The organism is Kutzneria sp. 744 (assembly GCF_000568255.1).
Lineage (GTDB): Bacteria > Actinomycetota > Actinomycetes > Mycobacteriales > Pseudonocardiaceae > Kutzneria.
Genome location: NZ_KK037166.1, coordinates 10,422,927 through 10,479,561, shown reverse-complemented (window position 1 = coordinate 10,479,561; position 56,635 = coordinate 10,422,927). Strand labels below are relative to the sequence as shown.

Here is a 56,635-nt window from a genome sequence, read left to right as displayed (position 1 = left end):
GATAGCCGCCGAGGGAGGGTTCGCCGCCACCTCGGGACAGGTGGTGGATCCGGCCGGGTTCGGGCTGTTCGTGGAGCAGCGCTTCATGCCGATCTTCTCGCTGCTGTTCGGTGTCGGCTTCTCCCTCCTGCTACGCGCCGCCGCCGGCCGCACCCCCAGCCCTCGACTGCTTCTGCTGCGCCGGTTGCTGGCGTTGTTGGTCATCGGTGTGGCGCACTTCGTGTTCCTGTGGCACGGCGACATCCTGTCCACCTACGCCGTTATGGGCCTGCTCGTGCTGCTGCCATCCACCTGGCTGCCCCGCGCCGCCGTCGCCCCGCTCGGCACCGCCTTCCTCGCCACATCACTGCTCACCGGCGACGGCCGCTTCACCTACGTCGCCGGCCTGTTCCTGCTCGGCTCCGCCCTGGTCCGGTACGACGTCATCGACCACACCGTCCGGGGTGTGCGCCTGGCGGCCCCGGTGCTGGCCGTCGCCGCCGTGCCCGCCCTGTGGTGGCAGTCCGGCCTCTCGTCCACCGACCGCCACTTCCCGCTGGCCCTCGCCCTGACCGGCCTCCTGCTTGCCGGGCTCTACATCTGCTTGATGCTTCTCCTGCTCCGCACCCGCTTTGGGCCCGTGCTCGTGACCGTGTTCGCGCCGCTCGGCCGAATGGCCCTGACCAACTACCTCACCGCCACCGCCTTGGTGCTCGTCATCGGCCGCCTCATCGGCGGCCACCCCGAGGCCTGGACCGCCGGCACCGTCGTGGGCATCGCCGGCGGCATCCTCGCCATCCAGTGGCTCTGGTCCACCCTGTGGCTGCGCCGCTGCCACTACGGACCCGTGGAGTGGCTCTGGCGCTGGGCAACGTGGATGCGCCGCCCACCCCTGCGTCGCCGTCGCACCGGGCCCGCATTCGCGTCAGACGTGGCAAGTGACAACAGGGCCGAGAGGCAGTGACCGCAGTCGAACACCTTCAGACGTCGACGTGTGCCCCTGTGCGTGCCGAAAAAACCATCCATGCAGTTCAAGCGGCATGTTGATATTCGTGGATGACTCCGCCGAGACGGTCCTGTCGGCGTATGGCGAGGTGTCGCGATCGCGGATGAGGAACCTGACCTGCGCGAGGTGGGGTGCGCGGTGGCGCCAAGAATGCGGATGCGCCGGCCAGCGTGCCGGGTCGGTGCAGGGGTGCTCGCCGAAATCGACCATCGGGAAGGCGGCACCGCCGGTGAACAGGAACACCTGTTGGAAATCGGCACGGTGCACTGCGGCCACCGACTCGGGCGACAATCTGGCGCGCAGGGTGCGGAAATCGACCACGTCGAGTCCGAGGTGAGGCCTTTCAGGGTTGCTGAAGCCGAATTGGACGACCGGATCCCGCGGCGTGACGTGTCCACTTTTGACCACCACAATTCCTGAATCTACCTCGTACCGCCGCCCTTGCCCGGGCAGATTGGTCACGACGGGTGAACGGGTCCGCGGACCAGACGAGGGAGACCAACGGTGGACAACAAAGAACTGGTGCTCAAGGCCGCGGGCGAGCTGTTCGGCGAGCGGGACACGATGGCGGTCGACCGGTGGGTCGCGCCCGGCTACCGGCAGCACAGCTCGCTGGCCGCGGACGGCCCAGAGGCGCTGCGCGGCTTGGTGGCCGGACTGCCCGACGGCTTCCGCTACGAGCTCGCCCGGGTGATCGCCGACGGCGACCTCGTCGCTCTGCACGGCATCTACCACGGCTTCGGCCCCGAGCCGCTGGTCGCGTTCGACCTGTTCCGGGTGGAGAACGGCAAGCTCGCCGAGCACTGGGACGCTCTGACGCCGGTGGTCGGCAAGACCGCCAGCGGTCGGTCGCAGACCGACGGCGCCGCCGCGCCCGCCGCGTTGGCGGACACCGAGGGGAGCCGCGCGGTTGTCGCCGAGTTCGCGCAGCGCGTGCTCATCGACGCCGACTACTCCGTGCTCACCGACTACATCTCGACCGAGACCTACCTCCAGCACAACCCCGAGGCGGCCGACGGCCTGGACGGTTTCGGCGCCGCCGCCGCGCGCTGGGCGGCTGATGGCAAGAACCTGGCCTACAAGACCGTGCACCGGGACGTGGCCGAAGGCGATCTCGTGCTGCTCCAGTCGGAGGGCGAGTTCGGCCAGGCGGTCGCCTACTGGGACCTGTTCCGGGTCGACGGCGGCAAGATCGTCGAGCACTGGGACGTCATCGCGCCGGTCCCGGCGGAGCTGCCGCACCGCAACGGCCTGTTCTGAGCCGGCGGGCGAAACGACTGGCACGAAAGCGAACCATCATGGTCATCGAGCGAGGGCCCGTCATCGGCGGGCAGGGCGTTTCCGCCGCGGGCCGGCGCACCACCGAGAACGCCAATCCCCACCCCGGCAAGCCGGCCGGCGACCTCCGCGTCAGCCTGCCCCTGGGCGCGTACCGTGAAGCGATCCTCCTCGACCGGCCGTTTCAGCCCACGGCCCCGCCTGCCTCGCCGGAGCTGCTCGACGGCATCGCGGAAGCCGCGGTGCGGGCGCTCGGCTACGGCGCGAGCACGTGGCGGAACACAGGGCTCACGCCCCGCCAGGTGTTGCGTGCGGCGCTCACGGTCCGGAGGCCGGAGCCGTTGGAGCCGCACGTCACATCGCTTCTGGACACGTTGCTGGGCGGGGAACGCGCACTGCGCATGGCAACGGACGCGCTGGCCGTGCCCACGGTGGCGGAGATCTGGCCGGCGACCCGATATCCGGCCGCCGATCTGACGGCGCTGTGGCGTGGCGACATCACGATGCTGCGCGCCGACGCGGTCGCCAACGCCGCCAACCGCGCACTGCTCGGTTGTTTCCGGCCGATGCACAACTGTGTGGACAACGCCGTCCACGCCGCCGCCGGGCCGTGGCTGCGCGAGGACTGCCACACGATTGCGACTGCGCAAGGGGCGCCGGAGACGACCGGCGCCGCAAAGATCACCCGCGGGTACCACCTGCCCGCCCGCTACGTGGTGCACACGGTGGGGCCGATCGTCGACGGCCTGCTAGAGCCGTGGCACGAACAGGCACTGGCCCGGTCGTATCGAGCCTGCCTCGAGTTGGCCGCGGAGGTCGAGGACATCCGCACGGTCGCGTTCTGCGGCATCAGCACCGGCGTGTTCGGCTTCCCGAAGGCTCGTGCCGCCCGGATCGCCCTCGACGCCGTCGCCGGCTGGCTCGGCACGCGTCCCAACCGGTTCGACCGCGTCGTTTTCACCACTTTCGCCTCGGACGACGACGCCGCATACCAGGAGCACCTAGCCACATGGACGATCTGATCCGCACGCTGTCCCGCTGGTTCGACGAGGCCGACCACGTGCTGGTGGCGGCGGGTGCCGGTCTCTCGGCCGCCGCAGGTTACGACTACGCCGACACCGACCGGTTCGCCGAGCTGTTTCCGGTCCTGCGCCGGCTCGGACTGCGTGCCCGCTATCAGTTGATCGGCCTGCCGCTGCCGCCGCACCGGCTGTGGGGCTACTGGGCGGTGCACGTCGACGACATCCGCTTCGGCCCGGGGACCGCCGTGGTGTACGAACAGCTGCGCGAGCTGGTCGGTGAGCGGGACCACTTCGTCTGGACGTCCAATGTGGACGGACTGTTTGAGCGCAACGGCTTCGCACCGGAGCGGGTCTGGACCCCGCAGGGCGACTACGCCCGCTACCAGTGCGAACTCCCGTGCAGCGGCGAGACCTGGCCGAGCCGGCCGATCATCGAGGCCGCGTTGGCCGCCTACGACCCGGCCAGCGGCGCGGTCGCCGACGAGGCCATTCCGGTCTGCCCGAACTGCGGAGGAGCCGTCTTCCTCAATGTCCACAAGGGACCCGAGTTCATCGGCGAACCGTACGACGCCACCGGACGAGAGCTCGCCGGCTGGTGGCGAGGTCTGCCCGCCGGCGCGCGGCCGCTGGTGGTCGAGATCGGGGCCGGGCTCAGCACCCCGTCGGTGGTTCGCTGGCCGGTTGAGGCGGCGACCCGGCTCGTGCCGGGAGCTCGGCTGGTCCGGATCAACGCCGCACACCCCGCGGTGCCGCCGGACCTCGAGGGCCATGCCCTGGCCGTACCGAGGGAGGCCGCCGGGTTGCTGGCGGATCTCGCCAGCACCTACCGAAAGGCCAGGACATGAAGATCACCGCCGCGGTGGTGGACGAACTGCACGGCTCGTTCGGCCTGCGTGATGTGCTGCTCGACGAGCCCCGGCCGGGCGAGGTGCTGGTCCGGGTCGCCGCGACCGGGATCTGCCACACCGACTCGATCACCCGCCACGGCGATCTGCCGTTTCCGCTGCCCGGCGTGCTTGGGCACGAGGGCGCCGGTGTGGTGGAAGCGCTCGGGCCCGGCGTCGACCACGTCCAGGTGGGCGACCACGTGGTGCTGGGCTGGCCGTGGTGCGGGGCCTGCCGCAACTGCCTCGACGGTCAGCCGCGCTACTGCCTGCGGCTGACGGACCTGCTGGTCGGCGGTCGCCGTCCAGACGGGTCGACCGCGCTGCACGACCTCGACGGGACGCCGTTGTCGAGCCACTTCTTCGGCCAGTCCTCGTTTGCCACCAAGGCGATCGTGCCGGCCCGCGGGCTGGTCCCGGTTGCCCCGGACCTCCCGCTCGACCTGCTCGGGCCGCTCGCCTGCGGGCTGTCGACCGGCGCGGGCGCGGTGCTCAACGTGCTGCGTCCGCATGTCGGCTCCGCACTTGTCGTCTACGGCGCGGGCTCGGTCGGGCTCGCCGCGATCATGGCGGCCCGCAACACCGGCGCCACGCGGATCATCGCCGTCGACCGGCACGCCTCGCGGCTTTCTCTGGCCAGCAGGTTCGGCGCCACCGACACGATCGAGGCCACCGGCGCCGACCCTGTCGCCGCGGTTCACGAGATCTGCGGCGGGCCGGCCGACTTCAGCCTGGAGTGCACCGGCGTTGTCGCCGTCTGCCGCCAGGCCGCGGACTCGGTGGGCATGCGCGGGGTCTGTGCGCTCGTCGGCGGCGCGCCGGCCGGCGCCACGGTCGAGCTGGACCACCTGAGCACCTTGTGGGGCAAGCGGATCATTGGCATCCTCGGTGGCGAGGGGCGGAGCATCCCGCTGATCACCACCTTGATCGAGCTGCACCGACAGGGCCGCTTCCCGTTCGACGAGCTGGTCACCCATTTTCCGTTCGAGCGCATTGAAGAGGCATTCGCCGCCGCGCACTCCGGCGCGGTGCTCAAACCGGTGCTGCGCATGTCATGAACCGGCGCCGACCGGGCGGCAGCCGTCGGTCGCCCGGCTCCGCCTGCCGCTCGCGGTGAGTGTGACCGCGCCGTCGGTGCAGAATTCGACTACGGGGCAACAACTTCTGGACCGCATCGCGGTCGAGCACTCGACCGTGTCGATGGCCTGGTCGACGGCGGCTACAACAACGACGCCCTCGGTCTTGTGCGCGACGAACCTGGCACCGGTGTCGCTCACAGCTGCGATGGGATCGTCTTCAGGCGTGGGTACACCCGGCGGGCATTGTGCTCGTAGACCTTGGCACGGTCCACTTCGGACAGCCCGGCCGCGTCCACGTACCGACGGGTGTCGTCGAAGTGGTGGCCGGTCCGACTGTCCACGCCGCGGACCGCGCCGAGCGTCTCCGAGCCGAACAGCACGGCGTCCGCATCGATCACCTCGAACAGCAGATCGATGCCGGGCTGGTGGTAGACGCAGGTGTCGAAGGACACGTTCGCCAGCACGTGCTCGGCCGGCTCCGGCCGGGCAAGCATGTCCGCGAGCCCGCGGTAGCGTCCCCAGTGGTACGGGACCGCGCCGCCGCCGTGGGGGATCACCAGCCGCAGCTCGGGCAGGTCGGCGAACAGGTCGCCCTGCAGCAGCTGCATGAACGCGGTCGTGTCGGCGTTGAGGTAGTGCGCGCCGGTGGCGTGGAAGACGGGGTTCGCGGACGCGGACACGTGCACCATCGCCGGCACGTCCAGCTCGATCATCGCCTCGTAGAACGGATACCAGCCGCGGTCGGTCAGCGGCGGCGCGGTCCAGTACCCGCCGCTGGGGTCGGGATTCACGTTGCAGCCGACAAAGCCCAGTTCCTCGACGCAGCGGCGGAGCTCGCCGATGGACCGTTCGATCGGCGCACCCGGCGACTGCGGCATCTGGCCGACGCCCACGAACCGGCCCGGGTGGAGCGTGACCACGCGGTGCACAAGGTCGTTGCACGCGCGAGCCCAGGCGGCGCTGGTCGATTCGTCGCCGAGGTGGTGGGCCATGGCGGAGGCGCGCGGCGAGAAGATCGTCAGGTCGATGCCGCGCTCGTCCATGACCCGCAACTGGCCCTGCACCGACTCGCGGATCTCGTCGTCCGTGATGGTCGGGTACTTCGGTGCGTCGCCGGCGAGTTGGTGCTCCCGCCAGGCCGTATGCGCGGCCGGCGCGGTCGTGTAATGGCCATGGCAGTCGATGATCACGGGGACAGCTCCTCCAGTGCGCGGTTGCGGGTACGCGGCGTGAACTGGGCCAACACCGCGGCGACCACCAGGAAGCTCGACACCAGCAGCAGCGCCGGCAGCGGCGCGAGCAACGGCACCAAGGGGGCGATCACCAGCACGCCCATCGCCCCGCCGAGCACGCCGATGCCGTCCACCAGGCCGAAGCCGGCGGACCGGACCCGGGTCGGGAAGCTCTCCGCGGACAGCGCGAACGTCGGCGGCACCCACACGTTGAAGCCGAAGAACACCAGGAACGAGCCGGCCAGCGCCCAGCCGATGTCGGCGCCGAGCAACGCGATGATCACCGCGCCCAGCACGGTCATCGCCGCGCCCACGGGCAGCCAGTAGCGGCGCTCCAGCACCTCGGAGTACCGGGCCGAGAACAGGCCCTGCACGAAGAACCCGACGCCGCCGGCGGCGGAGATCATGCCGGCCACCGGCGGCGTGAAGTGCAGACTGGTCAGCACGACCGTGGAGCCGGTCGAGTAGGAGAAGACCGTCGCGTAGCCGGTGAACCACATTGCGACCAGCAGCAGCGCCCGGTTTCGGTATCGGCGATCCACGAACAGCTCGCGGTAGGCGTGCTGCGCGTGCTCGGCGGGCGGCGGCACCGTCGACAAATCGGGCTCGGACAGCGGGCCCTTCGCCCTGGTCTCCAGCCTCGCGACGACCGCCGTCGCGTCGTCAATCCGGCGATGTTCGACCAGCCAGCGCGGGGATTCGGGCAGTCGTAACGCGGCGACTACGGCGAGAACGCCCAGAATGACCGCCACCCAATGGATCCAGCGCCAGCCGCTGGCCAGTCCGAACGCGACCGGCATGCCCTCGGGGAACGGCGCGGCCTCCGTGGTGAGCACCAGCCCGAGTCCGATGCCCACCATCGCGCCCAGCGTGCACAGCACAAAAGTCGTTGCGGTGTACCGGGCTCGGGCACCGTGCGGGGCGAGTTCGCCGATGTAGGTGTTGCCGACGGCGAGTACGGCCCCCATCGCGATGCCGGTGATGGCGCGGCCGATGGTGAACGTGCCGTAGTCGCCGGCGACCGCGGCGATCAGCGAGCCCAGCGCGGCAAAGCCCACCGAGCCCGCGAGCACCGGCCGGCGGCCGAGGCGGTCGGACAGCGGGGCGATCAGCAGGCAGCCGACGACGTAGCCGGCGAGATAGGCGCAGACCGGCAGCGGCAGCCAGGACTGCGCGACGGCCGGGGTGCAGGCCGGCACGATCTGGCCGCACGTCTGGAGAAACGACACGTTGATGTCGAAGTTGCAGTAGAAGATCACGAACATCGCGAAACCGACGATGCCGGTGGCGGCGTGGCTCACGGCCTGCCGCGGCAGCCGGTCCAGCCTGGCCAGCACGGCGGCCCGGTCCCGCGTCGGCACTTGCGCGCTGCTGGACATGAACCCTCCCTCGGGTCGATGGCCACGAACCGTAGCTCTGACGACGTGATCGTCACAAGAGTTGTCGACAGGATTGTTGACAATCTTGTGTGAGATGCTTAGCGTCCGTCGTCGAGGAAGGGAGCACCCATGTCCAGCGCGCCTCAGGAGGGCGAGGCAGGCAGGCAGGCCACGGTGGCGGCGCTGCGCGCGGCCCTGCTGGCCGGGGACGTCGTGCCGGGCCAGCGCCTGGTCGAGGCGGAGCTGGCCGACACGTTCGGGGTGACCCGGGCCAGCGTGCGCGCGGCGTTGATCGACCTCACCGCCGAGGGGCTGGTCGAGCGCATCCCGAATCGGGGGGCCAGGGTCCGAGTCGTCACCGTCGACGAGGCCGTGGCGATCACCGAGTGCCGCATGGTGCTGGAGGGGCTGTGCGCGGCCAAGGCCGCGGTGAAGGCCACCGACGATCAGATCGACGCGCTGACGCGGGTCGGCGAGCAGATGCGGGCGGCGGTGGCGGACGGGGAGCCGATGAAGTACTCGGCGCTGAACCGGGAACTGCACCGGCTGGTCCGCGAGATCGCCGACCAGCCGGTGGCGAGTGAGCTGCTGGAGCGGCTGCACGGCCAGATCGTGCGGCACCAGTTCCGGCTGGCCATGCGGGACGGCCGCACACACGTGTCGCTGCCGGAGCATCTGGCGATCATCGACGCGATCGCCCGCCACGATCCGAACGCCGCCGAGCAGGCGGCTCGCGACCATCTGCGGAGCGTGATCACCGCGCTCAGGGAGACGGAGTAGGCATGGACACGGTTGTGGTGACGGACGTCCCGCGCGCGCCGCTGGCCTCGATCGACCGGCTGGCCGAATACGGGGTGGCAACGGTGCACGAGGCGTTGGGGCGCATCGGTTACGTCGGCACCGGGCATCGGCCGACGCACCTGGGCAGCCGGATCGGCGGCTCGGCCGTCACGGTGTTGTGCTGGCCCGGCGACAACCTGATGATCCACGCCGCGGTCGAGCAGTGCCAGGCCGGCGACGTCCTGGTCGTCACCACCACCTCTCCCTGCACGGACGGCATGTTCGGCGAGCTGCTCGGGACTTCATTGCAGGAACGAGGAGTTCGCGGGCTGGTCATCGACGCCGGGGTGCGGGACGTCGCCGAGTTGCACCACCTCGGATTTCCGGTGTGGTCCAAGGCGATCAGCGCGCAGGGCACCGTCAAGTCGACCGCCGGTGCGGTGAACGTGCCGATTGTCGTGGGCGGGCAGGCGATCCGGCCCGGCGACGTGATCCTCGCCGATGACGACGGCGTGCTCTGCGTTGCCCAGGGCGCGGTGTCGCGGGCGATCGAGCTTGCCCAGGCTCGGGTGGAGAAGGAAGAGGCGGCGCGGGAGGCGTTCCGCGCCGGGCAACTCGGCCTCGACCGGTACGGATTACGGGACAAGCTGGCGGAACTGGGCGTGCGATACGCGACCGCCGCGGAGTACGGGGCCCGATGACGACCGGCGTGCCGTGCGTGCTGATGCGGGGCGGCACCTCCAAGGGCGCCTACTTCCTCGCCGCGGACCTGCCGTCGGATCCGGCCGCCCGGGACGACCTGCTGATCCGGATCATGGGCAGCGGGGATCCGCGTCAGATCGACGGCATCGGCGGCGCGAACCCGTTGACCAGCAAGGTCGCCGTCGTGTCGCCGAGCTCCGACCCGGACGTCGACGTCGACTATCTGTTCCTGCAACTGGGTGTGGAGGAGGCGACCGTCTCCGACCGGCAGAACTGCGGGAATCTCCTGGCGGGCGTAGGCCTGTTCGCCGTGGAGCGCGGGCTGGCGCCGGCTGGCCGCCCGGTGCGGATCCGGATGGTCAACTCCGACAGCGTTGCCACGGCCCGGTTTCCCACCGAGGACGTCGCCATCTCCGGCGTTCCCGGCACCGCGCCCGGCGTGGTGTTGGACTTCGAGGACACCGAGGGTGCGAACGGCGTGCTGCCGACGGGCAATCTCGTCGACGTGATCGGCGGCGTGCCGGTGACCTGCGTCGACAACGGCATGCCGGTTGTCGTCGCCCGGGCCGCGAATCTCGGTATCACGGGATACGAGCCGGTCGCCGAGTTGGCCGAAGATGTTTCTCTGCGCGATCGTGTGCAAGAACTCCGCTTGTCCGCGGCCAAGCTGATGGGGCTCGACGACACTACTTCGGTACCCAAGACCACGTTGGTGTCCCCGGCGGTCGACGGCGGTTCGATCTGCACCCGCACGTTCATTCCCTTGAAGCTGCACACATCCATCGGCGTGCTTGGCGCGGTCAGCGTCGCTACCGCGCTGATGATGGACGGCGCCGTCGGCAACGAGCTGTGCAGTGGATCGTCCAGAGTGGACGTCGAGCATCCGACCGGCCATCTCCAGGTGGAGGTCGAGCTGGACTCCGACGGCCGCGTCCGGCGCAGCGGGGTCGTGCGCACGGCCCGGAAGCTGTTCGACGGCAAGGTTTTCCCCCGCTGACAAGGAGATCGCATGGCTCCCCGGCACGATGTCGCGCACCTCGGACACGTCGAGCTGCTCACCCCGGAACCCGAGCGCAGCCTGTGGTTCTTCACCGAGCTGATGGGGCTCACCGAAAACGGTAGCGACGGTGATTCGGTGTTCCTGCGCACGTGGGACGACTACGAGCAGTACAGCCTCGTGCTCACCGCCAGCGACACGTCCGGAATACGCCGCACCGCCCTGCGCGCGTCCAGCCGGGAGGCGCTGGACCGGTTGGTGTCCTTGAATTCCGGTGGCCGGTGGTTGGCGGCGGGGGCCGGCATCGGTCCCAGCTACCTGTGCACCGATCCCGACGGGCACGAGATCCAGCTCTACTGGGAGACCACGTGGTTCGAGGCACCACCGGAGTCGCGGCCGTCGTTGAAGAACCAGCCGCAGGCGTATCCGGGGCGTGGCGTCTCCGTTCGCCGGCTCGACCACGTCAACTTCCTGGCCGCCGACGTGCCGGCCAATGGGCGCTTCGTGTCGGACCGCCTGGGCGGCGAGGTCACCGAGCAGATCGTGCAGGACGACGGATCCGTCGCCGCGCAATGGCTCCACTTTGGCAACAAATCGTACGACATCGTCTACACCAACGACTGGACCGGCAGCAACGGCCGACTGCACCACATCGCGTTCGCCACCGACACCCGCGAAGACATCCTCCGCGGCGCCGACATCTTCCTCGACAACGGCGTGTTCATCGAGACCGGCCCGCACAAACACGCCATCCAGCAGACGTTCTTCCTGTACGTCTACGAGCCCGGCGGCAACCGCATCGAGCTGTGCAACCCGTTGACCCGGCTCGTGTTGGCCCCCGACTGGCGGCCGATCAGCTGGACCCAGGACGAACGTGCCAAGGGCCAGGCATGGGGATTGAAGACCATCGAGTCCTTCCACACCCACGGCACTCCCCCGGTACCGTCCTAGTAGTACTTCGTTGAGTCGGGTGAATTTGCTTGTGTTGCGGCAAGTCCGTGCCGTTGATCACCGCGTGAAGCTGGATCATGTCGACCGCCCACGTGACGAGCTGGAGTCGTTCGCATCGAGATGCCTGTCTTGTTGCAGCGCAAGGACCAGCGACAATGGGGCGCAAGTTGCCTGCGGTGGCTGATGGTGGCCGGCAACGCAAGTCGATCCAGCCTATGGCCGCGCGTCTGCCCGACAGCAACGAGCAGGCCCCGCAACAGTTCGTATCCGCCTCGCCGTGGGCTCCGGTGCCGGCACGCGCCCAGCTGTGCGCACGCACTCTGGCCAGTCCCCCGCCCTCAACGTCCACAGTGGACGCCGAGGGCGGAGACAGCGGAACTCAGCGGCTAGCGTCGCCGGGCGCGCAGCTTGGGAATCGCGATGAGCGCGGCCCCGCCGAGCAGCAATGCGGCCGCGACAACGATCAGCCAGCCCCCGCTGAAGCCGGTGAAGGCGAGCGGCGCCGTGCCGGCAGACGTGGTCGTCGTCGCGGCGACCGCGGCCGTCGTGGTGGTGATGCTCGCCTTGGTGGAGGAGGTCGATGAGCCTGGCGTGGTTGTTGTCGTCGCACTGGTGGTGCTCGTCTTGCTCGTGGAACTAGTGGCTTTTGTGGTGCTGCTGGGACTGGTCGTCTTGCTCGTCGACGACGTCGTCTCGGCGCCACAAGCGAACCAGTGGCTGATCGTCGCGGGTTTGCCGCTGTTGCCGGCTATCGGCGAGTGCAGGTTCGTCCAGGGCAGCGCGCCGAGTGCCGCGGGCAGATACACGTTGAACCCGTCGCTGCCCTTCACCACGATGCCGGTGACCGTGACGCCACCGGGAACACCAGTCACGGTGATGTAGGTGTTCGTGGCGTCCACAGTGGCCGTGACCTGGACGATGCCACCGGCCAGGTGCGCCTGGTCGCAGGTGACGGCGTTGCCCGAGTAGACGATCGCCCGATCATCTCCCGACGGTGGCGGGGTGTCCGTCGCCGCGGCCGCCACACCCGACGCCATGAGCGCGGCTCCTGCGGTGAGCAACACCGCGGCGATGGTTCTCAGAAAACCGGACTTGACCATAGTGGGCTCCAGGAGGCGGTGAAAGGCGATGCCGCGAGATCATGCGCTGCGCGCTCCCGAATGGACAGTGTCGTTAGCTCTTTGTTAGTTACCGCGGGCGACTGGCCAAATGCGGCGCGCGCGTCGATGTCGCCGAGGCGGCCGGCCACGGAGGGGTTCCCTAACGGCACGGGCTGGACCATGATGTCGCGGTCGTCGACATGTCGCAGAATGGTGGTGAGGGCACTGGTGTCGGTCCGCCCAGGAGACAACGGGCCGGGCACGCCGGACGACCCGTCGGCGGCGTTGCGGGCTGCGCAGGAGGACGGCGACGAGGACGCGTTTCGGGTGCTGTATCGCGCTGTCCAGCCCAATCTGCTGCGCTACCTGCGTGTTCTGGTCGGCGACGACGCCGAGGACGTCGCGTCGGAGGCGTGGCTGCACATCGCGCGGGACCTGGCGACGTTCCGCGGCGACCTGGACGGATTTCGCGGCTGGGCGGCGACCATCGCCCGCAACCGTGCCCTGGATCACCTCCGCCAACAGCGAAGACGCCCGGTCAGCTCGGAGCAGGACGAGCAGTTGGCCGAGGTGCCCGCCCGCGAGGACACCGCCGAGTCCGCGGTGAACGCGATCGGGACCGACGAGGCGCTGGCGTTGATCGCGACACTGCCCCGCGACCAGGCCGAAGCGGTCCTGCTCCGGGTGGTCATGGGGCTGGACGCCGCAGGAGCAGCCCGGGTGCTCGGCAAGCGCGCCGGCGCCGTGCGCACCGCGGCCCACCGCGGGCTGCGCAAGCTCGCCGACCTCGTCGACACCGACCCGGAAATCCGCAGGTCAACGGGTGGTGTGACACAAACGAGGCCGCCGACGCTGAAGGAGGTGAGATGAGCACACACCGCCGCCACCTCGACCGGCGCACCGCCGAACAGATGCTGAACGGTGCCCTGGTCACGAGTGGCGATCAGCTGAACGACCTGCTCGCCCACGCGGCCGCCCCGGCCCGTGACGGCGAGCTGGCCGGTGAGCACGCAGCGGTCATGGCGTTCCGTGCCGCCCGTCTCGAAACCGCCCTTGTGCCCCGACAACCTTCGATGCTCAAAGCCTTGTTGGCCAAGCTGATCACCGCCAAGATCGCGGCCGTCGCCGCCGCCTTGGCCGTGGTCGCCGGCGGCGTCGTGGCCGCTGCCGCAACCGGCTACCTACCCTCACCGCTGGGTGGGGATTCCACCGTCGCGCCCGTCCGTTCCAGCGCTCCCACCAGCTCGACGCGACCGTCCTCGGCCGACGCCGGTGAGCGTGACAATCACGACGCCCCAGGGTCTTCGGGCTCCCCGTCGCCATCCCCGTCCCTGACCGGTCTGTGCGACGCCTACACCGCCGGCGCGGGCTCAGAGCACGGCAAAGCCTTGGACAGCCCGGCATTCGGTGCGCTGATCACGGCTGCCGGGGGCAAGGACAAGGTCGACGGGTACTGCGCCACGCTGCTCACCCACCGGCCGGGGCAAGGCGGCGTCACCGTCACGACCGCTCCGCCGCCCGGCGCCGACGAGGGTCATGGGCACAGCGGAAATGGTTCGCCGACAAGCCATCCCAGCCCGAACACCAACCACCCTACGGGGCCACCGACCACGCATCCCAGCCACTGATCACCGGACTGCGGCGCCTGGGCCTCCCACCCGGCGCCGCTCCTGGACGGGAGGCGGGCAGAGCATGGCGTCAACCTTCCATCGGGCACGCTGTAGGGATCTCCAGGTCTCCTGACCCCGTGCGCCAATCTAAACAGTAATCCGTCTAGAGGTTAAAAAACAAGAGGTCGTATAGTGCTAGGGCCGCGTGGAGGGGACCGTAGTCCGTGCTATGCCATTTCCATTGCATTGTTAGACATACTACCGGCCCCGGCCCTGCTCTGCAACCACCCAGGCAAGCCTTTAACAGGTAGCCGCGTCTCGTTCCGCCCTTCCGCGTGCAGTGGTCAACATTTCAACCAGGACAAGTGGAATCGTGCGCTCACGCTGGCGTCGGTGGAGTCCATGCTCATGAAACTCGCGGCGGATGTGCCGTTGAGCTGAAGATCGGCGGTGATGGTGAGCGGACGTTTGTCGTTGCACGGCCCGTGCACGACCGATCCCGCGTCCGGCTGGTCGCTGACCTGCCAGTCGTCGTCCATCGGCCCGGCGAACGTCTGCGAGCTGCGCCTCGTGGGTAGGCCGGTGAAGTGGTAGGTCGCCGCCTCCACACCGCGAGCGCCCGTGTCCAGGTGGGCGAAGCCGCGGTAGTCCGTCTCGTCGACACCGTAGGTGACGCCGTCCGGGTGGTTCACCCGCAGCGTCAATGTGCAGTTCTTGTGCGCCGCCTGTCCGTGCCCCTGCACGACGAAGTTGCTGTAGGTCACGGTGAACGCGGTGTTGTCGGGCGAGATCGCCACTGCCGTGGTGGTCGCGAGGCACCCCGATCCGCTGACGGTGAGCAGGTCGATCGTGACCGATTGCGGCGGCGTGATGGCCGTGGACAAGGAGAACACAGCCGCCACCAGCACACTCCGCATGTCTTTCCTCCCAGACGGTGCACCCGTGAACGCGTCGGCGGACACTATCGCCGGAGTCGAGGACCGGTACACCGCCGACTGGCAGAAGCCGTCACCGCACCCGGTCGGCGCGGATATCCGAGGCGCCGGCCGCAGGCGCCGAGATCCCGGTGCGCGTCAGTTTGTGCCACGGCAACCGCGCACCGGCCACTGCCGTCATCACCGACTGCACCACCACCAGGTACATCAGCTGCCGGTACACGAACTGCTGCAACGGCAGCGCCAGCAGCGGGCCGAGCCGCTCGCCGTCCAGCCGGAACGCGACGATCCCCGGCACCACCTGCATCGCCAGGAAGACCAGCCAGTACGCGAGCGCCGTCGCCAGGTCTCCGGTGAGCGGGCCGAAGATCGCCACCACGTCCACGAACGGGCCGAGCGGACCTCCACTTTGGGCAGGGACCCGGGTGTGAGTTGCCCGGGGTGTTCACGCATCGTGCATCCCAGTTGGACAGATGTCACCGTTGAACCGATTTCGCCGGACCGCCCGGGACACGGTGAGCCTCCCTTGCTGTGCCGGCTTTCCGATTCGACCGTTCGGTGCGCGGCTGAGCGCCCCGGACGTGGGGCGGGACGGGCGGCGGAGTGCTGGGGGTCAGACCGCCGCCCGTCCCAGAGCGGCGGCCTGAGGCAATGGAAATCGGGCCGCCGCCGGCTGGCGGGCTGTGGTGTTCGCGTGGGCTGGGTCGTACGGCTGGGGGGGTTGTGGTCGTGCGCGGTGCTGGGTCGGCGGGACGGTGCGTTGCCCGGGTCCTCGTGTTGGACCGCGAGCAGGTCGTTCGGCGCACGACCGCCACCGGCCGGCGTGGCGCGGAGCATCCGCTCCGCGGCACGCCGGTCGAAGAGTCGACAACGATGCGCTCCTGTCTCACCTCCTACAGCGTCGAAACCCTCGTTTGTGTCACTCCACCCACTAACCTGCGGTTTTCCGAACCTGAGCTTCACCGAGCAGCCGAGGCCGTTCTGCTCCTACTTGTGGCCGTCGACGACGGCGTCACCCTGGTCAGGCTCTCCGCGTGGCGGTGGACGCCACAAACGTGAGCTGACCTCGGACGACGGTCCGGCGCTACTGACGGGATTCCCGCTCCAGTAGAGCGGGACGGCCATCGCTGCCGGCAGGCACCGGGTAGTAGCTGCGGTGCGTGCCCGGATCCACCGCCACGACGTGCGCACCATCGGCGAGGTGATCCGAGCCGGCCACGGTGAGCTTGCCGTCGCGCAGATCCAGCACGGACACGGCGCCGCTCTCGGCGGCGACGTAGAGCCGGTGCGCGTTAGCGTCGTACGCCAGCACGTCCGGATCCGCGCCAACCAAGTTCGTGCCGGTGACCTGCCAGGTGCTCATGTCGACGGTGAGCAGCGTGGCGTTGCCGTCGCAGGCGACGAACGCCAACCGGGCCGCAACGTCCAGCGCGAGGCCGTGGTCGTGGTCGCAGCCGGGCAGCCCGACACGCTTGGTGACAGAAAGCGAAGCGGGATCGATGACGGCGAGGTCGTTGCGCCCCTGGACGCCCACCAGCATCCGGTCGGAGAGCGGGTCGTAGACGACGTTGCCGACCTCGCCGCCGAGATCGACACTGCCGCGCGCTGAGGCATTGCCCGCGTCGACCACGGTTTCGGTGCCGCCGGTCTCGTTGGTCGTCCAGATCGCGTTGCGCCGCGGGTCGTAGGCGATCCCGTCCGGGTAATTGCCCGTGGACGCCTGGTTGACCACCTCGCCGGTGTCCTCGTTCAGCACGACAACCTGGTTGGTTCCGGTGGCCGTGGCATAGACGCGGTGCAGCGCAGGGACGACGAACACGCCGTGCACCTGTGACACGTTCGGGATCGTGCGCACCACCTTGTTCGCGTGCACGTCGATCTCGATGACCTCGCTGGCGCCCAGGTGCGCGACGAACAACAGGCCCCGCTGGGCGTCGAGGCTGGCGTAGTCGAAACGCGAGTTGTCGCCGGGCAACGCGAGCTCGTGGACGGTGCGTAGCGGCAGCGGCGAGTTCGGCGCGGACGGGCCGCGGGTCAGCACGAACGCGACGACCCCGGCCGCTACCAGCACGGCCACCGCGCCGCTGATCAGCACCACTCGCCGCGACACCATCAGGCCGCCTCTCGCTGTGCAACCGAGGTTACAGTGACGTGGAGCTGAGTGGCGGCGGCCCGACCGTCGCGGCCGCGCTGAGTTGGTGCAGCTGGAGTCCGAGCCGCAGTTCCAGTTCGTTCTCGTGGCGCCAGTCGAGGCCGAGGACGTCGCCGGCCCGGTCCAGTCGCTTCAGCAACGTGTTGACATGCACGTGCAACGCTCGGGCGGTCGCCGCGACGTTGGTGTGGTGGACGTAGTAGGCACTGAGGGTGCCGACCAGATCGGTGCCGCGTCGCCGGTCGTGGTCGAGGAGCGCGCCGATGGAGTCGGAGATGAAACGGCCGAGTTCGTGGACGCGCTCGGTGTCGAAGACCATGGCGTAGAGGGCGTATCGACCCGTGGTGGCGCCAAGGTCGTCGTGTCCGATCGCTCGCACGACGGCGCCGCAGCGACTGGCCAGCGAGAAGGCGCGTGCCCAGTCGTGGTTGAGCGCGCGTTCTCCGACCACGACCACGGGGCCGCCCACCGTGCGACTGAGCCGACGATGGACCTGCTCGACGGTCTGGTCGTCGTCAACACTGTGCTGGATCAGGGTGGCCCGGCCCAGATGTTCGCCGGCCAGTCCGGAGCAGTCACGGGCGATGTCGTGCAGGTGGCGCGACAACTCGGTCGGCGACAATATGAGGGAGTCCGCGACGAGGACCAGATCCAGGCTGTCGGGGTCGAGGTTGCGGGCCCGGGCGCGGGCGCGCTGGGCCGCGCTGATCCCCGGGCTGCCGACCATGAGTTCGGTCAGGAGCTCTCCGCTCAACCGCTCGCTGGCCTCGGCGACCGCCCGCTCCTTGAGGATGAGCAGTCCCATGATGTGCGTGGCCCGTTCGAGGGTACGCAGGTCCATGTCGTCCGGCGCACCGTGATCGGCCACTGGTTCCCGGCTCCACGCCAGTGCGCCGAGATAGGTGTCGCCCGCCTGGATCGAAGCCACGCTGAGTGCGACTCCGGTGGTGTCGACCGAGGTCGTGCAGCGACCGGTTCGGCGCGCGTTCCCCATGGCGTCGGCCAGGTCGGTCTCCGGTGCGGTCCGGCGCGGGCTCGACGCCGAGTCCCGGCGAACCACGGCGGCGCCGGTCCGGTCGAGGAGTGTGACGCTGCCGCCCAGTTGATCGGCGAGGAGCTCGGCGACCTCGCCGGGCGATCCGCCGCCGAGCACAACACCGGTCAGGGCTTCGTGGATCGCTTGCGCACGCTCCATGACGCCCATGTGTCTCTCGATCTTCCGGTACGCGACCTGCAGCTCCCGCAGGGCAGTCCGGCTGGCCTCGTACAGCCGGGCGTTGTCGAGGGCGACCGCGGCATGATCGGCGAACGCGGTCAGCAGCGCGATCTCGTCGGCCTGGAACGACCGCTCGGAGCGGTCCGCGGCGAACAGCGCGCCCACCGCCTCACCCCGAATGACCAGCGGCACACCGAGCAGCGCGACGAGTCCCTCGGCAGCGCCGAGGCGGTCGAAGTCCGGGTCGTGGTCGATCAGGGTGCAGGCGGCGTAGTCGCGCACCCAGTACGGGCTCCGGGAGGCCAGCACCTTGCCACCGAGACCGACATCGGGTGGTATCGCCGCCGCGAGAAAGGAGGCGGAGATCGTTCCCTCCGACGCTCGGGCCGACAGCCTGCCGTCCGCGCCGACCAGCGAGAGGTAGGTGAAGTCCGTGCCGATCAGATCGTGCGCATGGTGGACGATCGACTGCAGCACCTCGTCGAGCGTGCCGAGCGCGGTGAGCGATTTGGCGGTGGCGTACAACGAGGCCAGTTCGCGCTGTCGCCGCACGAGCGAGTACGACTCCGCCTCGCCGGGATCACCGGCCACAGCGCCATCCTCCTCGACAACGGGTGGGCGAAACACCCACCGAACCGGCGCGAGGTGTGGAGGAAGCACACCTGAACCACAGGGTAACGCCCACCTTAATATGACCGCCATCACATGCCTGCGCTATCGATGAAGGCGGCCCGCATGGCAACCCCGATCGCCCAACCCGGCGGACACTCCGGCTTTCTCGGCGCCGGCTCGTCCCCGATTCGACGCCGAGCCTTCCGCAAGCTGCTGGCCGCGGGACTCACCGGCAGCTCGATCGAGTGGTACGACTTCTTCCTCTACGGCACCGCGGCCGCACTGGTGTTCCCCCACGTGTTCTTTCCGAACTCCTCGGCGCTGACCGGAACGCTGCTCGCCTTCAGCACGTTCTGGGCGGGCTTCGTCGCGCGTCCGGTCGGCGGGGTGCTCGCCGGCCATCTCGGTGACAGGTACGGACGCAAACCGGTCGTCGTGGCCTGCCTGGCGGTCATGGGGGCAGCGACCTTCCTGATCGGCTGCCTCCCCGACGCGGCCTCGGTCGGCGCACTGGCTCCGACGCTGCTGGTCGCGCTGCGTTTCGTGCAGGGGCTCGCGGCGGGTGGCCAGTGGGGCGGCATCGTGCTCCTGCTCACGGAATCCGCCGGCCCCAAGCGGCGCGGTTTCGCCGGAACCTTCGGGCAGACCAGCGTCCCGATCGCCGTGATCATCTCGAACCTGATCTTCGTGGCGGCCAGCGGCCTGATGCCCGACGACGCCTTCCTCAGCTGGGGCTGGCGCATTCCCTTCCTGGTCAGCGTCGTGATGTTCGGGGTGGTCAGCTACATCCAGGCCAAGGTGGAGGACACGCCGGAGTTTCGCGAGCTGCAACGACAGGTGTCGCGGCCGGAGCGTGCGGTGGTCCGGGCTCCGCTGGCCCAGGTCGTCCGCGACAAGTGGGGAACCATCCTGCTCGGCTGCGGGCTCCTCTCCGCCACCAACAGCCTTTTCTACGTCAGCATCTCCGGACTCCTGAGCTACGGCACCGGCGCCCTCCGGCTGGAGCGCGGCCCACTGCTCGCGGTGGTGCTGGCCAGTTCCGTGGCGATGGTGGTGGTCCTGCCCTGGTCCGGTCACATCTCGGACAGGGTGGGCCGTCGGCCGCTGATCCTGATCGGCGGCCTCGGCGTCGCCGTCTGGGCCTTCCCGTACTTCCGGCTCGTCGACACGGCGTCGCTGCCGCTGATCTTCGTCGCGGTGGTGGTGGGTTTCGTGTTCCAGTGCCTCACCTACGGCCCGATCGCCAGTTTCCTCGGCGAGCTGTTCGCGCCCGGCGTCCGCTACTCAGGCGCATCGCTGGCCTACCAGCTCTCCGCCGTCCTGGTCAGCGGCGCCACGCCGTTCCTCATGACGGCGCTCATCGCCGCGACCGGGAGCACCCTGCCGGTCGCCGGCTACATCACGGTCATGGGGCTGATCACTTTCGCCAGCGCGTGGTTCCTGCCCGAGACCAACACCGCCGAGGTCCGTGCGGACCCGCATGCCATCCCGGGAACGCATCTCTACCGCTGAGATTGGCGAGAAGAGGCCAGCGTGAGCAGGACATCGGCAACGGGCATCCGGAATCGGCGGCTCCTGGTGCTGGCGGCCGTGGCGCTGATCGCCGGCGCGCCACAGTTCGCCGACGCCGCGACCGTCACCGCGACGACCGCGCCAGAATGTGGCGGCCTGGATCGGATGGCGATCCCGGCGTCGGTGATGAGCCTGCCGACGACCGGCGGTCGGGTCGAGTCGACCGCGGTGACGACCACCGTGGTCGGTGGCGAAACCATCGAGTACTGCCAGGTCGACGCCGACATCTTCGCCGTCGATCCGGCCGCGCCCGACATCAGGATGCGGGTCGCCCTGCCGTACGGCTGGAATCGCAAGGCGATGATGTTCGGCGGTGGCGGCTACAACGGCACCATTCCCGATCTGGCCGGAAACGTGCCGTTCGGCCCCGTCGACCGGCCGGTGCCCCTGGCCCGGCGGTACGCGGTGTTCGCCAGCGACTCCGGCCACCAACAGAGCCCGACGGCCGTTCCGACCTTGGACGGCTCGTTCGGCGTGAACGACGAGGCCGTCGCCAACTTCGCGGCCGGCGACGCACTCAAGAAGACGCGCGACGCAAGCCTGTTCCTCATCCAGCACGCCTACAGGACCATGCCGGCCGAGGTCTACTTCGCCGGCGGCTCGACCGGCGGCCGCGAAGCCCTCGACGTCGCCCAGCGGTGGCCGACCGCGTTCGACGGGGTGATCTCCGCCTTTCCCGCCTGGAACAACCTCAGCGAGATCCTGGACCTGGGCTACCTGGCGCAGGTCCTGTCCCGCCCCGGCGCTTTCCCCGGACCCGAGAAGCAGACGCTCCTCTACACCAGCGTCATCGCCGCGTGCGACGGTCTGGACGGCGTCAAGGACATGATCATCTCGAACCCGCGGGCCTGTCACTTCGATCTCGACACGCTGCGCTGCCCCGGCGGTGTCGACGCCGGTCCGACCTGCCTCTCGGATACCCAGATCGACGCCGTGACTGCCATGTCCTCGCCGTTCAGGTGGCCGTATCGGCTCGCCAGCGGCGAGACCGAGTACCCGGGCTTCCCGTTCCTCTCGGGGGCCGACATGAGGACCCCGTTCCTCGGCTTCGGCACCACCGCACCGGCCGACCCCATGCCGGTGACGAGCGGCTACGGGATGCAGTACTGGGACCAGTGGGTCAAGTACTTCCTGACGCGCGACCCCGGCCACAACCCGCTCGACGTGGATCCCCGGCATCCTGGGCAGTGGCTCGACCGAATCAGTCACCTGTCCACGATCGAGGACCGCAACAACGCGGATCTTCGGCCGTTCGCTCGCGCCGGCGGCAAGCTGATCCTGCTCCACGGCGCCGCGGACGAGTTGGTCTCCGCCCGTTCGACGAGCGACTACTACCACCGAGTGCTCGACACGGTCGGCCCCCGGTCGACCGGCGCGTTCCTGCGTTACTACGTCGTGCCCGGGGCCAACCACGCCAACTTCGGCACGCCGGCGTTCGCCGCCGGCTGGGATTCGCTCTCCGCGCTGGAGCACTGGGTCGAACGGGGACAGCCGCCGACGAATCCGATCGTGGCCGACGCGATCCACAACCGCGATCGTCCGCTGTGCCAATACCCGGAATGGCCCAGGTACCGAGCCGGTGATCCGGACCGCGCCGCGAGCTTCGTCTGCACCCGCTGACGCCCGGACATCGGGTTTCGGCACGGTGGCCGGTGTTCCCGTGTCCGGCACGGTGTCCACTACCCGGGGCGAACCTCGGACGCCAGAACCGCCCGTAGGCCGGGCTGGAGGCGGTCGGCGTGGGCGATCACCATGTCGTCGCACAGCCGCCAGATCGCCTCCACCGGCAGCGTCGCGGCCGTGGCCGGATCGGCCATGGCGGCGTGCCGGATGTGCCGGGGCTCGTCCTCGACGGCGGCGCGCACCACCAGGTCGGTCACGCTCAGATAGGCGCGGTTGAGCGCGGCGAGCTGCGGCGGCAGCGGGTCGGCGCGGGTGGGTTGCACGCCGGTGGCGTCGACGAGGCAGGGCACCTCGACGGCGCCGGTGGCGGGCAGGTTGGGGATCAGTCCGTGATTGGGCACGTTGCCGTACACGGTCCTGGGCACGCCGGTGGCGATGCTGTGGATGACCTGCGGCGCGTACTCCATCGTGCCTTCGACCGCAGGCGGCTCCCCCATGGCGAGCGCGGACCGCGTCCGCTCGTAGTCGGCCTCGTTCGCGGCGACGATGTCCAGGTAGTCCCCGATCGGCACGCGCAGCCGCTCGATCTCGCTGTCATGGCGCAGATACCACGGCACGTACTCGCAGGAGTGCTCGCTGGTCTCCGTCGGGTAGAAGCCCAGGCGCCGGAACATGTCGAACCGCACCCGGCGCCGCAGCTCGGGGTCCCGCTCGGCGAGTTCGGCCAGCCGTGGATAGAGATCGACACCCTCGTGCTCGAAGCGCAGGATCCACGCCTGGTGGTTGACGCCGGCCGAGCGGTAGACGATCTCCTCGTACGGCACGCCGACCAGGTCGGCCAGGCCGCGCATGGTCCAGTACACGGAGTGACACAGGCCGACGACCCTGGTCAGCCCGGTGGCCTCGGCCAGGTACTGCACGTTCATGGCCATCGGGTTGGTGTAGTTGAGCAGCCACGCCCGCGGACACACCTCGGCCATGTCCGCGCCGAGGCCCCGCAGCAGCGGAAAGGTCCGCAGCGCGCGGAAGATCCCGCCGATGCCGAGGGTGTCGCCGATGGTCTGACGCAGCCCGTGGCGGGCCGGCACCTCGAAGTCCGTGCGGGTCGCCTCGCCCATGCCGACCTGCACGATGTTGATCACGAAGTCGGCGCCGTCGAGCGCCGGCCGGCGCTCCAGGTGCGCGGTGATCGCCGGTTTGGCCCCGCGGACCTGCGCGATGTGTCGCGCCGCGGCGAGCGCGGTGGCCAGCCGGTCCTGATCGATGTCGTGCAGCGCGATGTGCACGTCGGCGAACTCGGGGAAGGCCAACAGATCGGCGAGCAGTCCCTGGGTGAACACCACACTGCCGGCGCCGACGAAGGCGATCTTCATGATTGGTCCGTTCGGTAGCTTGGAAGATGGCCGAGCGCCTCGGCGAGGGTGGGCTGGGCGGCAGTGCCGCCGGCGGCCCTTGTGGACAGTGCGCCGCAGGCGACGGCCAGCGCGAGTCGTTGGCGCGGCGGCATGTCGTGCAGCAGACCGGTGATGAAGCCGGCATTGAAGCTGTCTCCAGCGCCAACAGCGTCCACAGTGGACACTGTGACGGTCGGGCACTCGACGATGTCGGTTCCGTCGTGGGACAAGGCCCCGTCGGCGCCGTTCTTCACGGCGACGAGCCGGCCGTCCACGGCGAGGGCCGCCGCGGCCTCGCGGACGGTGGCGCGGCCGGTGAGCTTGATCGCCTCGGCTGCGTTGGGCAGCACGACATCCGTCTCCGCCAGCACGGCGCCGATGTCCCATCGCCCGGACGGATCGTCGTTGGTGTCCAAGGAAGTCGTGGCACCGTGCCGGCGCGCCTCGCGGAACAGCTCCGGCACCGCCAACCTGGGCATGAGGAAGTACGACGACGCGTGCACATGCCGGCTGGCCGCCAGAAGCTCCGCCGGCACGTCGGCGGCCTCGGTGCGGGCGAGCGTGCCGGACGCGGTCAGGATCGCACGGTCGCTCCCCCGGGTCAGCACCGTTGTCACGGGCGTGTTCGCGTCGTCGTCCAACCGCAGAAAGCAGGCCACGCCGGAGGAGGTGAGGAGGTCACGGACCATGGCGCCGGCATGGTCGCGGCCGACCCGTCCGGCGAACGCCACGCGCAACCCGAGTCGGGCCGCGCCCCGCGCCGTGATGGCGCCGGACCCACCGAGCACGATCGCGCCGGTCGGCACGAGAACCTCGCGCTGGCCGAACTCGATCGGATCGGGCACCGGGCCGAGCACGACGTCCGGGTTGGCGTCGCCGACGACCAGCAGGTCGAAATCGTGGGGCATGGCTCACCCCTTGAGGCCGCTGGAGGCGATGGACCGGATGAACGCCCGCTGGGCGCCGAGGAACGCCAGCAGCACCGGCAGCACGGTGATCAGGTTCCCGGCCATCACCGCGGACCACTGGGTGTGGTGCAGGCCCTGGAACGTGGTCAGGCCGAGCTGGAGCGTGTAGCGGTTGTCGTGGTTGATCGCGATCAGCGGCCAGGTCAGATCGTTCCACGTGCTCAGGAACGTCAGCACGGCCACGGTGCTCAGCGCCGGCCGGGACAGCGGCAGCATGATCTGGAACAGCACCCGCAGCCGGGAGCAGCCGTCGATCCAGGCCGCCTCCTCCAGCTCGCGCGGCAGCGACAGGAAGAACTGTCGCAGCAGGAACACCGACAGCGGCGTGACCAGCGACGGCACGATCAACGCGCCGAGCGAGTCGATCAGGCCCAGCCACTTCATCACCAGGAAGGTCGGGATCATGGTGAGCTGGAAGGGGATCGCCATGGTCGCCACCATCGCCGCCAGCAGCGCCCGCGAGCCGGCGAACCGCATCCGGGCGAACGCGTAGCCGCCGAGCGCGCCGAACAGCAGGTTGGCCAGCACGGTCACCGCGGACACGATCAGCGAGTTCATGAACCAGGTCGGGAACAGGGCATTGGCCAGCACGTAACGGAAGCCGCCGAGGTCGATGGCCGACGGCCACAGCGCGGGCGGGAACCGGTTGATCTCCGCGTCGCTCATGACCGAGCTGAGCACCAGCCACAGCAACGGGATCACGAACAGCAACGCCAGCGGCGCCAGCAGCAGGTGCCACGGGCTGAACGGCAGCCGCCACGGGCGTTTCGCCTTGGCGTCGACCGTTGTCACGGCGATCGTGGCGGTCATCGCGGAGCTCCTTGGACGTTGCGGTGCCGGGCCAGGCGCAGGACGACGGCCACGGCCAGCAACACGATCGCGAGCACGTAGGCCGCCGCGGCGCCGTAACCGGCGGTGAAGTTCCTGAACGCCTGCTCCCAGATGAAGTAGACGATCACGGTCGTCGAGCCGAGCGGGCCGCCCCTGGTCGTCACGTAGACCAGGTCGAACACCTGCAACGAGTTGATGGTCTGCCACAGCACCAGGAAGACCGTCACCGGCGCGATCGCCGGCAGCGTGATGTGCCGCAGCAGCTGCCACCGGCCGGCCCCGTCCAGCCGACCGGCCTCGATCAGTGTTGCCGGCACGTCCTGCAACGCGGCCAGGAAGATCACCACACAGAACCCGGTTCCGCTCCACAATGTGATGGCCACCAGCACCAGCAGCGCCTGCGCCGGATCGGTGAGGAAACCCTGCGGCGAGACGCCGAGGTGGTGCAGGACCGAGTTGGCCACGCCGAACTGGGGATCGAGCACGAAGGAGAACAGCACACCCTGTGCGGTCGCGGAGATGACGAACGGCACCACGAACATCGTCCGGTACAGGCCGACGAACCGGATCCGCCGGTTCAGGGCCAGCGCCAGCGCCAGCCCGAGCACGATGCTCAGCGGCACGTAGCAGACCGTGTAGAGCAGCGTGTTGCCGACCGACTGGGCGAAGTGCGGGTCCTTGGCCAGGGCGGCGTAGTTGTCCAGGCCGACGAAGCGGCTCGGTGTCACGAGATCGTTGGCCTGAAACGACAACAGCAGCGACCAGACCACCGGCACGACGCTCAGCCCGATGATCACCACCACCGACGGGGACAGATAGGTCCACGCGGTCGCGGTCTCACCGTGCCTGCGCCGGGCCGCAAGCGTGATCGGGGTCGGCAGGCGCCGGGGCATGACCTCACCTCCTCATCGGGGAATGATCAGCGCCGCGTCGGCCTCGTCGGCACAGGCCGCCATCGCCTGCGCCGGCGCGCTCCGGCCGAGCAACATGGACACGATCGCCGTGCCGACAGCCTGGGAGACCTGCGGATACGCGGGATGGGCCGGCCGGACCCGGGCCGAAGCCAGGGCGTCGACAAACACCGACAAACCCTCGCTTTGCGCGGAATTGTCCTGCCACTCCTTGAGGTTCTCCGCGTCCTTGCTCAGCGGCAGGCTACCGGCGCCGACGTCCCACCGCACGTCCTGGGCCGGCCGCGTCAGCCAGCGCACGAACGTGCGGGCGGCCCGCACCCGGGCCGGGCCGTTGTCGAACAACGTCCAGGCGTCGGGCCCGGAGATGGTCACCGGCCGGCCGTCGAACGTCGGCATGGGCACCACGTGATAGTCCACACCGGACTCTCGAATGTCCGGCAGCTGCCACGGTCCGGTGAGGAGCATGCCCATCCGTCCCGCGTCGAACACCTGGTACATCTGCTCGCTGCCGGTCTTGGGGTCGATGTAGACGCTCCGGTCCGAGGCCAGTTGACGCACCACCCCCAGTGCCCGCGCCCCCACCTGCCGGAAGCCGATGCCGGTGCCGTCCGAGTCGATGATCTCGCCGCCGAGGTTCCACACCAGCGGCCACAACCGCCAGACGGTGTCCTCGTCGCCGGCGCCCGGCCAGCCGGTGCCGAAAACACCGGCGGCCGGGTCGGTCAGCTTCTTGGCCGTGGCCAGGAAGCTCGACCAGGTCCAGCCCGGCTCGGGCAGCTCGAGACCGGCCTGGTCGAACAGGGACTTGTTGCACACCACGGCAAGCGTGTCCACGACCGCCGGCACCGCGCGCACACGTCCGTTGACCGTGACGGCGTCCCGCGCCGGCTGCCAGTAGTCGGTCCACGGCACCGACCAGGAGTGCACCTCGTCGGTCATGTCCACCACCTGTGGGCTGCGCGCCACGCTCGGCAGGTCGGCGCCGAAGATGTAGGCGATGTCGGGATGCGAGCCCGAGGCCAGCGCCGTCATCACCTTCTCCAGCAGGCCATCGGCGAGTGCGCCGCCGCTGGTGTCCACCACGATGTCCGGGTGGCTGCGCTGGAAGTCGCCGATCAGCGCCTCGATCACCTTGCGGCCGTTGTCGTTCTGACCGTGCCACAGCTCGATAGTCACCCGGCCGTCCGGCCCGACGCCGTCGCCCGTGCCCGCGCATCTATGTGTTTTCGGCATGGACCCAGTACAAAGCGGGACAAGTGCGCGCCCATGTCGATTCCCTTGCGGCTCAGCAGGTGCGGCGGACGTAGCTGCCGCTGCCGGGCGCCGTCACGTCGACATCGCGCTCTACGACGCTCAGCGTGCTCCCCCACTTCGAGCACGCCTTGCTCAGGCCGCTGTCGGTGTACTCGATGACCTCGACGTGGTTGGCGAAAGCCGACGCATAGTCGCCGCACTCGTCGTATTCGGCGCATTCCTCGGCGACGGCGAAGTCCAGGCCGTTGGCCTTGGCGTTGCCGGCCAGCTCGGCGGTGTTCTTCTGCGCGATCGCGAGCCCGCGGCTGTGCGCGTGGGCCGAGAGCAGTCGGATGTAGGACTGCGCCTGGTCGGCGGTCAGCAGGTTCTTCGACCGGGTGTAGCTGTCGTAGTTGTCCGGCTCGACGCCGTTGAAGCCCTTACCGGCGCACTGGTCGATCCAGGTGTCGACCTTCGCGGCGACCCGACCGCGCTTGTCCGCGGTGCGCAGGTCGAGCAACGCCTCGTTCCAGTCGGGATCCTTGACCACGTTGCCGTTGGCATCCCGCAGCAGCAGATCGGCGTCCCAGCTCCCCTCGGCGCCGGTCTGCGCCTGGAAAGCGTTGACATAGCAGACGTTGTAGAGGCCGGCCGCCGGGACGGCGTCGTGATCGCGGCTGACCACGCGCACCCCGGACGGCGGCGAGTAGGGGCTGCCGATCTGGTAGTCGAAGCCGGCGTGCACGGGCGGCGCGGTCACCGCGTGTGCGTCCGAAGTGGACGGCAACAGCAGGCCGCCGGCCAACGTCACGATCGCGCCGAGGGACGGCAGAACTCGCAGGGAAGTCAGGGCCATCGTCGAACTCCGACTGCTGGCGGACACGTCCCCGCCTCGGACGCCGAAGCGTCCTGGCGACTCAGTCCGGGCTCGCACAATGCATACCGGCTGGGCGTGCCATCTGCCACCGAGGGCCGCGGCCCGTCGGGGTGCACCCGAGTAAAGGGCCTGGCCGCGTGTCTGTCAAGCGTCGCAACGAGAATCGTCCGGTCATGACGTTTCCTCCGTGCCCTGACGCCCCTCGAAGTGGCGGACGAGCACAGGATCGAGTCCCGGCACCGCCGTCGGCGTCCCACCCGAACGCAGCGACATCGTCGCGGCGACGGCCGCGGCGACCGCCTCCCGGGCCGCGATCGGCGAGGTCTCGGTCGGCCCGCCGGCGGCGGCGAACCGAAGGAACTCCGTGACCAGTGCCCGGTCGGCGCCGCCGTGCAGATCCTGTTGTGGGATCGGGATCGACAGGTCGGCGTCCCGTCGGTAGCCGGACCGCCGCCGGTTCCAGACGTTGATCACCGCCGGGTCGCCGTCGAGCCCGTCGCCGAAGTTCTCCAGCCGGCCCTCGTCGCCGATCACCGTGTAGTTGCGCCAGTAGTCGGGCGTGAAGTGGCACTGCTGGTAGCTCGTGAGGACTCCGTTGTCCAGCCGGGCCAGCATCATGCTCAGATCCTCGACGTCGATGACGGGGTGCAGGTCCCGCAGCCGCGACGGCGGCCAGACCGCAGGGTCGTACCAGTCCCCCATCCGCCGGCCGGCCGGGTCGTCCGTCCGCCGGTGCGGATTGTCCCCGTACACCCGCAGCCCGCCCATCGCGACGACGTCACGTGAGTAGCCGCCGGCCAACCAGTGGATCACGTCGATGTCGTGCGCGCCCTTCTGCAGCAGCAACCCGGTGGTCTTGGCCCGCTCGGCATGCCAGTCCTTGAAGTAGAAGTCGCCGCCGTGCCCGACGAAGTGCCGGCACCACACCGACTGCACCCGGCCGATCGCCCCCTCGTCGATCAGCTCCCGCATCCGGCGCAGCATCGGCAGATGCCGCAGGTTGTGCCCCACGTACAGCCGGCTGCCGGTGTGGGCCGCCGTCGCCAACACCTCGTCGCAGTCCGCCAGGCTGATGGCCAACGGCTTGTCCACGAACACCGCGACTCCGGCGTCAAGGAAGTGCAGCGCCGGCCGGGCATGCAGGTGGTCCGGTGTCAACACGAACACCGCGTCCAGCCCGTCCGTGGCCAGGTCCTCGTACCGCTCCCGCACCTCGACGTCGGGCCCGAACAGCTCGCGCGCGTCCGACCGTCCTCGCGGGTCGATGTCCGCACAGGCCACGACCTCGGCCACGCCGATCTGGTTCGCCAGGGTGGCCATGCGCGCCCGCTGCCCCACGCCGACGACCCCGATCCGCAGCATGACCACGACCCTAGACGCTCGATAATGAGCGTTCAAGGGCCGGATCGAGCAGTTTCGCGCATTCCTGCCGTGGCCGTCGGAGCGGTCGTCAAGAGTCGGCGGCGGCGGTGCCGTACCCGCCGACGCCGGTCGCCATGCCCGGCGCGAAGCCGGCGGCCTGCGCCGTGCCGCTCACCTTGGCGACCGCCCCGCCGATCGGCACCCTCAGCAATCAAGCCCCTCCGTACACCGTCCAAGAATTATAGGAATCGGCCACGGTGAAACTCAACCTCGGACAGAAGAAAGGACCTCCTGTCGACAGGTACGACGAGTTCGATGCTGTCGCGGCACTGTTACTGGTGCCGTCCAGCAGTCTGATGTTGGTGCTGTCGAACCGCGTGTTCGCGAGCGACGCGCAATAATAGCCGTCGCCGGTCTGCGGGTCGACGGTCGAGTAGGCTTCGAACATGTCCCAACCCAGATCGGGGCTTCCGTTGGGATCGGGCGTGCCGGAGCTGGTGTAGAAAAGGTTCCACACGGCCGTCTTGTAGTTGAAAAGCGATGCCGTCCACGTGTTCGCGGCGGGATTGGTGCGCTGGATTCGCACCAGGTAAGCACGACCGTTCCCGGTCGGCGCCGGTTTGGTGTAGACCGGAAGGAACGACGAGTCGGCCACCACTGCCGTCCTGGCCGGCCCGGGAGTTGACCGGCACCAGTCCCAAGCCCACAGCGAGGCGCCCGCCGGCTGACCGTACACGGTTGTCATCTCGATGCAAGAATTTGCGGGCTTCATTGTCGGCGCGTACAGAAATTCGCCATGTTCTGTGCCGATCCCCAGGTTCGGGTACACGGTGTGAAGTGAGATCATTCCGTCCTGACCTGCGCCGGAATTTGGCTCCAGCCCCCACGTCGCATGATTCAGGTCTGTGGGCCGTGGCTGTTCGATCTCGACGGGTCTCGTGTCGGGCACCGTTCCGAAATTCGGCGCGTTCATGTCCACGTCGATTGCGCTCGATAAATGTGAACCGCGCACGCTCGCTGCCGCCGGCGGGCCTGTTGACACTGAGGCCAGAACTAGTATTGCACTTGCGGCGAGCGTGACGGAACGACGTTTGACCATCATTTCCATACCTCAATCCCCATCAAGGCAAGTACCTTCAAGCAGACCACGTGTCACCAAGTCCGCATACCGCCGATCATCCCATCCGTCGTACGAAGCGCCGCAGCGAACGGCGCGAAGTCACAATGGCGACGCATCGTCGAAGGACTGGACCGGGACCGGCTCCCGGGGCACATCACTGAAGTCCAGCGAGCCGGCTCCACGAAACTCAGGGCACATCACGGTCTCCACCAGATCCGGAGCAGCTCACCTACTATCCGATGATGATCGAGCGGTTGGCGTGGGTGACGGCGCGGGAAGCACGGGGACTGGACGAGGACGAGCCGATCGCGCTGAGCGCACTGAAGCGAACCGGTGTGGCGGTCGATGTCGTGGACTGGAACGACCCCGGCGTGGCCTGGTCCAGCTATGACCGGGTGGTGCTGCGCTCGGCCTGGGACTACCCACAGCACCTGCCCGAGTTCCTGAACTGGGTCGAAGGCGTGGACACCGTCAGCGAACTGGTGAACCCACCCGCGACCGTGCGATGGAACCTGGACAAGCAGTACCTCGCCGAACTGGCGGAGGACGGCGTGTCGATCACCCCGACGGTGTTCGCGCATCCCGGCGCGACCGCGCGGTTCCCGGACGGCAGATTCGTGGTGAAGCCGGCCGTGGGCGCGGGCAGCCGCGACGCTGCCTGGTACGGACCCGACGAGCATGGCAACGCGACCGCGCACGTCGCCCGCCTGCACGCCGCTGGCCTGACCGTCCTGATCCAGCCGCTGTTGGCGTCGGTCGCCGAGGACGGTGAGTGGCCGATGGTGTTCTTCGGCGGAACGTTCAGCCACGCCGCCAGCAAACGTGTCACTCTGCCCCGGGCCGGGGCGGTGGAGGCGCTGTTCGCGGCCGAGGCCAACACCGAGCACAGCGCGTCGCCCGACCAGATCTTCGTTGCCACCAAGGCATTGGAGTCCGTCGGGCGTCGGCTGGGCACGCCGGCCTACGCCCGCGTGGACCTCGTCCGTGATGACAACGGCCGCTATTGCGTGCTGGAGGTCGAGCTGATCGAGCCGTCGCTGTTCCTGCCGTTCGCCGACGCCACCGCCGCGGACCGGTTCGCCGAAGTCCTGGTCCGCTCGCCGGGCTGACAGCCGGACTTCCGGCACCAGCGCGCCTTGCCCTTCCGGGGAGCGGCCGACGGGCTTGACCCTGACCGTAGGTCAGGGTTCGAGCCTTGTCCCATGACGGAGAACATCACTTCCGCGGCTCGGCCCGCTCCGCCGACCGGTGGGTTCCAGGAGATCGACGGCCGCCGCGTTTTCGTGCGTCGGACGGGCAGCGACGGACCGGCCGTCGTCTTCCTGCCCGGTGCCAGCTCGGTCGGTCTGGACTACTTCCTGGTCCAGCAACAGGTCTCGCGGTTCACCACCGCCGTTGTGTACGACCGCGGCGGCACGGGCTACAGCGATCCGCTGCCACTGCCACGCACCGCCGCCGCGGTCGCCACGGAACTGCACGAGTTGCTGCACGCCCAGGACATCGCCGCCCCCTACGTTGTGGTGGCGCACTCCCTCGGCGGCGCCTACGCGCATCGGTTCGCGCAGCTGCACCCACGCGAGGTGGCCGGGCTGGTCTGGTTGGATGCCTTCCATCGCGACTGGGACGACTTCATGCCCGCCGAGGCGGCCCTGGCCGCGGGCGAGCGGATGGCGCCTGATCCGGCGCAGATCCAGCAGATGCGCCCAGCCCTGCGCGAGATGTACACCGAGTTGTTGGCGGGATACCCGGAGCACGTGCGGCTGCCGCTGATCGATGCCCACACGAGCGACGAATGGCTCCAGGCCGGCTTCGCCGAGCGCGGCAACCTCGTCGCACTCGCCGAGGAACTACGGGCCGGACCGGACATCCCCGACGTCCCGCTGATCGCGCTCACCGCGGAGGGCGTCGACCCCGCCCAGCGCGCGCTGACGTCGCAGCAAACGCGGCTGCGTATAGCGGAGCGGACGCTGCGGGAGATTGGTGAGGGCAAGCGGAGGATGATCGCCGCCCTGGTGAGCGCGGTCTCGCACGGGGAACAACGCACCGTCTCCGGCATCGGCCACAGTCAGCTCTGCTTCCAGCGGCCTGATGTCGTGGTCCAGGCGATCCGCGACGTGGTGGACCGCGCGGCCCGCGCCTAGAGTCGTCACGACAGTCGGAGGAGGACGGTGCTCACGATCAGCCAACTCGCGGCGACCGCCGGCGTGACCGTACGCACCGTCCGCCACTACCACCGCATCGGCCTGTTGGCCGAGCCCGACCGCGACGCCTCCGGCTACCGCCGCTACAACGCGCAAGCAGCGGTGGACCTCATCCGGATCAGGACCCTGGCCGATGCCGGGGTGCCGCTGGCCCGCATCGACGCGCTGCTGCACGCCCAGCCGACCGAGTTCGCCGCGGCCATCACCGACATCGACGCCGACCTGCAGCGCAAGATCGACCGGCTCGCCGAGCACCGGCGCCGGATCGCCGAACTGGCCGGCGGTGAACGGCTGGTCCTGCCGCCCGAAGTGGTCGCCATCCTGGACCGGATGCGCGGCATCGGGGTCAGCGAACGGACCGTGCGACTGGAGCGGGACGCGCGCATCTTGATACAGGCACTGGACCCGCGCGCCACCTCTCAGTGGATACAGGACAAGAACGCCGGCTTCGCCGACCCCGACCGGACGCGCCTGTACCTGGCCTGTGATCAAGCAGTCGACTGGGATCCGCACGATCCACGGGTGGACCAGCTCATCGATGACCTGGACGCCTGGGAGCTCGAACACGAAGGCGACCTCAGCCGGCCAGGGAGCAGGACGGTGGTCTCCTCCCTGGTCACCGAGGCATCACCGGCGTGGCAGCGGATCCTCGATGTGCTCGCCCACCGTGCCCTGCGGCGCAGCATCGCCGTGCCCGACACCTGATCTCCGGCCGACTCCGGACAAACGCACATCGGCAGATGCGGATGGTCTACTGGACCCCTGGGCGCCAGCCCGCAGGCGGTCCATCAGCGATTCTCGCGGTTCGGGCTCGGCCGCGTGGCCGACCGGCGGGTCCGGCGCCCGTTCAGCCTGTGTCGGCGGTGCTGGCTGGCCGTGCGGACTTGCTGGGGCGTGGCTGGGAATTGAGTAGTTGCCCGGATGCCGGGCCGGGGAGCAGGCGCGAGGATTCCCGCTGTGCACAAACGACCGGCCGCGTCGGCCGAACAGGGCCTTCCCGCGCGTGGGCTGGCGGGGCAATGCGCTCGGGCTGCGGCTGTCGGCGGTGTGCTCGGCCTGGCGGTGACCGCGTTCGCCCTCACCATCGCCGACAAGGAACTGGGGGCGCTGGGCGAGTTGGCGGCCGCTGTGCTCGCAGCCTTGGCGCTGTCCTGGCCGCTGCTGCTGATCGTACGAGTGAGGCGGCCCGGGCTGACAGCCCTGCTGGCCCCGGTGGCGCTGGTGGCGCTGACGCGGGGCCTGACCATGCTCGCCCCCTACGCCTCAGGCCTTGGCCAGTGGCAAGAGCCGGCCACGGTGATCGCGGTGGCCGTGGTGGCGGCCGGCGGCTATGCGGCAGCCGCGTTCGTCGGCGGGCCGGGCGCCCGGCCGCGGTGGCGGGTCATCGTGGCGGTGATGGTGGTTGCGCTGATCCCCACGGCGATGGTGGTGGATCCGATCCAGCGGGCCGCCCGCGACGCAAACGAGGCCGCCGGCAGAGGCGCCCAGCTGGCGGCCTTCCCGCATCCACTGTTCGCCCCGGACCTGCCCGGCTACACGATCATCGAGTACCACGTCGAAGACTCCGGGTCCTCCTTCGCCTTCTGGCTGCGGCCCACGTCGGCGCGCCAGCAGGCGGACGGGCCCTCCACGCTGTCGGCGGCCGACGCCTCGCTGAACATCGCGGTGGTCCAGACGTCCGCGCCCGCGGGGTTCAACCCCCCGGCCGACTGCGTGATCCCCAACCTGGGCAGCGACAGCAAGGCCGCCGCGCCGTGCGTCACGGCCGCCCCCGACGTCTGGCGAGTCTCCAAACCGCCCAACGGGTGGGCGTCGCTCTACCTCGCCCGCAGAGGCGACCGGGTCATCCAGATCAGCACGGCGTCAGCGGCAATCCCGGAAAGCGACCTGGCGAGGGCGGCGACCACCCTGCGCCAGCAGCCACCAAGCTACTTCCTGGGTTGACCCCGGTCCCCGCTGAGCCCACCCTGGCCGATTGACACATCAATGACTGAGATGTCCCCCGCCCGCAACGCTTTCCACGCCGACCCGACCGAAGTGCCGTCCAATGCAACCGGTGCGGTGGATCATCCGTCCTGAGAATGTGGAGACAGCGGAGCGGAAGCCGATCATCGCGGCCACGGCGGTCGGCGTTGCCGCGGTCGCGGCGGTTGTGCAGTATGCGGCGCCTTTAGTGGTGCCGGCGTTGGAGCGTGAACCGGGCGCGCTGGAGGCCGGTCAGTGGTGGCGGTTGGTGACACCGCTGCTCGTGCAGACCCTGGGCTGGTACCAGGTGGTGACGAACCTGGTCACTCTGGTGGTTGTCGGCGTGGTCGCCGAGCGACTGTTCGGCCGCTGGCGATGGGCGGTGCTGTTCGCCGCCGGAACGATCGGCGGCCAGATCGCCGCGTATGCCTGGGGGGAACCCGGCGGTGGCGATTCGATCGCGATCTGCGGGCTCGCGGGCGGGGCGGTGGTCTGGTTGCTGGCAGACCGGCGGGACGCGAGCCGGTGGGCGGTGGGGGCTGTCGTGTGCTACATCGCCGCGTTGACGGGCTGGGGCTTCGGTGGGATCCGGGCCGCCGCAGTGGCCGCTGCCTTTGCCGCTGTCGTGGTGTTGTGCGTTGTTCGCGCTCGGGGACTCGCGTTGGCCGGATCGGTTGCCTGCGCTGTCGCACTGACGGTCGCCGCTGACCTGCACGGCGTTTCCTTGCTGTCCGGGATGGCGATGGCGCTGGTCATCACATGCTGCGGTGTGGGCTCTGCCCCAAGGTCCAACGCCGCGGCAGGCTTCGTTCCTGTCACGGACCGCTGATTCGGCTCCCCCGCAGGGGCTTTCGACGGTGACTCGTCAATCTCTTCATCCGAGTGCATCCACTTGAAGAACTGGTGAGAAGGCGGCGTAACTCTGCCTGAGTTGTCACGACCTCCCGCCGGCGCGCGATCGGGAGAACCCTGTCACCCGGGCGACTTCTCGACCGGCGTACCCCGCTGACCCCACGGTTGGCGTCCATGCCGGCAGGCTGCCCGCGGTACGGATTGGCTTGTCCCGCTTGGGGTCGGTCGACGTAATGAGCCGATAAGTCTTCTGTAAGGAGCAATCGGCCCGGTGGGGCGTAGCGTCACCGCCGTCGAGCTCGAACACTCCGCGATTCCCCTGCCACAGCGCCATGTTCGGCTCGCGCGTCGTGCTTTTCCCGTAACGGCAAGGAGTGTTTCGTGAGAATTCGCGATCGGCGCCGCGCGATCATGTTATCCGCCGTGGGGTTGGCGGTGGCATCGGTCCTCGCCTCTGTCGTACCCCAGGCCGCTGCTTCGGCAACCGGCGGCGACCACCCGTCCGACGCCGGCACCGGGGCCACGACAGGAACCCTGCCGGTCAGCAAGACCATCCTGCCGAGCGCGATCAAGGTCGACCTCCAGAACGAGTACGTCCGGTTGCCGCTGCACAAGGGGGACTACAAAGGCCGGACGGTCTGGTACGTGCTGACCGAGGCCTCGGACCAGGGCGCCGCTGACGACCTCGGGCTGAACTACGCGCCGAAACTCGCCAACGCCTCGGTCGGCTGCCCGAGCTGCGTCCAGGACGTCACCCTCACCGGCGGGGCCAACGCCATCTTCAACGAGGCCACCATCCACTTCGCCGGCGTCCCCGACTTCAGCCCGAGCCGGGTGCTGACGGCAGGGCCGACCGGGTTCCCGCCCAGCCAGGCCACACCCGGCGCCGTCGGCGGCCCCGGCTACAGCCCCTTCATCCGCGTCGCGGGCTCCCCGATCGTCTACAACGCACCGATCGTCGCCGTCGGCGACGGCCCGTTCGACGTCGACCACCACACCAACACCGCCGACCGCGTGCTCGCGGTGCATCCGGCCGCCAAGGACACCGGCCCGGCACAGTTCCACGGCGCGTCCGTCGACCTGTTGTTCATCCGGGGGTTCGACTCCGGCAAGTCGATCATCTACATCTCCACCGACGCCAGTGACGCGACGACGGCGGTGCTGGAGCGCGCGACATACGTCCCGGCGCTCAACAATGTCGCCTTCCCCGGCGGCGACGACTTCCTCGGCAGTGCCCGTGAGCGCATCTTCCCCTTCGTCAACGGGCAGACCGGCGCGAACAACCCGCAGGCCCAGGGTTTGTCGCACCTCATCCTGGACGGCCACGCCGGCGAAGACGCCTCGCTGGGCGACAAGGCGCTGCTGCAGGCGCTGAGCCACGGTGGTGACGCGCTCAACATCCAGGGTGACTTCCCCACGCTCAAGCAGAACAACCGTCGTGACGCCTACAGCCCGCTGTGGGAGGCGCAGTTCGGTGAGTGGACGCAGAAGGCGGTCCAGCAGAAACTGAACACCCGGCAGACCGACGAGTTCCAGATCCTCAAGCTCGCCGCCGAACACCCCGATCTCCTCACCGCACCCGGCGGTGCGCCCTACGGCAGCGTCAAGGCGTTGATCGACTGCCCGGTGATCGGGTACCTGACCACCGAACCGCAGGAGGACCTGATCCAGCCGGCCCCGGGATCGGCAGTCGACTTCTCAGGCGCCTACTTCCAGGGCTGACAAGCGCCGCAACCGCACTGGCCCGCGACGAAGTGGGCCGCCGCCATGGCGGTGGCGCGGATGCCGCCGGACCGAGCTCGATGGTCCGGCGGCATCCGCGTCAGCAAAGGACCAACACGAAGATCGCCCTCAGTCCCTGGATTCCCCAGGCTGGTAGGCCATTCAACAAGCAGCCGACGAGCGGGTTCTCTCATGTGCTCGACCGCGAGGCGACCGAGCGAGGCGCTGTCGCGGGGATGGCACTGTCGATGAGGACGGCAGCGATGGCGGCAGCGGTGGGAAAGGTTTCGGCATTGAGGGCCCGGTTACGGGCCGAGGCACCATCGAGCAGCAGCGCCAGTTGTTCGCCGAGCTGTTCGGGGTTGGTGGCGCCGGCTTCGCGGGCGGTCTCGGCCAGCCGTGCGGCAACGGCTTTCTTGTAGTCGTGAGCGCGTTGGCGTGCGGGGTGGTCGGGGTCCTGGATTTCGACGGCCGCTCCGATGAAGGGGCACAGGGGCGTGACGTCGTCCTGCGTCGCGTTCGTAGGCGCCTCGAAGACAGCGAGAAGCCGTTCTCGGGGCGTGAGGTCGGTGCGGTCGAACACACCGGACATGACGTCGGGATCGAACCGGCGCAGGTACTCGGCGACGAGTTCGTCCTTGCCGCTGAAGTGCTGGTAGGCCGTGCGCTTCGACACCCCGGCGACCGCGCAGAGCTGGTCCATACCGGTCTGGTTGATGCCTTGCTCGCGGAACAGCTGTTGTGACGCGCTGAGGATGCGCTCGCGAGCGCCCCTGCCGCGCCGCTGGCCCTGGGGGCCCTTCTCCAGCTCCGTCATGCCTCCAGTGTAGCCGAGGTGGATAACGACCGGTGTACATAGCTTGCGCGTGAACTGGTCGCCTGATACGTTATGCACACAGATCGGTTTACATAGCCGTTTTCGAACGCCCCCAAGGCAATGGAGTGACAGTGGGAAAGCTCGACGGCAAGGTGGCAGTGATCACGGGTGGGACAAGTGGCTTGGCACTGGCCGGCGCCAAGCTGTTCGTCGACGAAGGAGCGCATGTTTTCATCTCGGGCCGGCGGCAGGAAGCGCTGGACGACGCCGTCAAGAAGATCGGCCGGAACGTGACCGGCGTGCCGGGCGACGCGGCCGATCTGGACGACTTGGACCGCTTGTTCGACACGGTCCGGCAGGAGAAGGGCTCGATCGACGTGTTGTGGGCCAGCGCCGGCACGGGCGAGCAGCGCAAGCTCGGCGAGATCACCGAGGAGCACTTCGATGCCACCTTCGGGCTCAACGCGCGCGGCACGCTGTTCACGGTGCAGAAGGCGTTGCCGCTGTTCAACGACGGCGGCTCGATCTTCATGACCGGGTCGAACGCTTCACTCAAGGGCTATCCCGAGTGGAGTGTGTATTCGGCGAGCAAGGCCGTGCAGCAGGCCTACGCCCGGGTGTGGCTGGCCGAGCTGAAGGACAGGCGGATCCGGGTGAACGTGCTGACCCCCGGCCAGGTCGCCACGCCGAAGCAGGAGGAGTTGTTCGACGAGGCGACGAAACGGCAGTTCGAGTCCCTGATCCCGCGGGGAGAGATGGGCCGCCCCGAAGAGATCGCGACGGTCGCGTTGTTCCTCGCCTCGGACGACTCCAGCTATGTGAACGGGATGGAGCTGACCGTCGACGGCGGCACTGCGGCGATCTGAGCCTCAGGAAACAACCTTTTCGACCCTCAGTCAGGACGGGACGACTCATGGGCAGCATCAGCATCATCGGCACCGGGAACATGGCCCGCACCATCGGCGCGCTGGCGGTCGCGGGCGGCAACACCGTCGAGGTCATGGGCCGAGACCAGGCCAAGGCCGCCGACCTGGCCAAGGCGCTCGGCGGCAGCGCCACCACGGGAGAGTGGGGCGCCGTCCCGGCCGGGGACATCGTCATCGTGGCCCTGTTGTCCGCCGGCGTCGTTCCGGCCGTCGCCCACTACGGAGACGCCCTCGCGGGCAAGGTCATCGTCGACATCAGCAACCCGTTCAATTCCGCGGCCGACGGGCTGGTCCACGGCGAGGGCACCTCGATCGCGCAGGAAGCCGCCAAGGCGGCACCGGCCGGCGCCAGCGTCGTGAAGGCGTTCAACACGATCTTCCGGCATGTCCTGGAGAAGGGCCGCCCCGCCGTCTTCATCGCCGGCGACGACGCGCACGCCAAGGCGCGCGTGGAGACGTTCGTCAAGAGCCTCGGATTGCGCCCGCTGGACGTCGGCGACCTGAAGATGGCGTACTGGCTGGAAGGCGCGGGCGTGATCACGATGGGCCTGGCCCGCCACGGCGTGGGGAACTGGGACTTCGCCCTCGACGTCGCCTGAGCAACGTCAAGGCGAACGTCCTGTCATGCCGCAGGTGGCCCCGCTGATGTCCGCTACTGCCGAATTGAGGCTGCGGCCCAGGTGGGTGAAGGCGGGCCGTCGGAAACTGGACGCAGACGGGAAGAACGCGCCCGAAGATCGCTAGCCCAGAACCCTGGTAACCGGCAAACCACGGGAATTCGCGTCCATTCCTCGTTCACATCGCGGCGAGCCCGGCCTGGTAGGCGAGGATCACCAGGTGCACGCGGTCGCGCGCGGCCAGTTTGAGCATGAGCCGTCCGACGTGGGTTTTCGCGGTCCCTGCGGTGATGTGCAGCTGTAGCCCGATCTCGGCGTTGGACAGTCCGGCCGCAACCAGGGCGAGGACTTCCCGTTCCCGTGCGGTGATCGCGGCGGGCAGGTCGGCACGCGGGGACGGCCGGAGCGGCCGGGCCGCGAACTCCGCGATGAGCCGGCGCGTCACGCCGGGAGCGAGCAGCGCGTCCCCGGCCGCGACCACCCGGAACGCCGTCAGCAGTTCGGCCGACGGGGTGTCCTTGAGCAGAAAGCCGCTCGCACCGGCGCGCAGGGCCGCGAACACGTACTCGTCCAGATCGAACGTGGTCAGCACGAGCACCCGCACCCCGGTCAGCTCCGCGGTGATCCGCCGGGTCGCCTCGATGCCGTCAAGTTCTGGCATCCGGATGTCCATCACGACGACGTCGGGCCGATGGGCCGCGGCCAACCGGACCGCCTCCGCGCCGTTCGCGGCCTCCCCGACGACGTCGAGATCGTCGGCCGAGCCGACGATCTCGCGGAACCCGGCCCGAACGAGGGCCTGGTCGTCGGCGATGAGCACCCGGATCACCGGCGGGCCCCGTCCGGCAGCCGCGCGGCGACCTCGAACCCGCTGGGCGTCGGGCCGGCGCGCAGCTCGCCGCCGCAGAGCGCGGCCCGCTCGCGCATCCCGACCAGCCCATGCCCGCCAGGCCTGGGCGGCCCGCCGCGGCCGTCGTCAGTGACCGTCAGCAGCACAGCGTCCTGCCCGTAGACGACGGTGACGCGGCACGTCGGAGTCCCGGCATGCTTGACCACGTTCGTCAGGGCCTCCTGCACGATCCGGTAAGCCGAGACGTCGACCCCCGCGGGCAGCGGCCGTGGCGTGCCCCGCACCACGACGTCAACGTTGACTCCGGCGGCCGCCGTGCGCGCGACAAGGCCGTCCAGCCGGGCCAGGCCCGGCGCCGGTCCGAGCACGCCACGCGATTCGGTGTCCCGCAACACACCCAGCATCCGGCGCAGCTCGGCCAGCGCATCGCGACCGGTGGTCTCGATGACGCCGAGCGCGGCTGCCGCAACGGCCGGCTTGCGGTCGAACACCAGCCGGCCCATGTCAGCCTGGACGGTGATCACGCTCATGCTGTGCGCGACGACGTCGTGCAGTTCCCGCGCGATGCGCAGGCGCTCGTCGGCGACCAGCGCCTCGGCTTCGCGTTCCCGTTGCGCCGCAAGGGCTTCCGCGTACGCATGATACTGCGCCCGCAACAACCCCACACCCCACCCGATCACCACGACGGCCCCCGGAAGCAGCACCGTCACCCACTGTCCGTTCCAGACGGCCGCGGCTACGGCAACCACGACCAGGATCACCGCGAGCCCCCCGTACGCGCGGCGGGAACCACGCGCCGCCACCGAATACGCGACCACCGCCATCGGCACGGACGCGAACGGCACCACCGGCACCACCGACGTCGCCAGCGACATGTCGAACAGCGGGATACTCAGCCCGAACGCCACCCACGGCCACCGTCGGCGCAGTATGAGCGGCACGGCAAGGACAGTGGCGCCGAGCAGACCGACCCACCGTGACGCCGGCGCCGCCTCGCTGTGCCCGCCGAGCAGCGGGCCGCCCCACACCACCGCGACCGCGACGGCCGCGACGCAGTCCAGCGCGAACCAGTGTCCCGGCCGCAGCCGCCGCAGCGGCGGCGGGCGCACGTCCATCACCATCGCCCGACCGTAGCCGGACCTCACACGCGCACGCATCACTCTCAGGGCGTATGCCCACGGGCGTACGCCCCAGGGCGCCTGCCCGTGCGGCGATGACGCGGTCGCCGCCGTCCCAGCATGGTGGAGCGACCAGAAAGGGAGTGCCGATGATCGATGCCGACGAGCTGACCAAGACCTACGGCCGCCGCCGCGCGGTGGACCAGCTGACCTTCCGTATCTTGCCCGGGCGGGTGACCGGGTTCCTCGGACCCAACGGTGCGGGCAAATCCACCACCATCCGGCTGATCCTCGGCCTGGACTCGCCGACACACGGCCGGGTGCGAATCGACGGGCGGCCTTACCGCGGGCTGCACCGGCCGCTGCGGCACGTCGGCGCGCTGCTCGACGCGAACGCCGTCCACGGCGGCCGCCGCGCCCGCGATCACCTGCGCTGGCTCGCGCAGACCAACGACATCCCGCGAAGCCGCGTCGCCGAGGTGCTGCGCATGACCGGCCTAGCCGAGGCGGGACATCGGTGCGTCCGCGGGTTCTCGCTCGGGATGAAGCAGCGGCTCGGTATCGCCGCGGCCCTGCTCGGCGACCCGGAGATCCTGATCTTCGACGAGCCGCTCAACGGCCTCGACCCCGACGGCGTGCACTGGGTCCGCGGGCTGATCCGGTCGATGGCCGCCGAGGGCCGCACGGTGCTGATCTCCAGCCACCTGATGAGCGAACTGCAACTGACCGTCGATCACGTGTTGATCCTCGCCCGTGGCCGGCTGCTGTCGGACTCCGGCATGGCGGAGTTGGTCCGATCGAGCGGGGGCGACGTGCTGGTCCGCACTGCCGGTGACACACCGCTCGCCGCGCTGCTCACCGTCCGCGGGGCCACGGTGGCGCCGGAATCCGGCCAGGGCTTGGCAGTGACAGGTCTCGGCCCGGGCGAGATCGCCACGGTGGCCGCCACGCACGGCATCGCGCTTGTCGAACTGACTCCGCGTGCACCGTCGCTCGAGAAAGTCTTCCGCCGCATCACCGATCCCGAACTCCAGTACCGCGCCGAGCCGCGCCGGGAGGACGCCCGATGACCCTGTTCCCGACCGGCCTGGTCGCCGCCGAGTGGACGAAACTGCGCTCGGTCCGGTCGACACCGTTGATCCTCGCCGTCGCGACGGTCGCGACCATCGCGATCGCGGTATTGCAGGCCCGCTCGACAATCGGCGCGTGGGACGGCTGGGGGGCGCGCGCCCGTGCCGAGTTCGATCCCGTGTTCACGACGTTCACCGGATTCCAGGTGGCACAGCTGGCTTTCGGGCTGCTCGGCGTCCTGGCCGTCACCACGGAATACAGCACGGGCACGATCCGCGCGACGTTCGCCGCGGCGCCTCGGCGCGGCCGGGTGCTCGCGGCGAAGCTGCTCGTCCTGGGCACCGTGGCACTGGTGGCCGGGCAGGCACTGGCGTTTGCCGCCTTCTTCGCCGGGCAGTTCGTGTTGGCGGGCAAGCACTTGGACGTCGCACTCGGCGACCCGAACGTCCTGCGCGCGGTGCTGGGCCAGGGTTTCTACCTGGGCACGGTCACGATCCTCGGTGCCGCGATCGGCACCCTGCTTCGGCACACCGCGGGCGCGACCGCACTCACCACCGGGCTGCTGTTCCTGTCCATCATGGTGCTCAAGGCGGTCTCCCCCGACGGCTCCAAGGCCCTGATCCACTGGGCTCTGGCCGCGGCAGGAGAAGGCCTGACCTGGACAACGTTTCACGACCCTGACTGGCCGACCGCAGGATTCGCCCTGGTCGTCTGCCTGACCTACCTCACCGTCAGCGTCACGGCGGCGGCCTGGCGGCTGACTCGCCGCGACGTGTGAGCCCAGGCTCGGCACTCCAGTGGCTGCGACCGCAAGGTCAATGACAGCAACAATCACAACCCGAGGAGAGCGTGTGAAAGCAAGCCGCATGGGACGCCTCGCGGCACTGGGCGTCGCCGCGTTGTGCGTGGCGGGATCCATCCACACGGCCAACGCCACCCCGGTGGCGGGTCCACTCCAGCTCACCCTGCCGCCACCCACCGGACCCCGTTCGGTCGGCACGGTGTCTCTGCATCTCGTTGACCCGTCTCGGCATGACCCGACGGGCGCCCAGAACGCGCTGCGGGGACTGATGATCAGCCTGTGGTATCCGACCAGCCGTATCGGCGGGTATCCGGTGGCGCCCTGGCTGCCGGCGGGGGCGGCCACCCGGTTTCTCGCCGACAACGGGCTCACCCCTGGCCAGGTCCGGGTTCCGCTGACCCACGGCCACGAGGGCGCTCCGGTCGACCGGCACGAGGGCCGGCTGCCGATCGTGGTGTACTCGCCCGGCCACGGCTCCGTCCGGTCGGCGAACACGGTGGTGGTGGAAGAGCTGGCGAGTCGGGGTTATCTGGTGGTCACCATCGACCACACCTACGACGCGGAGGCGGTGGAGTTCCCCGACGGCCACGTGGTGCCGGGGTTGCCCGACGGTATGGTGGCCGATCCGGCGCGGACGCGGGTCGCCGACACCCGGTTCGTGCTCGACCAGCTGCGACTGCTCGACACCGGAGGCAACCCCGACGCCGAACACCGCCGACTGCCCGACGGCCTACGTGGTTCGCTGGATCTGTGCCGCATCGGCATGTTCGGCGAGTCCGCCGGCGGCAGCGCCACCGCCAACACCATGTTCGAGGATCAGCGGATCAGGGCCGGCCTCAGCATGGACGGTCCGATGTTCGGTCCGGTGGTCACCGGCGGCCTTGATCGGCCGTTCCTGTTGATGGACGCCGACCGAACCAGCCGAAAGCTGCTCGCCGACCAGCAGACGTTCTGGTCGAACCTGCGCGGTTGGCGGCTCAACACCGGACTTCCCGGCGCGGCACACGTCTCCTACGGGGACGAGGAACTGCTGGTGCCGCAGATCGCGCCGCTGCTCGGCTGGTCCCAGGCAGAGATCGACAAACAGATCGGCACGCTCCGGCCGCAACGCGTCGAGGCAGTGCAGCGGGCCTATCCGCTGGCCTTTTTCGATCTGACTCTTCGGCACCAGGGCCATCTGCTGGACGGTCCATCCCCTCGGTACCCGGAGGTGACCTTCCTTCCCTGAGCGGCGACGGCCGAGTCCGGGATCAGGTTGTTGCAGACGTGGTCAAGGGCGAGGTTCTGGCCGGTGCCGGCGACGCTCAGGTCGTTGTCGGCGATGACGAGGTTGCCGTTGGCCAGGTTCACCGCGAGCTGCATGCCGTAGATCGTTATGTGCCCTGGTTTGGGGCTGGCCACCGTTGGCGGAATCACAGATGGCCTCAGCGCACTGTCTGGGTAGAGTTGGGCAGTGCCGGAGCTTGAGCAGCTGCATGCAGGCCATGCCCCAGCGGTCCTGGCCTTCGAGCTGGTGAACCGCGCCTACTTCGCCGCTTCGGTCTCCGACCGCGGCGACGAGTTCTTCGACCAGTTCTCCGACCGGCACAACGATTTGTTGGCTGAGCAGGAGGCCGGCATCTGTGCCTTCTACGTGCTCGTCGCTGATGACGGCTCGGTTCTAGGCCGGTTCAACCTGTACGACCTCGAGGACGGCACTGCCAAACTCGGCTATCGGGTCGCACAGCAGGTCGCGGGCCGCGGCGTGGCGACCGCGGCCGTCCGGGAGCTGTGTCGGATCGCGGCAACGCGGCACGGGCTGCGCACACTGCGGGCGGCCACCTCCCACGGCAACACCGCGTCCCAGAAGGTGCTGTCCAAAGCCGGGTTCGTCCCGGCCGGCCCGGCCGCCCCGGCCGATCTCGGCGGCAAGTCAGGCAGCTGGTACCAGCGAGACCTCCAGCCATAGAGCCCAAGCCGGCCATCATCGACGACAAGCCGCGTCGGTGGTCATCGTCTCCGGCGCGAAGAACGGTGGACCGGCCCCCGGGGTGGCCGGCCGCCGGCGTTCGACGCGGTGGACCATCGAGGCCGCACCGTGATCGAATGCGGCTTCGCGGTGATCAGGCAGTGACGGGGTATCGCCACCCGGTACGACAAACCTGCCGTGGTCTACCGGGCGGCGATCGTCCTCGATGCGGTGGTCACCTGGACCACAGCTTGTCAAGCCACGCCCTAGCCGATCACCACGATCTTCTGAAGCAGACCGCCCGGCTCTTTGACCATCTCGCCCGGGTTGCGACTGTGCGGCTTGTCCCCCGCGTAGTAGACGGTGATCCGGTAGCCACCGGCCCAGACCTCGTCGTAGTAGTCGTTCGAGTACAGCGTCTCACCGCCGCCGTTCGGGAACTGGAAGCACTGGTCGTCCCAGCCGTAGTGCACGATCTTCACCGGCCATTTGAGGTACGGCCCGTAGCAGCTGACCCTGGTGAAATTCGGTGAAACCGTGTTGGGCGTCGTCGAGACCGAGGCCGAGGCCGAAGCCGTCGACACCGCGCCAAGGCCCGCGATGGAGACAGCCACGGCGAGCGCGGCGAACTTCTTGTGCACGTTGCCTCCTGAGGTTCAGGCGAAACAGATGTCGGTCCCGTCGTCCCGCTGCTTCTCGCTGTTGTAGAAGATCTGGAGCGTCGCGTGTTCACAGGTGGACAGCACACCGGCGGCGGGCCCGTAGAACTCCTGCTGCGAGGTGTTCGTCCACACGTACGGGCGGGCGCAGCCCTCCGCCACCGCACCATTGCCGTCCGATATCGGGTAGACCGGGTAGCCGGGCGGCCGAAGCCTGGAGGGACACGTGGTCAGGCCGACGGTCCAGCCGGAGTGGCTCGCGGTGAACCAGCTCCACATCCAGAGATACGAACAGCCGCCGCTGGTCAGCTTGAGCGAGGCGACCTGCTGCGAGTAACCGCTGAAGTAGATGGGCGTGTTGGCCACCTCGCTGCCGCACGAGGCCATCGGCCGCGCGGCCGCCTGCGCCTGCCCGGCCACAGCCAGCGGAGCGATCGTCAACGCCAGCGCAAGCGCCGTTTGCGCCGCACGTTTCATGGCTGTTCTCAAGACATTCCCCTCCTGATGACGCCAGTCGGATTCCCCGAGAAGGCGCGCCGGTCAGGCCACCCAGAGCTGGTCGATCTCGGTGTTGTCCCACTGGTAGTGGTCGAACGCGCACGAGAACTGGGAATACTGGTGGTTGCTGACGGCCGAGTTGCCGAGGTAATAGCACTGCGGCTGGGTGTAAAGGCCGAGCATCCTGCCACCGCCGCCGCCAGGAGGACCCGCGACGGCGTTGGCGGGACCAGTGGACAGAACGGCCGCGCACACGGCGAACGTTCCCACAGCGACTAGGCGAACAATGCGGGATTTCGACGTCAAGACGCTCCCCCTTTGTTATGGCCCGCGCGGTTTTGCGAATTCCCTGTCGCGCACGGGCCGGCCGACGCCAGTCAGCTTGTCCAGGCTCGGTACCCGTCCGGTACCCGCCTGGTTCCCTCGGCCTCACGCCGCCGGTTCGGCCAGTCGGGCGCGCAGGACGTCGGCGTCGGCGTGGTGCAGGTCGTCGAGGATGGGCAGGGCCTGCCGCCAGGCGTCGTGCGCGGCGCGGAGGTCGCCCGCCGCCCGATGGGTGTCGCCGAGGCGGATGAGCGTGTCGGCCTGGGGATGCCGGGCGCCCAACTTCTCATACAGGACAAGGGCGTTGTGGTAGCTGCTGACTGCCAGGCGGTGCTCGCCGAGGTTGTGGTGGGCGCAGCCGATACTGTCCCAGGTGTCCGCCTCGCCGTGCCGGCTGCCGACCACCCGGTGCAGGGCGAGAGCCTCGTCGCAGTACCGCAGTGCCTCCCGGTGCCGGCCAAGCTGGGTCTGCATCCAGCCGATCGCGTTCAGCGCGTCTGCTTGCCCGGCGACGTGTCCGGCCGCGTGGAACAGCGCGTAGGCGGCCTCGCCGTGCTCCAGGGCTTCCGGGTAGTCGCCCTGCGCGTAGGCCACGATGCCGAGGTTGTTGTAGCCGCGGGCTTGGCCGACCAGGTCTCCGCGCCGCTCGTCCAGGGCGATCGCACCGCGCAGGCTGTCCCGTGCGTCCGCGTGACGGCCAAGTCGGATGTACGCACGCGCCAGTTCGCGCAGGCACCACGCCTGCCCTTGCGGCTCACCGGCGCGTTCGGCCGCGGCGATCGCGACCAACTGAGTGGCGACCATCTGTCCCCAGTGCCCGGCACGGATGCTGAAACTGCTTACACACCAGGCAAGTTGCCAGGCGTGGGTGGCGAAGCCGGCATCAGCGGCGCGCTCGACGGCAGCCGCGAACACCAGCCACTCCGTGGCGAACCACTGCCACGCCTGCTCATCGTCGGCGAGTTCGTCGACGACGACCCCGGTCCGGGGTCGCCCGAGGAACAGCCGGTCGTTGGGCGGGTTGAGCAGCAACACGCCCGCGTGCGCAGTGTGCAGGTAGTGGTTGAGCATGCGGTGCATGGCGTCCTGGCGCGCCTGCTCGTCCTCGTCCTCGCACGCCTTGCCGGCCGAATACGCCCGCAGCAGGTCGTGATAGGCGAACCGGCCGGTGTTGGGTTCGGTGAGCAACTGCGCCCTGGTCAGCTCGGCCAGGGCCACCCGGGTCTGGACGCGGTCGGTGCCGGTGAGGCTGGCGGCGGCCGACACCGAGATGACCGGGCCCGGATGCAGGGCCAGCAGCCGGAACATCCGGGCCGCCGCGGCGCTCAACGTCCGGTAGGACCAGGAGAACACCGCGCTGACGTCGACCCCCGTGTCCCCGATGTCCAAGGCGTGCAAGCGATCCCGGACATCGCGCAGCTGCCCCGCCAGCTCGGCCAGCGACAGCATGGACGTGAGGGTTGCTCGCGCGGCCGCCACACTGAGCGCCAGCGGCAGGTGCACGCACAACTCGATCAGGTCGCTGACCGCCTGCGGTTCGGCGTCCAGCCGCTCCTGGCCCAGCCGGCTGGCCAGCAGGTCATGGGCTTCGGCGGTGCTCATCAGGTCCACCGGAACGGCGCGTGCCCCCTCGCTGGCGATGAGGCCGCCGAGCGCGTCCCGACTCGTGACGACGGTCAGGCAGTGGGCCGAGCCCGGCAGCAGCGGCCGGACCTGACTGGCGTCGCGGGCGTTGTCCAGCACCACGAGGATCCGGCGGTCGGCCAACTGGGACCGATACAGCGCCGCCTGCTCGGCCAAGCCGGTCGGAATCCGCGGCGCTGGCACGCCAAGCGCGTCAAGGAAACCCCGGATCGCCTCCGCCGGCTGCACCGGCTCGCCGCTGGGGTCGTAGCCGCGCAGGTTGACGTAGAGCTGCCCGTCGGGAAAGCGGTCGGCGATCTGGTGTGCCCAGTGCACGGCCAACGCCGTCTTCCCGACACCAGCGGTGCCGTTGATCGCCGAGATCACGACGGTCTCGTCCCGGTCCAGCAACGCCGTGAGCTCCTTGAGCTGCGACGCCCGACCGGTGAAACCCGCCACCGCGCAGGGCAGTTGCCGCGGCACCGTGCGTGACGGAGGTGCCGGTGCGGCAGGGACGGCGTCGTCGCGCAGGATCGTCACGTGCAGCTGTTGCAGTTCCGCGCCGGGCGTCAGCGCGAGATCCTCGGCCAGCCGCTCGTGGATGCGACGATAGACCTCCAACGCCTCGGTCGTGCGCCCCGACCGGTGCAGGGCCGCCATCAGCTGACCAACCAGCCGTTCCCGCAACGGATGCTCGGCGACCAGCACCGTCAGCTCGGCCACCACAGCCGCGTGGCCGCCGGTGGCCAACTCCCAGTCGATGGCGTCTGCCAGCGCCGTGAGACGGCTCTCCTCCAACCGCGTGGCCTGCACCGCGAGACCCGGCGTGACTCCGCTCAGCGCCGGGCCTCGCCACAGTCTCAGCGCCTTCCGCACGACATCAGCCGCACCCGCCGGATCGGTGACCGCGAGCTGCCGGGCCTCGGCCACCGCCTCGTCGAAAACACCGACGTCAACCTGGCTCGGCTCGGCATTCAGGACGTAGTCGCCCGATCTGGTGGTGATCGCGTCGCCCAGAGTGGCCCGGAGCTGAGACACCAGCTTGATCACCTGTCTGCGCGCCGACGCCGGCGGATTCTCTTCCCACACCGCGTCGACCAGCGCGCTGACCGACACTGCGCGCCCCGGGCTCAGCGCCAGCGCCGCCAGCACGGAACGCTGGTGCCGACTGGACACCGCCAGCCGCTCCGCGCCGCGCCAGCTCTCCACCGGCCCCAGCAGTCGAAACTCCACTCGATCGGTGGCGCCCAACGGTCCCCCTCGTTGCGCATACCCAACTCCCCCGACGCCGGTCCCCAGCCGGCGCTCACCACAAGCACACGATAGGCACGTGGACACCCTCCACACGGGGGAATCGCCACGATTGACGTCCGCGTCGACCAACTAGTGGATGGCGGTGTCCCCGCCTGGCGGCGCTCGACTTGAGTGCGGTGCGCGAGGCGGCGGTCGGGCAGGCTAGTTTGCCCGGGTGAGTCTCCTCGATGATGTGGCCGAGCGCGACGGCTGGCGGTGCTGGGTATGCGACGAACCGGTCGACCCCGACATGTCCGTGAACGATCCGCGGGGGCCCAGCGTCGACAGCCGGACCGCCGACCGGAAGGCCAAGGTCGCCGAGCGGCTCGCGCACCGCGGGTGCAACACCCGCAAGGGCGCGGTCAAGGTGGTCATCGCCTGGTCGGACCGCCTGCACGTGGTCGAGCCTGCGCCGCTGATCACCGTCGCCGGGAGGCTTGAGCGCAAAGGGGGCCGCGAGATGGTGGCCCGTTGCCCGACCAAACGCGACGCCCAGGAGGCTGCGGATTGGCTGGTGGACAGGTTCTCCCGGCTGGTGCCAGGGCTGCCCGTGACCGCCGCCATCGAGGCGGGCGGCGGCCAGTTCCTCGTCATCCTGGCCACCGGCCGCCGCTGACCGGGGATCACCGGGCAGGCACTCCCGTCGAGCTGAACTGTTGGCCTACATCGATCTCACCGCACCACTGGCCAGGAGGAGGCCAGCGCCCGCCGAACCGTTGTGATGGCTCAATGGGTGAACAGGGTGTACGGCAGGACGTTGGCGAGGGCCAGGTACCCGGCCGGGTCGAGGTGCAGGTGGTCACCGGTGTCGTAGGTCGGCCGGATGCGGTGGGGGTCGGCCGGGTCTCGGACGACCTGGTCGAAGTCGGCCACCGCGTCGAACTGGTTGCTGGTGCGGATCCACGAGTTGACCGCCTGGCGGGCGGCCTCGTGGGCGCCGGCCGCGTCGTCGTAGCTGTTGCCGCCGAACGGTGTGATCGTCGCGCCGTACACCTTGATGCCGGCCGCGTGGGCTTTGGTGATGAATTGCCGGTACGCCGCGGTCAGGGCGGCAGCGGTCTCGGGTGAGCCGTTGACGCCGAGGTCGTTGACGCCTTCGAAGACGATCAACCACTTGACGCCGCTCTGGCCGAGGACGTCGCGGTCGAAGCGGGACACCGCGGTGGGGCCGAGTCCACCGCTGAGCACCGCGTTGCCGCCCGCGGCCTCGTTCGCGACGGCGACGTCCGCGGTGGCGCCGTGCTTGTGGAGCCGGACGAACAGGTCGTCGGGCCAGCGGTCGTTGCCGTTGGTGGTGGAGCCGCGGCCATCGGTCAGCGAGTCTCCGAGCAGCACCGCCGCACCGGTGTGCGGCGGCGCCCACACGTCCAGGCCGCTGAGGAAGTACCAGTGATCGACCGGGGCCGTGTCGGTCAGGGCGGTGTCGGTGAGGTGGTTGCCCTTGGCCAGGTAGGAGGTGGTGCGGGAGCCGGGGTGTGACGTGATGTGGCTCGATGCCTGCCCCTGGGCGAGGTAGAGCGTCACGGTGAGGTTGGCGCCGCTGGGCACGCTGACGTCCAGCGGGTCGGAGCTCGTCTCCTTGCCGACCGGGACGGTCACCGATCGTCGGCCGCCGAAGGTGACGGTCTTGGCCGTGCCGGCTCGGATCCCGCTCACCCCGGCGGCGCCGCCGGTCGGCGCCGCCACGGAAGCGGCGGTGATCGGCAGTGGCGCGCCCCCGAAGACGTTGTTCAGGTGCAGCCGGAACCGGGAGCCACCGACCGACACGTGAATGGTCTGGCGCAGTGTGGTGTCCACCATGACCTGGTCGCCCTGCGTGTACGGGGCAGGCGGCATGTTGGACGTCTCGGTCAGCTGCGGCATCGACGTCCAGGTCGCCACCCAGTGGTCACCCCCGGAATCGTTCGGCGAGGCGGTGGCGACGCCACCGGTCGTGCCGACCGCGAGGACGGTTATCGCCGCGAGCCAGAACCGACTGCGAGCGAGCTTCATGGCTCCTCCGATGGGGCGAGGTTTCACGGGTGGCGGGAAGTGCGGTCGGCTGCGCTGCGCGCAGGTCAGGTGGTGCCGCAACGACGCCGTCCGCCGCCGTCCTTCGACGCTCAGGGGATCAGATAGGTGACGAGGGACCGGGCGGGAACGGTCGCGGTGAACGCGCCGGCACTGAGCCCGACGGCGGCCTGGGCAGCGGTGCTGTTGGTGGCGTTGGTCAGGAACGGGGTGGCGGCGCCGCCCGACCTGCCGCTCACGGTGTAGGCGGCGGACACGTTGCTGGATCCGGTGTTCAGCACGACGATCACGGTGGATCCGTCGCTGTTGCGGTACGCCGAGACGGTCAGGTTGCTGTCGCCACTGGTGGCGCCGATCCGGGTTGCCCCAGGGCGGATGAACCGGCTGAAGTTGGACAGCGCGTAGTACCGCTTGGACGCCTTCAGGGTCGAGCCGGACAGGCCGATCAGGGCGCTGTCGTGGCCGGTCGAGCTGATTCCCCACCAGTACAGGAAAGCGTTGAGGTTGGCTCGGGTCATGCCGGTCTGGATGCGCTGCGCCCAGGTGAAGCCCGCGCTGGTGCTGCCGTCGTCCCACGAGGTGTTCCAGGTGCTTCCGTTCACCCCCCACTCGGACTCCCAGACGCTGTGGCCGCCGGAGCTGACGGTGGCGGCCGGGGCACTGGAGTAGCCGTGGCTGGTCCACAGTCCGGCGTTGGCGTTGCCCACGGCGCTGATGTAGCCGGGCAGCAGGTCGAAGCCGAGGGTGTCGCAGCACGCGGCCTTGGTCGAAAGGCCCGATGCCGTCAAGGCGGCGGAGAAGGTCGGCATGAAGCTGGCGGCCTGCGACGCGCTCACGAGCATGCTGGCGTAGCTGGTCTTCAGGGAGGGCTCGTTCACGAAACCCAGTGCCGACGGGGTGAGACCGGCCGACGCCCAGTACTTCGCGTGCTGCACCAGATAGTTGGCGTAGGCCTTCCGCCAGTCACCGGATGAGCACGACGCACCCGAGGTGCCGCACAACGAGCCGCCGTTCGAGTCGCTGCCGTTGGTTTTCATGAACCCGGGAGCGCTCCACGCATCGTTGTAGAAGGTGGTCACCCCGTAGCCCTTGGCCTGTCGGGCCAACCACAGTTGTCCTTGGTCGGTGGCATCGTCGTTGCCGTTCCAGACGTAGGTGGGCGTGGCCGACGGGCTGCCCGGCGACTTCGGCTCGATGGAGTCGCTGCCCGAGGGGATGAGGCTGCGCAGGATGCTGAACCCGGCGCCGTCGGCCGTGCCGAACAACATGTTCAACGCCTGTTGACGGGTCGCGCCGGCCGCGTTGCGGATGGCATTGGCCTGACCGAACGCCTCGGAGACACCGAATCCGTCGATGCGCTGGAACGTCGTGCCGGGGTTGATCACCACCGTCGTCGCGGCACTGGCGGTCAGTTGACTCGTCCCGAGACAGACGAGCGTGGCGGCCATGACGGCAATCACTCGGATGCGTCTGGTTCGAGACATACAAGCCCTCCGAGCCTGTCGTCGACGAGTCTCTCCGAACGATCGCGGACGGGCTCGCGCCCTGGTAGACGTAGCTGATGGGGCGGGACGGACGTGCGGCGGCAGTAATGTCGATCCCGGCCAGCCTGGCAAGCGGTAGTGACGATCTCAAGCGCCGGCCGTGCCGTCAGGATGCTCCCGCAGGTCATGAGCACCCGCGGACGGCGACGCACGGGTGAAAGTTTCAGAAGCTCGGACGGCAGGGGTCATTGGCCGTGCTTTCGTAACGCAGAGCGCAGGGAATCTCTTTCATCCCGGTCCGGATGTGGTGGAAAGATAGAGATCGCGAACTGAGGATCCTCGACGTGGCGACGAGGCCCGGGAAGCGGGAAACAGCCGGAAGAACGCCGCGTCCCAATGAGACGCGTGTGGGACGGTCGTGGCCGTGTGCCCAGACGTGAATCCGACCCGTCGGTCTGGCCGTGCGACGTCCAGTCGGGCCGCACGGCACCGGCCGAGTAGCCAGCGCCGCATCGGTTACCCGCCCGGTCTCACCGGCCGCGCGCTGCCGCTGGTGGTGTTCTCCGCCGTGGCCGGCATCGCCGAGTTCCCGCTGCTGCGGTGGCATCGTTACGGCATCCGCCCGCGTGGTCGCCGCGGCGGCCGTCGTGGCCATCCCGTGGGGTTGGGGCGCCGCACAGTACCCGACCATGCTGGAGCCCGATGTCACCGTCGGCGCCTCGGCGGCGACCGACAGCGTCCTGACACCCGTGCTGATCGTGCTGGCCGTCGGCGCGGTGATCCTGATCCCGTCGCTGTGGTGGCTGTACAGCCTGTTCTCGCGCCATGTACCGGACACCGGCATGCGAACCGAATGACGAAGACCACCTCCGTGCCGTCCCCAACGCCGACGAAACATCATTCCGGTGACCATGTGCTGTCGGTGTCGGGACGACCGGGAGGACCCTCGCATGCGGATACTTGTCGTCGAGGACGAGCCATTGCTGGCCCAGACCGTGGCCGCGGGCCTGCGCGCGGAAGCCATGGCCGTGGATGTCGCCGGCACCGGCGCGGACGCGCTGGAGCGGCTCGCCGTCCACGACTACGACGTGGTGGTCCTCGACCGCGACCTGCCCGGCGTGCACGGCGACGAGGTGTGCCGACGACTGACCCGAGCCGGGGCGCCGTGCCGGATCCTCATGTTGACCGCGGCCCGGAGCCTGGACGACACGGTCGCCGGCTTCGGGCTGGGGGCCGACGACTACCTGGCCAAGCCCTTCCGGTTCCCGGAGTTGATCGCCCGGGTCCGCGCGCTGGGCCGGCGTGGCCCCAACGGCCGGCCGGCCGTGCTCGAAGCGGCCGGCGTGCGTCTCGATCCCCACCTCCGCGCAGTCACTCGGGACGGGCGGGAGATCCGGTTGACGCGCAAGGAGTTCGCCGTGCTCGAACTGCTGCTCGCCGCGCAGGGCGGCGCGGTCAGCGCGGAACACCTGCTGGAAAAGGCCTGGGACGAGCACGCGGACCCGTTCACCAAGGCCGTGCGGATCACGATCCACTGGCTGCGTCGCAAGCTGGGCGAGCCGGCCGTGATCCACACCGAGGCGGGCGTCGGCTACCGGCTGGCCGACCGGTGACCTCCCGCCGACCGGCCTTGACCATTCGCGCCCACCTCGCCCTGGTCTACGGCATCACGTTCGCCGTCGCCGCGACCGTGCTGTCGGTGGGCGTGTACCTGCTGACGTCCACCCTGTCGGCGCCGGCCCAGCCCCCGGCCGCCACCACGTCGCCCAGCGGCACACCGAGCTCGGCGGCCCACCAGGCGGTTGCCGATCAGGGCGCGCTGCCCGGTCTCGCCCTGGCGGCGGGGATCGCCCTGGTCGCCGGCCTGGCCGTGGCCTCGGTCCTCGGCTGGGTCGTGGCGGGCCGCATGCTGGCGCCGATCAAGCGGATCACCGCGATCGCCCGTGACACCGCATCGCGCAACCTGCACGCCCGGGTCGCACTCGCGGGTCCGCGCGACGAGATCAAGGAGCTCGCGGACACTTTCGACGGCATGCTGGCCCGTCTGGAGCGGACCTTCCAGTCGCAGCGGCGTTTCGCCGCCAACGCCTCGCACGAGTTGCTGACCCCGCTGACCACCGGCCGGGCCATTCTCGAAGTGGCCGCGGCCACCCCCGCGAAGTGCGACGTGCCGGTCCTGATCGAGCAGTTGCTCACCGTCAACCGGCAGAGCGAGCAGCTGGTCGACACCCTGCTGGAGCTGGCGCGCGCCGAACACGGCGTCGTACGGGCCACGCGCACGGATCTCGCCACGGTGGTCGAGATGGCCCTTGCGCAGACGCGATCAGAAGCGACGGAAAGGGAGCTGGCGATCGAGGTGGTGTCCGCGCCGGCAGTTGTGGACGGCGATCCGGGGCTGCTCGACCGCCTCGTCGTCAACCTGCTGCGCAACGCCGTGCGGCACAACCGGCCCGGTGGTCACGTCCGGCTTCGCCTCGGCTCCGACGAGGCCGGACCGGTGCTGACGGTGTCCAACACGGGCCCGGAAGTGCCGGCCGACCGGCTCCATGAGCTGTTCGAGCCGTTCGTCCGCGCCACGCCGCGCACGCGCGGCGGCCACGGGCTCGGCATGGCGATCATCCGCGCGGTCGCCGAGGCGCATCGCGGCGCCGTGACGGTCGAGCCCAATCCCGGCGGCGGCCTGACCGTCGCCGTCCGCCTCCCAGCACTCGACGACGCCCAATGCCGACGAAACCTCGGCTCTGCCTGAATGGGTCCTGGCCGGGACGACGCACCGTCCCGGCGGGCACTCTCGAAAGGAGCTTGAGATGGTGCAGAACCGGGTGAAGGCGATGATCGCGGGAGGCGTGGCACTGGCCGGTCTGTTGGCCGGAGCCGGCGTCGTCTACGCGACGACCGGCGGAGCCGACGACTGTGGCCTGGCGCCGTCGCTGAGCAAGGCGGTCGGGCCGAACGGCGACACCTCGGCCGACACGAACGACGCGGCCACCGGTGGCCCGCTGTGCGTCGCGCCGGTCGCCCCGCTGGCCCCGATCTCCCGCTGACGG

56 protein-coding genes and 1 pseudogene (1 of these 57 running past the window's edge) are annotated in these 56,635 nt (G+C 69.5%); 31 read left to right on the top strand and 26 right to left on the bottom strand.

What is annotated here, in order from left to right; translation table 11 throughout:
- Window positions 1-943, top strand: partial view of a DUF418 domain-containing protein gene (locus tag KUTG_RS47595; RefSeq protein ID WP_063753655.1) — the 3' portion only. 101 nt of this gene lie to the left of the window's left edge; 943 of the gene's 1,044 nt are visible here — the last part of the coding sequence; its start codon lies beyond the left edge, outside the window; its stop codon occupies window positions 941-943.
- On the opposite strand, the gene KUTG_RS59885 is transcribed toward KUTG_RS47595, so the two are convergent.
- A complete protein-coding gene (locus KUTG_RS59885; protein WP_157495301.1) occupies window positions 905-1,447 on the bottom strand; it encodes a hypothetical protein in 543 nt (180 codons plus the stop codon). The genes KUTG_RS47595 and KUTG_RS59885 overlap by 39 nt on opposite strands.
- Window positions 1,448-1,489: 42 nt before the next feature.
- On the opposite strand from KUTG_RS59885, the gene KUTG_RS47590 reads away from it, so the two are divergent.
- From KUTG_RS47590 to KUTG_RS47575, 4 genes are read left to right on the top strand one after another with little or no spacing between them, the layout of a single operon-like run.
- Window positions 1,490-2,245: a nuclear transport factor 2 family protein gene (locus KUTG_RS47590; protein WP_043726542.1), complete on the top strand. Its 756-nt coding sequence runs from the start codon at window positions 1,490-1,492 to the stop codon at window positions 2,243-2,245.
- 38 nt (window positions 2,246-2,283) lie between these two features.
- Entirely contained in the window at window positions 2,284-3,285 is a 1,002-nt protein-coding gene (locus KUTG_RS47585) for a macro domain-containing protein (protein ID WP_084580692.1), read from the top strand.
- Window positions 3,273-4,130 carry an SIR2 family NAD-dependent protein deacylase gene (locus KUTG_RS47580; protein ID WP_043726539.1) on the top strand — a complete coding sequence of 286 codons (858 nt, stop codon included), beginning with the start codon at window positions 3,273-3,275 and terminating at the stop codon, window positions 4,128-4,130. The genes KUTG_RS47585 and KUTG_RS47580 overlap by 13 nt, the downstream gene beginning before the upstream one ends.
- Complete coding sequence (locus KUTG_RS47575; protein WP_043726536.1) at window positions 4,127-5,227, top strand: NAD(P)-dependent alcohol dehydrogenase; 1,101 nt, start codon at window positions 4,127-4,129, stop codon at window positions 5,225-5,227. Before KUTG_RS47580 ends, KUTG_RS47575 begins: the two co-directional genes overlap by 4 nt.
- 215 nt (window positions 5,228-5,442) lie before the next feature.
- On the opposite strand, the gene KUTG_RS47565 is transcribed toward KUTG_RS47575, so the two are convergent.
- On the bottom strand, window positions 5,443-6,438 hold the full coding sequence (locus KUTG_RS47565) for an amidohydrolase family protein (protein WP_043726532.1): 996 nt from the start codon (window positions 6,436-6,438) through the stop codon (window positions 5,443-5,445).
- Entirely contained in the window at window positions 6,435-7,859 is a 1,425-nt protein-coding gene (locus KUTG_RS47560) for an MFS transporter (protein ID WP_052396286.1), read from the bottom strand. The genes KUTG_RS47565 and KUTG_RS47560 overlap by 4 nt, the downstream gene beginning before the upstream one ends.
- Window positions 7,860-7,988: 129 nt before the next feature.
- Here KUTG_RS47560 and KUTG_RS47555 point away from each other — a divergent pair, with 129 nt between their 5' ends.
- From KUTG_RS47555 to KUTG_RS66830, 5 genes and pseudogenes are all read left to right on the top strand, one after another.
- Window positions 7,989-8,639, top strand: coding sequence for a GntR family transcriptional regulator (locus KUTG_RS47555; protein WP_043726529.1), 651 nt, complete (start codon window positions 7,989-7,991; stop codon window positions 8,637-8,639).
- 2 nt (window positions 8,640-8,641) lie between these two features.
- Window positions 8,642-9,340 (top strand): 4-carboxy-4-hydroxy-2-oxoadipate aldolase/oxaloacetate decarboxylase, encoded by a 699-nt coding sequence (locus KUTG_RS47550; protein ID WP_043726527.1) that lies wholly within the window; start codon window positions 8,642-8,644, stop codon window positions 9,338-9,340.
- Window positions 9,337-10,338: a PrpF domain-containing protein gene (locus KUTG_RS47545; RefSeq protein ID WP_043726524.1), complete on the top strand. Its 1,002-nt coding sequence runs from the start codon at window positions 9,337-9,339 to the stop codon at window positions 10,336-10,338. The genes KUTG_RS47550 and KUTG_RS47545 overlap by 4 nt, the downstream gene beginning before the upstream one ends.
- 12 nt (window positions 10,339-10,350) lie before the next feature.
- On the top strand, window positions 10,351-11,289 hold the full coding sequence (locus tag KUTG_RS47540; protein WP_043726522.1) for a VOC family protein: 939 nt from the start codon (window positions 10,351-10,353) through the stop codon (window positions 11,287-11,289).
- A 77-nt stretch (window positions 11,290-11,366) separates the two neighbouring features.
- Window positions 11,367-11,621, top strand: a pseudogene (locus KUTG_RS66830) (transposase); the annotation flags it as partial.
- Between the two features lie 54 nt (window positions 11,622-11,675).
- Here KUTG_RS66830 and KUTG_RS64775 read toward each other — a convergent pair.
- Window positions 11,676-12,389, bottom strand: a complete 714-nt coding sequence (locus tag KUTG_RS64775) for a hypothetical protein (RefSeq protein ID WP_043726520.1) — start codon at window positions 12,387-12,389, stop codon at window positions 11,676-11,678.
- Window positions 12,390-12,605: 216 nt separating this feature from the next.
- On the opposite strand from KUTG_RS64775, the gene KUTG_RS47530 reads away from it, so the two are divergent.
- The gene (locus KUTG_RS47530; RefSeq protein WP_232241322.1) at window positions 12,606-13,259 is read left to right on the top strand and encodes an RNA polymerase sigma factor; all 654 of its coding nucleotides are present in this window, start codon (window positions 12,606-12,608) and stop codon (window positions 13,257-13,259) included.
- Window positions 13,256-14,017, top strand: coding sequence for a hypothetical protein (locus tag KUTG_RS47525; RefSeq protein WP_052396285.1), 762 nt, complete (start codon window positions 13,256-13,258; stop codon window positions 14,015-14,017). The genes KUTG_RS47530 and KUTG_RS47525 overlap by 4 nt, the downstream gene beginning before the upstream one ends.
- Before the next feature lie 326 nt (window positions 14,018-14,343).
- Here the strand turns inward: KUTG_RS47525 and KUTG_RS47520 are convergent, their stop codons facing one another.
- From KUTG_RS47520 to KUTG_RS47505, 4 genes are all read right to left on the bottom strand, one after another.
- Window positions 14,344-14,916, bottom strand: coding sequence for a DUF4360 domain-containing protein (locus KUTG_RS47520; protein ID WP_043726517.1), 573 nt, complete (start codon window positions 14,914-14,916; stop codon window positions 14,344-14,346).
- A 91-nt stretch (window positions 14,917-15,007) separates the two neighbouring features.
- On the bottom strand, window positions 15,008-15,319 hold the full coding sequence (locus KUTG_RS47515; RefSeq protein ID WP_369794599.1) for a hypothetical protein: 312 nt from the start codon (window positions 15,317-15,319) through the stop codon (window positions 15,008-15,010).
- Window positions 15,320-16,018: 699 nt separating this feature from the next.
- Complete coding sequence (locus tag KUTG_RS47510; RefSeq protein WP_043726514.1) at window positions 16,019-17,047, bottom strand: YncE family protein; 1,029 nt, start codon at window positions 17,045-17,047, stop codon at window positions 16,019-16,021.
- A gap of 28 nt (window positions 17,048-17,075) precedes the next feature.
- A complete protein-coding gene (locus KUTG_RS47505) occupies window positions 17,076-18,893 on the bottom strand; it encodes a helix-turn-helix domain-containing protein (protein ID WP_043726512.1) in 1,818 nt (605 codons plus the stop codon).
- A gap of 144 nt (window positions 18,894-19,037) precedes the next feature.
- On the opposite strand from KUTG_RS47505, the gene KUTG_RS47500 reads away from it, so the two are divergent.
- Both KUTG_RS47500 and KUTG_RS47495 read left to right on the top strand, forming a co-directional pair.
- Window positions 19,038-20,426 (top strand): MFS transporter, encoded by a 1,389-nt coding sequence (locus KUTG_RS47500; RefSeq protein WP_043733274.1) that lies wholly within the window; start codon window positions 19,038-19,040, stop codon window positions 20,424-20,426.
- Window positions 20,427-20,591: 165 nt separating this feature from the next.
- On the top strand, window positions 20,592-22,106 hold the full coding sequence (locus tag KUTG_RS47495) for a tannase/feruloyl esterase family alpha/beta hydrolase (RefSeq protein WP_198047900.1): 1,515 nt from the start codon (window positions 20,592-20,594) through the stop codon (window positions 22,104-22,106).
- Between the two features lie 59 nt (window positions 22,107-22,165).
- Here KUTG_RS47495 and KUTG_RS47490 read toward each other — a convergent pair whose 3' ends face one another.
- The 9 genes from KUTG_RS47490 to KUTG_RS59880 form a co-directional block, all read right to left on the bottom strand.
- Complete coding sequence (locus tag KUTG_RS47490; protein ID WP_043726511.1) at window positions 22,166-23,482, bottom strand: alpha-glucosidase/alpha-galactosidase; 1,317 nt, start codon at window positions 23,480-23,482, stop codon at window positions 22,166-22,168.
- Entirely contained in the window at window positions 23,479-24,411 is a 933-nt protein-coding gene (locus KUTG_RS47485; RefSeq protein WP_043726509.1) for a carbohydrate kinase family protein, read from the bottom strand. The genes KUTG_RS47490 and KUTG_RS47485 overlap by 4 nt, the downstream gene beginning before the upstream one ends.
- 3 nt (window positions 24,412-24,414) lie before the next feature.
- On the bottom strand, window positions 24,415-25,281 hold the full coding sequence (locus KUTG_RS47480) for a carbohydrate ABC transporter permease (RefSeq protein WP_052396283.1): 867 nt from the start codon (window positions 25,279-25,281) through the stop codon (window positions 24,415-24,417).
- On the bottom strand, window positions 25,278-26,195 hold the full coding sequence (locus KUTG_RS47475) for a carbohydrate ABC transporter permease (RefSeq protein WP_043726508.1): 918 nt from the start codon (window positions 26,193-26,195) through the stop codon (window positions 25,278-25,280). Before KUTG_RS47475 ends, KUTG_RS47480 begins: the two co-directional genes overlap by 4 nt.
- A 12-nt stretch (window positions 26,196-26,207) precedes the next feature.
- Window positions 26,208-27,392: an ABC transporter substrate-binding protein gene (locus KUTG_RS47470; protein WP_052396282.1), complete on the bottom strand. Its 1,185-nt coding sequence runs from the start codon at window positions 27,390-27,392 to the stop codon at window positions 26,208-26,210.
- Between the two features lie 109 nt (window positions 27,393-27,501).
- Window positions 27,502-28,305, bottom strand: coding sequence for an endo alpha-1,4 polygalactosaminidase (locus KUTG_RS47465; RefSeq protein WP_052396281.1), 804 nt, complete (start codon window positions 28,303-28,305; stop codon window positions 27,502-27,504).
- 192 nt (window positions 28,306-28,497) lie between these two features.
- Window positions 28,498-29,688, bottom strand: a complete 1,191-nt coding sequence (locus KUTG_RS47460; RefSeq protein WP_084581647.1) for a Gfo/Idh/MocA family protein — start codon at window positions 29,686-29,688, stop codon at window positions 28,498-28,500.
- 88 nt (window positions 29,689-29,776) lie between these two features.
- Window positions 29,777-29,899, bottom strand: a complete 123-nt coding sequence (locus KUTG_RS65555; protein WP_255360987.1) for a hypothetical protein — start codon at window positions 29,897-29,899, stop codon at window positions 29,777-29,779.
- Window positions 29,900-30,796: a hypothetical protein gene (locus tag KUTG_RS59880; RefSeq protein WP_157495300.1), complete on the bottom strand. Its 897-nt coding sequence runs from the start codon at window positions 30,794-30,796 to the stop codon at window positions 29,900-29,902.
- 254 nt (window positions 30,797-31,050) lie between these two features.
- Between KUTG_RS59880 and KUTG_RS47450 the strand changes: the two genes are divergently transcribed.
- From KUTG_RS47450 to KUTG_RS47425, 6 genes are all read left to right on the top strand, one after another.
- Window positions 31,051-31,917, top strand: a complete 867-nt coding sequence (locus tag KUTG_RS47450; RefSeq protein ID WP_043733264.1) for an ATP-grasp domain-containing protein — start codon at window positions 31,051-31,053, stop codon at window positions 31,915-31,917.
- Window positions 31,918-32,010: 93 nt separating this feature from the next.
- On the top strand, window positions 32,011-32,949 hold the full coding sequence (locus KUTG_RS47445) for an alpha/beta hydrolase (protein ID WP_043726504.1): 939 nt from the start codon (window positions 32,011-32,013) through the stop codon (window positions 32,947-32,949).
- A 27-nt stretch (window positions 32,950-32,976) separates the two neighbouring features.
- Window positions 32,977-33,714: a MerR family transcriptional regulator gene (locus tag KUTG_RS47440; RefSeq protein WP_043726502.1), complete on the top strand. Its 738-nt coding sequence runs from the start codon at window positions 32,977-32,979 to the stop codon at window positions 33,712-33,714.
- Window positions 33,715-33,966: 252 nt separating this feature from the next.
- Window positions 33,967-34,953, top strand: coding sequence for a hypothetical protein (locus KUTG_RS47435; protein WP_157495299.1), 987 nt, complete (start codon window positions 33,967-33,969; stop codon window positions 34,951-34,953).
- Between the two features lie 112 nt (window positions 34,954-35,065).
- Window positions 35,066-35,803 (top strand): rhomboid family intramembrane serine protease, encoded by a 738-nt coding sequence (locus KUTG_RS54915; RefSeq protein ID WP_198047596.1) that lies wholly within the window; start codon window positions 35,066-35,068, stop codon window positions 35,801-35,803.
- 404 nt (window positions 35,804-36,207) lie between these two features.
- Complete coding sequence (locus tag KUTG_RS47425; RefSeq protein WP_198047595.1) at window positions 36,208-37,548, top strand: hypothetical protein; 1,341 nt, start codon at window positions 36,208-36,210, stop codon at window positions 37,546-37,548.
- Window positions 37,549-37,738: 190 nt separating this feature from the next.
- Here the strand turns inward: KUTG_RS47425 and KUTG_RS47420 are convergent, their stop codons facing one another.
- On the bottom strand, window positions 37,739-38,365 hold the full coding sequence (locus KUTG_RS47420) for a TetR/AcrR family transcriptional regulator (RefSeq protein ID WP_043726497.1): 627 nt from the start codon (window positions 38,363-38,365) through the stop codon (window positions 37,739-37,741).
- Between the two features lie 131 nt (window positions 38,366-38,496).
- Between KUTG_RS47420 and KUTG_RS47415 the strand changes: the two genes are divergently transcribed.
- Together KUTG_RS47415 and KUTG_RS47410 are read left to right on the top strand one after the other, a co-directional pair.
- Complete coding sequence (locus KUTG_RS47415) at window positions 38,497-39,231, top strand: SDR family NAD(P)-dependent oxidoreductase (RefSeq protein WP_043726496.1); 735 nt, start codon at window positions 38,497-38,499, stop codon at window positions 39,229-39,231.
- A 47-nt stretch (window positions 39,232-39,278) separates the two neighbouring features.
- Window positions 39,279-39,890 (top strand): NADPH-dependent F420 reductase, encoded by a 612-nt coding sequence (locus KUTG_RS47410; protein ID WP_043726494.1) that lies wholly within the window; start codon window positions 39,279-39,281, stop codon window positions 39,888-39,890.
- A 196-nt stretch (window positions 39,891-40,086) separates the two neighbouring features.
- Here KUTG_RS47410 and KUTG_RS47405 read toward each other — a convergent pair whose 3' ends face one another.
- Window positions 40,087-40,737 carry a response regulator gene (locus KUTG_RS47405; protein WP_043726493.1) on the bottom strand — a complete coding sequence of 217 codons (651 nt, stop codon included), beginning with the start codon at window positions 40,735-40,737 and terminating at the stop codon, window positions 40,087-40,089.
- Window positions 40,734-41,879, bottom strand: coding sequence for a sensor histidine kinase (locus KUTG_RS47400; RefSeq protein ID WP_043726491.1), 1,146 nt, complete (start codon window positions 41,877-41,879; stop codon window positions 40,734-40,736). The genes KUTG_RS47405 and KUTG_RS47400 overlap by 4 nt, the downstream gene beginning before the upstream one ends.
- A 146-nt stretch (window positions 41,880-42,025) precedes the next feature.
- Between KUTG_RS47400 and KUTG_RS47395 the strand changes: the two genes are divergently transcribed.
- From KUTG_RS47395 to KUTG_RS47380, 4 genes are all read left to right on the top strand, one after another.
- Window positions 42,026-42,946, top strand: coding sequence for an ATP-binding cassette domain-containing protein (locus KUTG_RS47395; protein WP_043733259.1), 921 nt, complete (start codon window positions 42,026-42,028; stop codon window positions 42,944-42,946).
- Window positions 42,943-43,725, top strand: coding sequence for an ABC transporter permease subunit (locus tag KUTG_RS47390; protein ID WP_043726489.1), 783 nt, complete (start codon window positions 42,943-42,945; stop codon window positions 43,723-43,725). Before KUTG_RS47395 ends, KUTG_RS47390 begins: the two co-directional genes overlap by 4 nt.
- 73 nt (window positions 43,726-43,798) lie before the next feature.
- Window positions 43,799-44,977, top strand: coding sequence for an alpha/beta hydrolase family protein (locus KUTG_RS47385; RefSeq protein ID WP_198047594.1), 1,179 nt, complete (start codon window positions 43,799-43,801; stop codon window positions 44,975-44,977).
- Window positions 44,978-45,202: 225 nt separating this feature from the next.
- Window positions 45,203-45,697 (top strand): GNAT family N-acetyltransferase, encoded by a 495-nt coding sequence (locus tag KUTG_RS47380; protein WP_043726486.1) that lies wholly within the window; start codon window positions 45,203-45,205, stop codon window positions 45,695-45,697.
- Between the two features lie 266 nt (window positions 45,698-45,963).
- Here KUTG_RS47380 and KUTG_RS47375 read toward each other — a convergent pair whose 3' ends face one another.
- The 4 genes from KUTG_RS47375 to KUTG_RS47360 all read right to left on the bottom strand — a co-directional run bounded on the left by KUTG_RS47375 (window position 45,964) and on the right by KUTG_RS47360 (window position 50,034).
- Complete coding sequence (locus KUTG_RS47375; RefSeq protein ID WP_043726484.1) at window positions 45,964-46,338, bottom strand: hypothetical protein; 375 nt, start codon at window positions 46,336-46,338, stop codon at window positions 45,964-45,966.
- Between the two features lie 15 nt (window positions 46,339-46,353).
- Window positions 46,354-46,833, bottom strand: a complete 480-nt coding sequence (locus tag KUTG_RS47370; protein WP_043726482.1) for a hypothetical protein — start codon at window positions 46,831-46,833, stop codon at window positions 46,354-46,356.
- 63 nt (window positions 46,834-46,896) lie between these two features.
- A complete protein-coding gene (locus KUTG_RS59875; protein WP_157495296.1) occupies window positions 46,897-47,037 on the bottom strand; it encodes a hypothetical protein in 141 nt (46 codons plus the stop codon).
- A 246-nt stretch (window positions 47,038-47,283) separates the two neighbouring features.
- On the bottom strand, window positions 47,284-50,034 hold the full coding sequence (locus KUTG_RS47360) for an AfsR/SARP family transcriptional regulator (RefSeq protein ID WP_043726479.1): 2,751 nt from the start codon (window positions 50,032-50,034) through the stop codon (window positions 47,284-47,286).
- A gap of 235 nt (window positions 50,035-50,269) precedes the next feature.
- On the opposite strand from KUTG_RS47360, the gene KUTG_RS47355 reads away from it, so the two are divergent.
- On the top strand, window positions 50,270-50,710 hold the full coding sequence (locus KUTG_RS47355; protein WP_043726477.1) for a hypothetical protein: 441 nt from the start codon (window positions 50,270-50,272) through the stop codon (window positions 50,708-50,710).
- 110 nt (window positions 50,711-50,820) lie between these two features.
- Here KUTG_RS47355 and KUTG_RS47350 read toward each other — a convergent pair whose 3' ends face one another.
- Window positions 50,821-52,086, bottom strand: coding sequence for an SGNH/GDSL hydrolase family protein (locus KUTG_RS47350; protein WP_043726476.1), 1,266 nt, complete (start codon window positions 52,084-52,086; stop codon window positions 50,821-50,823).
- 110 nt (window positions 52,087-52,196) lie between these two features.
- On the bottom strand, window positions 52,197-53,552 hold the full coding sequence (locus tag KUTG_RS47345) for a glycoside hydrolase family 30 beta sandwich domain-containing protein (RefSeq protein WP_052396277.1): 1,356 nt from the start codon (window positions 53,550-53,552) through the stop codon (window positions 52,197-52,199).
- A gap of 662 nt (window positions 53,553-54,214) precedes the next feature.
- On the opposite strand from KUTG_RS47345, the gene KUTG_RS47340 reads away from it, so the two are divergent.
- The 4 genes from KUTG_RS47340 (at window position 54,215) to KUTG_RS47325 (ending at window position 56,632) form a co-directional block, all read left to right on the top strand.
- Complete coding sequence (locus tag KUTG_RS47340) at window positions 54,215-54,445, top strand: hypothetical protein (protein ID WP_043726474.1); 231 nt, start codon at window positions 54,215-54,217, stop codon at window positions 54,443-54,445.
- Window positions 54,446-54,538: 93 nt separating this feature from the next.
- Window positions 54,539-55,201, top strand: a complete 663-nt coding sequence (locus tag KUTG_RS47335) for a response regulator transcription factor (protein WP_043726472.1) — start codon at window positions 54,539-54,541, stop codon at window positions 55,199-55,201.
- A 17-nt stretch (window positions 55,202-55,218) separates the two neighbouring features.
- The gene (locus KUTG_RS62575) at window positions 55,219-56,337 is read left to right on the top strand and encodes a sensor histidine kinase (protein WP_198047593.1); all 1,119 of its coding nucleotides are present in this window, start codon (window positions 55,219-55,221) and stop codon (window positions 56,335-56,337) included.
- 58 nt (window positions 56,338-56,395) lie between these two features.
- The gene (locus KUTG_RS47325) at window positions 56,396-56,632 is read left to right on the top strand and encodes a hypothetical protein (protein WP_043726469.1); all 237 of its coding nucleotides are present in this window, start codon (window positions 56,396-56,398) and stop codon (window positions 56,630-56,632) included.
- The last annotated feature ends 3 nt before the right edge of the window (window positions 56,633-56,635 follow it).

Coding starts and splice junctions, on each gene's coding strand:
- KUTG_RS47540 (WP_043726522.1), top strand. CDS start 10,351: ATGGCTCCCCGGCACGATGTCGCGCACCTCGGACACGTCGAGCTGCTC.
- KUTG_RS47420 (WP_043726497.1), bottom strand. CDS start 38,365: ATGACGGAGCTGGAGAAGGGCCCCCAGGGCCAGCGGCGCGGCAGGGGC.
- KUTG_RS47545 (WP_043726524.1), top strand. CDS start 9,337: ATGACGACCGGCGTGCCGTGCGTGCTGATGCGGGGCGGCACCTCCAAG.
- KUTG_RS47585 (WP_084580692.1), top strand. CDS start 2,284: ATGGTCATCGAGCGAGGGCCCGTCATCGGCGGGCAGGGCGTTTCCGCC.
- KUTG_RS47520 (WP_043726517.1), bottom strand. CDS start 14,916: ATGCGGAGTGTGCTGGTGGCGGCTGTGTTCTCCTTGTCCACGGCCATC.
- KUTG_RS47480 (WP_052396283.1), bottom strand. CDS start 25,281: ATGACCGCCACGATCGCCGTGACAACGGTCGACGCCAAGGCGAAACGC.
- KUTG_RS47395 (WP_043733259.1), top strand. CDS start 42,026: ATGATCGATGCCGACGAGCTGACCAAGACCTACGGCCGCCGCCGCGCG.
- KUTG_RS47345 (WP_052396277.1), bottom strand. CDS start 53,552: ATGGCCGCCACGCTCGTCTGTCTCGGGACGAGTCAACTGACCGCCAGT.
- KUTG_RS47460 (WP_084581647.1), bottom strand. CDS start 29,688: ATGCTGCGGATCGGGGTCGTCGGCGTGGGGCAGCGGGCGCGCATGGCC.
- KUTG_RS47485 (WP_043726509.1), bottom strand. CDS start 24,411: ATGCCCCACGATTTCGACCTGCTGGTCGTCGGCGACGCCAACCCGGAC.
- KUTG_RS47525 (WP_052396285.1), top strand. CDS start 13,256: ATGAGCACACACCGCCGCCACCTCGACCGGCGCACCGCCGAACAGATG.
- KUTG_RS59880 (WP_157495300.1), bottom strand. CDS start 30,796: ATGGAAATGATGGTCAAACGTCGTTCCGTCACGCTCGCCGCAAGTGCA.
- KUTG_RS47465 (WP_052396281.1), bottom strand. CDS start 28,305: ATGGCCCTGACTTCCCTGCGAGTTCTGCCGTCCCTCGGCGCGATCGTG.
- KUTG_RS47450 (WP_043733264.1), top strand. CDS start 31,051: ATGATCGAGCGGTTGGCGTGGGTGACGGCGCGGGAAGCACGGGGACTG.
- KUTG_RS47350 (WP_043726476.1), bottom strand. CDS start 52,086: ATGAAGCTCGCTCGCAGTCGGTTCTGGCTCGCGGCGATAACCGTCCTC.
- KUTG_RS47335 (WP_043726472.1), top strand. CDS start 54,539: ATGCGGATACTTGTCGTCGAGGACGAGCCATTGCTGGCCCAGACCGTG.
- KUTG_RS47390 (WP_043726489.1), top strand. CDS start 42,943: ATGACCCTGTTCCCGACCGGCCTGGTCGCCGCCGAGTGGACGAAACTG.
- KUTG_RS47410 (WP_043726494.1), top strand. CDS start 39,279: ATGGGCAGCATCAGCATCATCGGCACCGGGAACATGGCCCGCACCATC.
- KUTG_RS47575 (WP_043726536.1), top strand. CDS start 4,127: ATGAAGATCACCGCCGCGGTGGTGGACGAACTGCACGGCTCGTTCGGC.
- KUTG_RS47495 (WP_198047900.1), top strand. CDS start 20,592: ATGGCGATCCCGGCGTCGGTGATGAGCCTGCCGACGACCGGCGGTCGG.
- KUTG_RS47555 (WP_043726529.1), top strand. CDS start 7,989: ATGTCCAGCGCGCCTCAGGAGGGCGAGGCAGGCAGGCAGGCCACGGTG.
- KUTG_RS47510 (WP_043726514.1), bottom strand. CDS start 17,047: ATGGTGTCGCGGCGAGTGGTGCTGATCAGCGGCGCGGTGGCCGTGCTG.
- KUTG_RS47550 (WP_043726527.1), top strand. CDS start 8,642: ATGGACACGGTTGTGGTGACGGACGTCCCGCGCGCGCCGCTGGCCTCG.
- KUTG_RS47370 (WP_043726482.1), bottom strand. CDS start 46,833: ATGAAACGTGCGGCGCAAACGGCGCTTGCGCTGGCGTTGACGATCGCT.
- KUTG_RS47580 (WP_043726539.1), top strand. CDS start 3,273: ATGGACGATCTGATCCGCACGCTGTCCCGCTGGTTCGACGAGGCCGAC.
- KUTG_RS47445 (WP_043726504.1), top strand. CDS start 32,011: ATGACGGAGAACATCACTTCCGCGGCTCGGCCCGCTCCGCCGACCGGT.
- KUTG_RS64775 (WP_043726520.1), bottom strand. CDS start 12,389: ATGGTCAAGTCCGGTTTTCTGAGAACCATCGCCGCGGTGTTGCTCACC.
- KUTG_RS47475 (WP_043726508.1), bottom strand. CDS start 26,195: ATGCCCCGGCGCCTGCCGACCCCGATCACGCTTGCGGCCCGGCGCAGG.
- KUTG_RS47490 (WP_043726511.1), bottom strand. CDS start 23,482: ATGAAGATCGCCTTCGTCGGCGCCGGCAGTGTGGTGTTCACCCAGGGA.
- KUTG_RS47560 (WP_052396286.1), bottom strand. CDS start 7,859: ATGTCCAGCAGCGCGCAAGTGCCGACGCGGGACCGGGCCGCCGTGCTG.
- KUTG_RS47500 (WP_043733274.1), top strand. CDS start 19,038: ATGGCAACCCCGATCGCCCAACCCGGCGGACACTCCGGCTTTCTCGGC.
- KUTG_RS47400 (WP_043726491.1), bottom strand. CDS start 41,879: ATGGTGATGGACGTGCGCCCGCCGCCGCTGCGGCGGCTGCGGCCGGGA.
- KUTG_RS59875 (WP_157495296.1), bottom strand. CDS start 47,037: ATGCTCGGCCTTTACACCCAGCCGCAGTGCTATTACCTCGGCAACTCG.
- KUTG_RS47325 (WP_043726469.1), top strand. CDS start 56,396: ATGGTGCAGAACCGGGTGAAGGCGATGATCGCGGGAGGCGTGGCACTG.